52 protein-coding genes and 1 pseudogene (1 of these 53 running past the window's edge) are annotated in these 57,671 nt (G+C 47.9%); 36 read left to right on the top strand and 17 right to left on the bottom strand.

Annotation, left to right across the window (positions count from 1 at the left end; genetic code table 11):
- Positions 1-154, top strand: the end of a protein-coding gene (trmL, locus tag DFR28_RS04320; RefSeq protein WP_113953045.1) for a tRNA (uridine(34)/cytosine(34)/5-carboxymethylaminomethyluridine(34)-2'-O)-methyltransferase TrmL. The gene continues 311 nt to the left of window position 1, outside the view; only the last 154 of its 465 coding nucleotides appear in the window; the start codon falls outside the window, past its left edge; its stop codon occupies positions 152-154.
- 47 nt (positions 155-201) lie between these two features.
- Here trmL and DFR28_RS04315 read toward each other — a convergent pair whose 3' ends face one another.
- Positions 202-1,209 carry a LacI family DNA-binding transcriptional regulator gene (locus DFR28_RS04315; RefSeq protein WP_211316858.1) on the bottom strand — a complete coding sequence of 336 codons (1,008 nt, stop codon included), beginning with the start codon at positions 1,207-1,209 and terminating at the stop codon, positions 202-204.
- A gap of 354 nt (positions 1,210-1,563) precedes the next feature.
- On the opposite strand from DFR28_RS04315, the gene DFR28_RS04310 reads away from it, so the two are divergent.
- The 4 genes from DFR28_RS04310 (at position 1,564) to DFR28_RS04295 (ending at position 8,015) form a co-directional block, all read left to right on the top strand.
- Complete coding sequence (locus DFR28_RS04310; protein ID WP_113953043.1) at positions 1,564-4,044, top strand: TonB-dependent receptor; 2,481 nt, start codon at positions 1,564-1,566, stop codon at positions 4,042-4,044.
- 94 nt (positions 4,045-4,138) lie between these two features.
- Entirely contained in the window at positions 4,139-5,614 is a 1,476-nt protein-coding gene (gtfA, locus tag DFR28_RS04305) for a sucrose phosphorylase (RefSeq protein WP_113953042.1), read from the top strand.
- A 7-nt stretch (positions 5,615-5,621) separates the two neighbouring features.
- On the top strand, positions 5,622-7,001 hold the full coding sequence (locus DFR28_RS04300; protein ID WP_113953041.1) for an MFS transporter: 1,380 nt from the start codon (positions 5,622-5,624) through the stop codon (positions 6,999-7,001).
- A gap of 60 nt (positions 7,002-7,061) precedes the next feature.
- Positions 7,062-8,015 (top strand): PfkB family carbohydrate kinase, encoded by a 954-nt coding sequence (locus tag DFR28_RS04295; protein WP_113953040.1) that lies wholly within the window; start codon positions 7,062-7,064, stop codon positions 8,013-8,015.
- Here the strand turns inward: DFR28_RS04295 and DFR28_RS04290 are convergent.
- Both DFR28_RS04290 and hemJ read right to left on the bottom strand, forming a co-directional pair.
- The gene (locus DFR28_RS04290; RefSeq protein ID WP_211316856.1) at positions 8,012-8,431 is read right to left on the bottom strand and encodes a DUF2721 domain-containing protein; all 420 of its coding nucleotides are present in this window, start codon (positions 8,429-8,431) and stop codon (positions 8,012-8,014) included. The two genes, DFR28_RS04295 and DFR28_RS04290, sit on opposite strands and share 4 nt — an antisense overlap.
- A 16-nt stretch (positions 8,432-8,447) precedes the next feature.
- Positions 8,448-8,861: a protoporphyrinogen oxidase HemJ gene (gene hemJ / locus DFR28_RS04285; RefSeq protein ID WP_113953039.1), complete on the bottom strand. Its 414-nt coding sequence runs from the start codon at positions 8,859-8,861 to the stop codon at positions 8,448-8,450.
- Positions 8,862-8,988: 127 nt separating this feature from the next.
- On the opposite strand from hemJ, the gene DFR28_RS04280 reads away from it, so the two are divergent.
- Entirely contained in the window at positions 8,989-9,750 is a 762-nt protein-coding gene (locus DFR28_RS04280; RefSeq protein ID WP_113953038.1) for a DUF4097 family beta strand repeat-containing protein, read from the top strand.
- Positions 9,751-9,807: 57 nt separating this feature from the next.
- On the opposite strand, the gene hemW is transcribed toward DFR28_RS04280, so the two are convergent.
- On the bottom strand, positions 9,808-10,950 hold the full coding sequence (gene hemW, locus DFR28_RS04275) for a radical SAM family heme chaperone HemW (protein WP_113953037.1): 1,143 nt from the start codon (positions 10,948-10,950) through the stop codon (positions 9,808-9,810).
- Positions 10,951-11,059: 109 nt separating this feature from the next.
- Here hemW and thrH point away from each other — a divergent pair, with 109 nt between their 5' ends.
- A complete protein-coding gene (gene thrH, locus DFR28_RS04270) occupies positions 11,060-11,677 on the top strand; it encodes a bifunctional phosphoserine phosphatase/homoserine phosphotransferase ThrH (protein WP_113953414.1) in 618 nt (205 codons plus the stop codon).
- Here the strand turns inward: thrH and DFR28_RS04265 are convergent.
- Positions 11,674-12,747, bottom strand: coding sequence for an AraC family transcriptional regulator (locus DFR28_RS04265; protein ID WP_170131968.1), 1,074 nt, complete (start codon positions 12,745-12,747; stop codon positions 11,674-11,676). The two genes, thrH and DFR28_RS04265, sit on opposite strands and share 4 nt — an antisense overlap.
- 128 nt (positions 12,748-12,875) lie before the next feature.
- On the opposite strand from DFR28_RS04265, the gene DFR28_RS04260 reads away from it, so the two are divergent.
- Positions 12,876-14,351 carry an amidohydrolase family protein gene (locus tag DFR28_RS04260; RefSeq protein WP_113953035.1) on the top strand — a complete coding sequence of 492 codons (1,476 nt, stop codon included), beginning with the start codon at positions 12,876-12,878 and terminating at the stop codon, positions 14,349-14,351.
- Positions 14,352-14,355: 4 nt separating this feature from the next.
- On the opposite strand, the gene DFR28_RS04255 is transcribed toward DFR28_RS04260, so the two are convergent.
- A complete protein-coding gene (locus DFR28_RS04255; protein ID WP_113953034.1) occupies positions 14,356-14,751 on the bottom strand; it encodes an RNA-binding S4 domain-containing protein in 396 nt (131 codons plus the stop codon).
- Positions 14,752-15,198: 447 nt separating this feature from the next.
- On the opposite strand from DFR28_RS04255, the gene DFR28_RS04250 reads away from it, so the two are divergent.
- On the top strand, positions 15,199-15,837 hold the full coding sequence (locus tag DFR28_RS04250; protein ID WP_170131967.1) for a YfaZ family outer membrane protein: 639 nt from the start codon (positions 15,199-15,201) through the stop codon (positions 15,835-15,837).
- A gap of 112 nt (positions 15,838-15,949) precedes the next feature.
- Here DFR28_RS04250 and DFR28_RS04245 read toward each other — a convergent pair whose 3' ends face one another.
- A complete protein-coding gene (locus DFR28_RS04245; RefSeq protein ID WP_113953032.1) occupies positions 15,950-16,783 on the bottom strand; it encodes a purine-nucleoside phosphorylase in 834 nt (277 codons plus the stop codon).
- Between the two features lie 96 nt (positions 16,784-16,879).
- Here DFR28_RS04245 and DFR28_RS04240 point away from each other — a divergent pair, with 96 nt between their 5' ends.
- The 3 genes from DFR28_RS04240 to DFR28_RS04230 all read left to right on the top strand — a co-directional run bounded on the left by DFR28_RS04240 (position 16,880) and on the right by DFR28_RS04230 (position 18,881).
- Positions 16,880-17,578 (top strand): NUDIX hydrolase, encoded by a 699-nt coding sequence (locus tag DFR28_RS04240; protein WP_113953031.1) that lies wholly within the window; start codon positions 16,880-16,882, stop codon positions 17,576-17,578.
- 1 nt (position 17,579) lies between these two features.
- Entirely contained in the window at positions 17,580-18,158 is a 579-nt protein-coding gene (locus tag DFR28_RS04235) for a thioredoxin family protein (RefSeq protein WP_113953413.1), read from the top strand.
- A 249-nt stretch (positions 18,159-18,407) separates the two neighbouring features.
- Complete coding sequence (locus DFR28_RS04230) at positions 18,408-18,881, top strand: YkvA family protein (RefSeq protein ID WP_113953030.1); 474 nt, start codon at positions 18,408-18,410, stop codon at positions 18,879-18,881.
- On the opposite strand, the gene DFR28_RS04225 is transcribed toward DFR28_RS04230, so the two are convergent.
- Entirely contained in the window at positions 18,878-19,720 is an 843-nt protein-coding gene (locus tag DFR28_RS04225; RefSeq protein ID WP_113953029.1) for an SDR family NAD(P)-dependent oxidoreductase, read from the bottom strand. The genes DFR28_RS04230 and DFR28_RS04225 overlap by 4 nt on opposite strands.
- Complete coding sequence (locus DFR28_RS04220) at positions 19,717-20,355, bottom strand: TetR/AcrR family transcriptional regulator (protein WP_113953028.1); 639 nt, start codon at positions 20,353-20,355, stop codon at positions 19,717-19,719. Before DFR28_RS04220 ends, DFR28_RS04225 begins: the two co-directional genes overlap by 4 nt.
- A gap of 152 nt (positions 20,356-20,507) precedes the next feature.
- On the opposite strand from DFR28_RS04220, the gene DFR28_RS04215 reads away from it, so the two are divergent.
- The 4 genes from DFR28_RS04215 (at position 20,508) to DFR28_RS04200 (ending at position 24,901) form a co-directional block, all read left to right on the top strand.
- Positions 20,508-21,371, top strand: a complete 864-nt coding sequence (locus DFR28_RS04215) for a metal-dependent hydrolase (protein WP_113953027.1) — start codon at positions 20,508-20,510, stop codon at positions 21,369-21,371.
- A gap of 7 nt (positions 21,372-21,378) precedes the next feature.
- The gene (locus DFR28_RS04210) at positions 21,379-22,791 is read left to right on the top strand and encodes a flavin-containing monooxygenase (RefSeq protein ID WP_113953026.1); all 1,413 of its coding nucleotides are present in this window, start codon (positions 21,379-21,381) and stop codon (positions 22,789-22,791) included.
- Between the two features lie 89 nt (positions 22,792-22,880).
- Complete coding sequence (locus DFR28_RS04205; RefSeq protein WP_113953025.1) at positions 22,881-24,035, top strand: cation:proton antiporter domain-containing protein; 1,155 nt, start codon at positions 22,881-22,883, stop codon at positions 24,033-24,035.
- On the top strand, positions 24,035-24,901 hold the full coding sequence (locus tag DFR28_RS04200) for an SDR family oxidoreductase (protein WP_113953024.1): 867 nt from the start codon (positions 24,035-24,037) through the stop codon (positions 24,899-24,901). The genes DFR28_RS04205 and DFR28_RS04200 overlap by 1 nt, the downstream gene beginning before the upstream one ends.
- An 89-nt stretch (positions 24,902-24,990) precedes the next feature.
- Here DFR28_RS04200 and DFR28_RS19570 read toward each other — a convergent pair whose 3' ends face one another.
- Positions 24,991-25,392, bottom strand: a complete 402-nt coding sequence (locus DFR28_RS19570; protein ID WP_147250923.1) for a splicing factor U2AF large subunit — start codon at positions 25,390-25,392, stop codon at positions 24,991-24,993.
- 67 nt (positions 25,393-25,459) lie between these two features.
- On the opposite strand from DFR28_RS19570, the gene cobB reads away from it, so the two are divergent.
- From cobB to DFR28_RS04140, 11 genes are all read left to right on the top strand, one after another.
- A complete protein-coding gene (cobB, locus tag DFR28_RS04190) occupies positions 25,460-26,179 on the top strand; it encodes a Sir2 family NAD+-dependent deacetylase (protein WP_113953022.1) in 720 nt (239 codons plus the stop codon).
- A gap of 104 nt (positions 26,180-26,283) precedes the next feature.
- Positions 26,284-26,925 carry an ANTAR domain-containing response regulator gene (locus DFR28_RS04185; RefSeq protein WP_113953021.1) on the top strand — a complete coding sequence of 214 codons (642 nt, stop codon included), beginning with the start codon at positions 26,284-26,286 and terminating at the stop codon, positions 26,923-26,925.
- 433 nt (positions 26,926-27,358) lie between these two features.
- Positions 27,359-28,717, top strand: coding sequence for a CmpA/NrtA family ABC transporter substrate-binding protein (locus tag DFR28_RS04180; RefSeq protein ID WP_113953020.1), 1,359 nt, complete (start codon positions 27,359-27,361; stop codon positions 28,715-28,717).
- Between the two features lie 104 nt (positions 28,718-28,821).
- Positions 28,822-29,748, top strand: a complete 927-nt coding sequence (locus DFR28_RS04175) for an ABC transporter permease subunit (protein ID WP_113953412.1) — start codon at positions 28,822-28,824, stop codon at positions 29,746-29,748.
- A 21-nt stretch (positions 29,749-29,769) separates the two neighbouring features.
- Positions 29,770-30,636 carry an ABC transporter ATP-binding protein gene (locus DFR28_RS04170; protein WP_113953019.1) on the top strand — a complete coding sequence of 289 codons (867 nt, stop codon included), beginning with the start codon at positions 29,770-29,772 and terminating at the stop codon, positions 30,634-30,636.
- 93 nt (positions 30,637-30,729) lie between these two features.
- Positions 30,730-31,905, top strand: a complete 1,176-nt coding sequence (locus tag DFR28_RS04165; protein ID WP_113953018.1) for an alginate export family protein — start codon at positions 30,730-30,732, stop codon at positions 31,903-31,905.
- Between the two features lie 13 nt (positions 31,906-31,918).
- A complete protein-coding gene (nirB, locus tag DFR28_RS04160) occupies positions 31,919-34,447 on the top strand; it encodes a nitrite reductase large subunit NirB (RefSeq protein WP_113953017.1) in 2,529 nt (842 codons plus the stop codon).
- Positions 34,448-34,463: 16 nt separating this feature from the next.
- The gene (nirD, locus tag DFR28_RS04155) at positions 34,464-34,799 is read left to right on the top strand and encodes a nitrite reductase small subunit NirD (protein ID WP_113953016.1); all 336 of its coding nucleotides are present in this window, start codon (positions 34,464-34,466) and stop codon (positions 34,797-34,799) included.
- Positions 34,800-34,820: 21 nt separating this feature from the next.
- On the top strand, positions 34,821-37,430 hold the full coding sequence (locus DFR28_RS04150; protein ID WP_113953015.1) for a nitrate reductase: 2,610 nt from the start codon (positions 34,821-34,823) through the stop codon (positions 37,428-37,430).
- A gap of 127 nt (positions 37,431-37,557) precedes the next feature.
- A complete protein-coding gene (locus DFR28_RS04145; RefSeq protein ID WP_113953014.1) occupies positions 37,558-38,331 on the top strand; it encodes an alpha/beta hydrolase in 774 nt (257 codons plus the stop codon).
- Positions 38,332-38,448: 117 nt separating this feature from the next.
- Complete coding sequence (locus DFR28_RS04140) at positions 38,449-39,639, top strand: phospholipase D-like domain-containing protein (RefSeq protein ID WP_113953013.1); 1,191 nt, start codon at positions 38,449-38,451, stop codon at positions 39,637-39,639.
- A gap of 40 nt (positions 39,640-39,679) precedes the next feature.
- On the opposite strand, the gene DFR28_RS04135 is transcribed toward DFR28_RS04140, so the two are convergent.
- The gene (locus tag DFR28_RS04135; RefSeq protein ID WP_170131966.1) at positions 39,680-41,446 is read right to left on the bottom strand and encodes an LTA synthase family protein; all 1,767 of its coding nucleotides are present in this window, start codon (positions 41,444-41,446) and stop codon (positions 39,680-39,682) included.
- A 413-nt stretch (positions 41,447-41,859) separates the two neighbouring features.
- Between DFR28_RS04135 and DFR28_RS04130 the strand changes: the two genes are divergently transcribed.
- The gene (locus tag DFR28_RS04130) at positions 41,860-43,029 is read left to right on the top strand and encodes an MFS transporter (protein ID WP_113953011.1); all 1,170 of its coding nucleotides are present in this window, start codon (positions 41,860-41,862) and stop codon (positions 43,027-43,029) included.
- Positions 43,030-43,090: 61 nt separating this feature from the next.
- On the opposite strand, the gene DFR28_RS04125 is transcribed toward DFR28_RS04130, so the two are convergent.
- The 6 genes from DFR28_RS04125 to argH all read right to left on the bottom strand — a co-directional run bounded on the left by DFR28_RS04125 (position 43,091) and on the right by argH (position 50,002).
- Positions 43,091-45,595 carry an ExeM/NucH family extracellular endonuclease gene (locus DFR28_RS04125; RefSeq protein WP_113953010.1) on the bottom strand — a complete coding sequence of 835 codons (2,505 nt, stop codon included), beginning with the start codon at positions 45,593-45,595 and terminating at the stop codon, positions 43,091-43,093.
- A gap of 115 nt (positions 45,596-45,710) precedes the next feature.
- A complete protein-coding gene (gene xth, locus DFR28_RS04120) occupies positions 45,711-46,493 on the bottom strand; it encodes an exodeoxyribonuclease III (RefSeq protein WP_113953009.1) in 783 nt (260 codons plus the stop codon).
- A gap of 30 nt (positions 46,494-46,523) precedes the next feature.
- Positions 46,524-46,988: a glutaredoxin family protein gene (locus tag DFR28_RS04115; protein ID WP_113953008.1), complete on the bottom strand. Its 465-nt coding sequence runs from the start codon at positions 46,986-46,988 to the stop codon at positions 46,524-46,526.
- A gap of 86 nt (positions 46,989-47,074) precedes the next feature.
- Complete coding sequence (lysA, locus tag DFR28_RS04110; protein ID WP_113953007.1) at positions 47,075-48,328, bottom strand: diaminopimelate decarboxylase; 1,254 nt, start codon at positions 48,326-48,328, stop codon at positions 47,075-47,077.
- A gap of 64 nt (positions 48,329-48,392) precedes the next feature.
- On the bottom strand, positions 48,393-48,548 hold the full coding sequence (gene lptM / locus DFR28_RS19565; protein ID WP_147250921.1) for an LPS translocon maturation chaperone LptM: 156 nt from the start codon (positions 48,546-48,548) through the stop codon (positions 48,393-48,395).
- A gap of 29 nt (positions 48,549-48,577) precedes the next feature.
- Entirely contained in the window at positions 48,578-50,002 is a 1,425-nt protein-coding gene (gene argH / locus DFR28_RS04105) for an argininosuccinate lyase (RefSeq protein WP_113953006.1), read from the bottom strand.
- A gap of 217 nt (positions 50,003-50,219) precedes the next feature.
- Here argH and hemC point away from each other — a divergent pair.
- From hemC to DFR28_RS04070, 8 genes and pseudogenes are all read left to right on the top strand, one after another.
- Positions 50,220-51,143: pseudogene (gene hemC, locus DFR28_RS19915) on the top strand (hydroxymethylbilane synthase); the annotation flags it as partial.
- 12 nt (positions 51,144-51,155) lie between these two features.
- Positions 51,156-51,911 carry a uroporphyrinogen-III synthase gene (locus tag DFR28_RS19910; protein ID WP_245941737.1) on the top strand — a complete coding sequence of 252 codons (756 nt, stop codon included), beginning with the start codon at positions 51,156-51,158 and terminating at the stop codon, positions 51,909-51,911.
- Between the two features lie 168 nt (positions 51,912-52,079).
- Positions 52,080-53,291, top strand: coding sequence for a uroporphyrinogen-III C-methyltransferase (locus tag DFR28_RS04095; RefSeq protein ID WP_113953004.1), 1,212 nt, complete (start codon positions 52,080-52,082; stop codon positions 53,289-53,291).
- Positions 53,292-53,293: 2 nt separating this feature from the next.
- Positions 53,294-54,544 carry a heme biosynthesis HemY N-terminal domain-containing protein gene (locus DFR28_RS04090; protein WP_113953003.1) on the top strand — a complete coding sequence of 417 codons (1,251 nt, stop codon included), beginning with the start codon at positions 53,294-53,296 and terminating at the stop codon, positions 54,542-54,544.
- Positions 54,545-54,591: 47 nt separating this feature from the next.
- Positions 54,592-55,407: a bifunctional DNA-formamidopyrimidine glycosylase/DNA-(apurinic or apyrimidinic site) lyase gene (gene mutM, locus DFR28_RS04085; protein ID WP_113953002.1), complete on the top strand. Its 816-nt coding sequence runs from the start codon at positions 54,592-54,594 to the stop codon at positions 55,405-55,407.
- Positions 55,408-55,641: 234 nt separating this feature from the next.
- Positions 55,642-56,766 (top strand): hypothetical protein, encoded by a 1,125-nt coding sequence (locus DFR28_RS04080; protein ID WP_147250920.1) that lies wholly within the window; start codon positions 55,642-55,644, stop codon positions 56,764-56,766.
- A 36-nt stretch (positions 56,767-56,802) separates the two neighbouring features.
- Positions 56,803-57,252 carry a hypothetical protein gene (locus DFR28_RS04075; protein ID WP_147250919.1) on the top strand — a complete coding sequence of 150 codons (450 nt, stop codon included), beginning with the start codon at positions 56,803-56,805 and terminating at the stop codon, positions 57,250-57,252.
- A 133-nt stretch (positions 57,253-57,385) separates the two neighbouring features.
- On the top strand, positions 57,386-57,671 hold a 286-nt coding region (locus DFR28_RS04070; protein WP_211316853.1), incomplete at its 3' end, for a transposase.

Raw genomic sequence — 57,671 nt, 5'->3', positions numbered from 1 at the left:
CGGCCTACCGGCACCAGTAATGGATCAGATTGCGTTGTCGGAGCGTTTACGTATTCCTATGCAGGCGAGTAATCGCAGTCTTAATTTGTCAAATTCCGTGGCAATCGTCGTTTACGAGGCGTGGCGTCAACTGGGCTTTGTTAACGGGTCCTAGCCTCTTGTGTAGTTAACTGTGGTTGCGTATTGATGTTAGGCGGTCTTTTAGACTTGCTCGGATACTGCTGATGAGCCGCGAACGATTAGTTCAGTTTCAATCGCGCTGTTTTCTGAATGTCCAGTTTCTAGAATTTCAAATAACTTTTTAACCAGTAGGTGACCGGCTGATACGCGATCTTGAGTAATGGATGACAAAGTTGGCGTGCTGTAATTGGCTAACGTTATGTTGTCGTAGCCGACAATTGCGATGTCCTCAGGGACGCGCAGCCCATGGTCTGTAATGACCTTTATGGCGCTAATCGCTAATAAATCACTGGATGCAATTAACGCATCGAAAGCGGATGGCTTGTTGAGCAGCTCTGCTAAAGACTGTAATGCGGCATCGCTTGAGTGCTCAGAATCAGTGGTTAATTCTGAACGATACTCTAGCCCCGCCTGGGCGAGCGTGTCGCAGTAGCCTTGGTGTCTGAGTCTTGTTTCTGGATAGCGAATGTCACCTAAAAATGCAAAGTTCTTGCGACCCTGTGCGAGTAAGTGCTCAGTAGCAATCCGGCCGCCACGATAGTTGTCTGAGCCGACGGTGATATATTTTTGGCCCGGTATTTCCGCGCCCCAAACCACCATTGCGTTGTGGTAGTCCGTGGCTTTGTTGAGCTCGTCATGATAAAGACTTTGGCCGATTACAATGATGCCATCAACGCTACGCGTGCGCGCGAACTCAGAAATCCACGAAGGGTCGTTATTCGTGTGCTTGGCCAACAATAACTCGTGGGAGCCTTTTTCTTCTAAGGAGTCGGCGACTGATCCTAGCATTTCTAAAATAAAAGGGTCAGTGGCTAACCAGTCTTGACGACCGTTAGACGGCAGTAACACGCCGATCGTTAATGTGTCTTGTTTGCGTAGGTTGCGTGCCCGTGTATCGAGTTTGTAGTTGTGCTCCTGCGCAAGTTTTTGAATACGTTCTCTGGTGGCTTTGGTGACTCGCTCGCTACCTGAAAGGGCGCGCGATACGGTGGATTTGGACACGCCGGCAAGGCGTGCTAGGTCAGACATTTTCATTCGATATCGGAGTTTAGTCTATGCGCGATTAGGATTGTACCAGACATCACCGGTTCAATAGTTTGGCGCTGGGTCAGTTAATGATTAGTTTCTTTGTATTGTGTATTTAGGTTGATAATGCCACAAAAACTGCAATACAACCGGTTGTATTTTTGTAAAATCAGTAGTATCGTTGTTTTGTCGGAGATAATCATGCGCCAAAGCGGTGTGTGCAGATTCAACGATTGGTTTAAAAAACCATTAGATATTCGTCGCAAATAAAAAAAATAATACGGCGTTTCTAGGTAATCGAGTCGGGCGTGTCATCTAGCTGCGCTCGAAAGAGTTCTAAAGTACGAGGAGGATATAATGAATCTACCAAAGCGTTTTGCTTTAAGTGCCGTGTCGCTTGCTGTTATGAGTTCAATGAACGTTGTAATAGCCCAGCAAGCTGATCAATCATCTAGCCCAGCCATTGAAGAAATCGTAGTAACTGGCGTTGCGCGTCAAGGGGTCACCAAACTTGAGGCCAGTATCTCGGTCAGTGCTATTAGTGACGAGGATATTCAAAAATTAGCGCCACGCTCCACCGCGGAAATATTTCGTGGTCTGCCGGGTATTCGAGCGGAGTCGTCTGGTGGCGGTGGTAACGCAAACATTACTATCCGGGGTATTCCACTCGCTACCGGTGGTTCAAAGTACACGCAGATCCACGAAGATGGTTTGCCAGTTTTAGAATTTGGCGACATTAACTTTGGGAACACGGATAACTTCATCCGTGCTGACCGAACCATTAGACGCATAGAAAGTGTTCGTGGTGGTTCGGCATCGACCTTGGCCAGCAATTCACCAGGTGGCATCATTAATATGATCAGCAAAACCGGTGGCGATGATGCCGGTAGTGTTGGCATTAGTGCGGGACTAGATTACGACGAGTTCCGCACCGATTTCGAATACGGCGGCACGGTTAATGATACGGTGACGTACCATATTGGTGGTTTTTTCCGAAAGGGCGAAGGCGTACGCGAAACCGGTTTTGACGGCGATGAAGGTGGTCAGATCAAAGCCAACATTACCAAAGAACTCGATGATGGCTACGTACGACTCTATCTAAAGAAGATTAACGACAATGTAACGACCTATTTACCCGCGCCAGTTACCGTGCTTGGTGGTGGAAACTACGGCCCAGTGGCTGGTTTCGACGCCAGCTCGCAAGTACTTCATTCGGCTTCAACTGCTAGCAACCAACCATTCTACGATATCAATGGTCAACGCGTACCAGGTCGTTCAATTGAAGACGGTATTGAGTCGGACGTAACCGCGGTGGGCTTGGAATTTGAAAAGAGCTTTGATAATGGTTTGACGCTGACCAATAAGTTCCGAACCTCGAGCATTAAAGGTGGGTTTATCTCGCCGTTCACCGATGGTTTTGCTGGTGGTACTGCAACGATTGCAAATAAAGGCGATATACTGTGCAGTGACTCTTCGGTCGCTGATTGTTCGCAAGGTGTAAGCGCTTTGGTGAACGGAGTGGCGGCAAATCCGAATCAGCTCGCTTTCACCAATCTCACTTTTGACACTTCGTTCGAAGATCTTGGCCTAACTGTGAATGATTTAAGGTTGTCATGGGAGTCGGATGTGGTCAGTGTATCGGGTGGTTTGTATTATTCCGATCAGTCCATCGAGACCTCATGGAACGCATGGCACACACGTTTGCAAACGGTTGATGGTGGTAATTCTCAAGACATTACATATATAGCCAATGCTAATGGCGAGGTGTTGTCAGATAACGGATTGCTGTCAGCCAGCTTTTTAAATTGGAAATGGGATCTCGATTATCAAACAATCGCGCCGTACTTGAATGTTGGCTTTGATGTTGGGGACAACGTAACGGTTGATATGAGTGTGCGTCGCGATAGCGTCGATGCCGAAGGCACGTTGGCGAGTGCATGTTGTGGTGGCAACCAAGCGGTTGACGTCAATGGCAATGGTGTGATTGATTCACTTGAGAACCCAAGTACAACGTCGGCGGGCTTTATTGCCGGTGGTATTGGTGTGCTAGATACCGCAAACCCCGGCCAACGAGCGGATTACTCAACGGATCACACATCGTACTCGATTGGTGGTACTTACTTGCTTGGTGACAATTCATCGGTGTTTACCCGCTTGAGCGAAGGTGGTCGTGCTATTGGTGACCGCTTATTGCAAATTGGCGGTGCAGTGAAGGCTGACGGCAGCTTAGCAGCGACCACAGATGGTGTTGATTCAGTCACTCAGTTTGAAATTGGTTATAAGTACTTGGGCGAGAATGGCTCGTTCTTTGTCACCGCTTTCGATACTGAAACGGAAGAAACTGGCGCTGAAATTACCAGTGGCAATACCTTTGAACGCACCTATGAGGCGACTGGAATTGAAATCGATGGCGACTATGATTTTGCTAACGGTTTTTCAGTTGCTGGCAATATAACGTGGTCCGATGCAGAAATCGCCGCCGACCGCACTAATGCGGCAGTGGTAGGCAATACGCCACGCCGTCAAGCAGACTTCATTTATACGATTACCCCCGAGTACAACGCAGATCGCTTCAATGTTGGTGCGACGTTTCAGGGCAGCACGGACTTCTATCTTCAAGACAATAATGATCTAGAGCAAAAAGCGTATGTGCTGGTGAATCTGTTTGGCACGTATCATTTTTCAGACAAGCTCTCAGCATTCGTTACGGTTAATAACCTGACAGACGAATTTGTTTTGACTGAGTCTGAAGAGGGGTCGGGCGCCATCGGTAGCTTTGTTCGAGCGCGGCCTTTGAACGGCCGATCCAGTTCAGTGGGCTTTACTTACTCCTTCTAGAATTATCCGAGCGGATAAGCCTTGGCTGAGCGCGCATTCGCTTCGATGCGAATGTGCGCCAGTTTCTGAACTAGTTTCTTAATGGATAATAACCATGCAATTAATTACTTACGTTGACCGTCTGGCTGGAGATTTGGCCGGTCTGAAAAGCATGCTAGACAAGCAGTTTTCTGGGCTTTTTTCAGGCGTTCATCTGCTTCCTTTTTTCGACCCAATAGACGGCGCTGATGCAGGTTTTGATCCGGTGGATCATACTGCTGTTGATGGTCGGCTCGGCGGTTGGCCTGATGTTGCCGAGCTTGGCGCTGACTACTCAGTGATGGCCGATCTAATAGTTAACCATGTATCGGCCGAGTCTGCACAATTCAAAGATGTGTTGCAATTCGGTAAAGAGTCGAAGTATTGGGACTTGTTTCTCAAGAAGAGCGATGTCTTTCCTGTGGACGGCAACCCTAATGATGTGGCCAAAATATATCGTCCACGGCCTAGTTCCCCATTTACTAGTATCGCCGCGCAAGATGGTCATTCGTATGAGTTTTGGACCACCTTCAGCGAAAACCAAATCGACATCAATGTTGAGGTGCCGACTGGGCAAGCGTATTTAACATCAGTGTTAGATCAATTTGCTAGTTCAGGGGTCAAAGAAATTCGATTGGATGCCGCAGGGTATGCAATCAAACGAGCGGGAACGCGTTGTTTTATGCTGCCGGAGACGTTTGAATTTATTGCGTCACTGACCGAGGCCGCGAAACAACGTGGCATGCAAACACTGGTCGAAATCCATTCACACTACCGATTGCAAATCGAGATCGCCCGTCGCGTTGGTCGTGTCTATGATTTCGCGTTGCCGCCACTGGTACTCAATGCTATTTACCAGAACGACGCGGCACCGTTAAAACGTTGGTTGGAAATGTCTCCGCGCAATTGCGTAACGGTGTTAGATACACATGATGGTATCGGCATTTTGGATGTCGCTCGCGACGGTGATAAGCCAGGCTTGTTAAGCGACGACCGAGTCAACGAGCTGGTTGAAGGTATTCATCAAAAAAGCGGTGGTGAGAGTCGCGAAGCCAGTGGTACTGGCGCCAGCAATCTGGATATCTATCAGGTTAACTGCACCTTCTATGATGCCTTAGGTCGTTGCGATGCTGATTATCTGATTGCACGAGCGATTCAGTTTTTCGCGCCTGGTGAGCCACAGCTCTATTATGTTGGTTTGTTGGCTGGTATGAATGATATGGCGCTATTGCGCAACACTGGAGTCGGGCGCGATATCAATCGACAGATATATTCGAGTGCAGATATTGAGGCGCAATTAGCTCGACCGGTGGTAGCCAGTTTAATGGCGTTAATTAAGCTTCGAAACACGGCTAGCGCTTTTGATGGTGAGTTTTCTTTACTTAGCACTGATGATCATACGCTTGGAATGAAGTGGAGTAATGGTGGTGCAAGCGCTATGTTAACGGTGTATTTCAAAGATTCAACGGCGCGTATTCTGGTGACAGAAGGAAGTGATACACGAGAGTATGATATTAATGAAGGTGGTTTCCACGAGACAACTAAGCGGTAATCTAGCAATGAACAGAACCTCAGATAACAGCCCTCTCTCATTTAAGGAAAAAGTGGGCTATGGACTGGGTGATATGGCGTCCAATTTTTACATGGGCTTCTTCGGGTTGTTTCTGCTGTACTACTACACCGATGTCTATGGGATTTCCGCCAGCGCTGCTGCGACCATGCTGTTGGTGACCAAGGTGGTTGACGCGATTAGCGACCCAGTGATGGGGCTAGTGGCTGACCGCACAAAATCGAGATGGGGGCGGTATCGACCTTATTTGTTGTGGGTTGCTATTCCGTATGCATTGCTCGGTTATCTGTTGTTTCTAGGGCCGGACTTTTCAGCCGCGGGTAAGCTAATATTTGCCTATGTGTCATACACCCTTGTGATGCTGGCCTACACCGCCATTAATGTTCCCTATTCAGGCTTGTTGGCCGTAATTTCGCCAGTGGCCGAGGAACGCACCAAGGTTACTCAATATCGCTTCGTATTTGCGTCGTTGGGAACGCTAGTGGTGAGTTCACTGGCACCGTTTTTGGTTGCTTGGCTCGGTGGTGGCGATGAACTACGAGGGTTTCGCTTTACCATTATTCTGTTCGCTATTCTGTCGGTGGTGATCTTTTGGGTAACGTTTGCGACTACGCAAGAGCGCGTTGCTCCAACGCTACAAAAGACCTCGGTAAAAGAAGACTTTAGTGCATTGCTAAAGAACCGCTCGTGGGCGATTTTGGTATTCGTCGGGATTTTGGTTGTGGTTGGCTTAATCGCGCGCTTCGCGTCGATAGTCTATTACGTTAAATATTACTTAGTGGATAGTGGCGCATTGTACTTCTGGTTTATGAGCAAAACCGCATTTCTGTCGTCATGTGGATTGATCGGTCAGTTGTTTGGCGCTTTGTGTACGCCCTATCTGACCTCCAGGTTTGAAAAACATCATTTGATGTTGTTGATGAATGTGCTGCACGCGCTATTACTTGTCGCCTGTTTCTTTGTCTCGCCTGATGATTTCGTTTTGCTAGTACTATTGCATTCACTTGGCATTTTCACCTTTGGAGTGGTGATTACTTTACTGTTCTCCATGTATACCGATTGCGTTGAATACGGTGAATGGTCGACCGGCAAAAACACGGCGGGGCTCACCGTGTCATCGTCGATGTTCTCACTCAAATTTGGCTCCGCTGTCGGTGGTGCGTTGCCAGGCTTTATTCTCGCCGGCTTTGGTTTTGTCGCCAATGAAGTGCAGACAGACACTGCGGTGTTTGGAATTCGCTTGATGTTTAATTTCTTGCCTGCGGTCTTCTTTTTAGTTAGCGGATTACTGATGCTCGGCTATGGCCTCAATCGGCAGACTCTAACTGAGATTGAAGCCGATTTGCAGCAACGACGAGCGTCGGCCTAATGGCTCGGGTGCTCGCTTTTAGCTAAATGACGAGAAAAAACTGAATATGAGGTTAATGTGATGAAGTTTGCGGTATTAGGTGAAGCATTGATCGACTTTATGATGGGGCGCGATGGTAGCTATCGGCCACACCTTGGAGGATCTCCATACAACGTGGCGATTAGTCTTGCGCGGCAAGGGATGCCGGTTAGCTATTTGTCTAAGCTGTCAGACGATTGTTTCGGCGAGCAACTCGCTAATTCTTTGATTGACGAAGGCGTGGAGCTTGCGAGCTATCCGAGATCGGTATTACCAACTTCGTTGGCCATGGTGACAATAGACTCTGTTGGTCAGCCAAGCTATCGATTGTATCGTGAGGGTATCGCAGACAAAGATACGTCGCTAGATGAGATTTTGGCAAGTCTGCCGGACGACTTGTCTGTATTCCACACCGGTTCGCTGGCGATTACGCCAAGTCAATTGCCCAAAATACGCCGTCTGTTTGACCTACTAAAACAGCGCGGTGTGCTCATTAGCGTTGATATTAATATTCGCTTAGGCGCGAGCTTAGATAAAGCAGCTTATCTAGACGGTGTACGTTCACTGCTACCCTTGGTCGATATTGTTAAAGCCAGCGATGAAGATCTGCAAGCGTTTGCGTTGCAAGGTAGTCCGGCCGACGTTGCGACACTGTTTTATGCTGAGATGAGTGGAGGGCTATTTATTCTGACCGAGGGTAACGGTGGCGCACTGCTGCTGAGTCATGCTGGCAGCATTCGACGCAAGGCTTACCCGGTGGCCAGAGTCATCGATACCGTTGGGGCTGGTGATACGTTTCATTCGGCATTTCTGGCGAAGTTAGTGCGCGATGGTGATATCGATCTAAACGCTGGTAGTCCGGCTGATTGTCTAAAGCGGTGTGAAGATGCTCTTGATTTCGCCTGTGCGGCGGCGGCTATCAATGTTTCAAGAGCAGGATGTTCACCGCCCACGGTCGACGAGGTAAATCACTTTATTTTGTCAGCTGCGCGTTAGGACTTGCGTTTGCTCGGGCCAGATTTGCGTACATGCGTGCGGTCAAGTTCTATTTTAAGCGATTGACCAGATTTCATTACTTCAGTTAGCGACAACAACAGTGAAATGACCATCGAAATCAGGCTAGTGAAAAAAAGTACTTCGCCAGAATGTTGTTGTTCAAGCATCAGCGACAGCATGGCCAGAACACAAAACAAAAAGGCGACAACACCAAACGCTTGCATGTACTTAATTAGCGTAATGCGCATATGCAGAGACTGAATTTGGCTGATTCTATTTGGCGAGAATTCGTCATCAACATTATTGTTTAGTGCGCGAATCACATTCGCTAATGCCAAGTAACGGTTCGTGTACGCCAAAAACAGCAAAGAAATGCCAGGAAACAAGAAGGCGGGGTCAGTAATGCTCAGAATCATAAAGAATACTTGTAGGCTAAAAGGGTTTGACCACGACAAGGATAACAATAGCAATCATCACAACCGCAGGTAATTCGTTCATCCAGCGATAGAAAACATGGCCGTGTGGGTTCTCGTCACGGGCAAGCTTGCGGATGGTGGCGGCACACCAAAAATGAAAAATGACTAGCAATACGACTAAAGCAAGCTTTGCATGCAGCCAGCCACCGCAAAACCCGTAGCCTAACCACAGCCAAAATCCAAACACCAATGATGCCACCATCGCGGGCGTCATGATGCCGTTCATGAGTTTTCGCTGCATGACCTTAAACCGTTCGCGACTTTCTTCGCCCTCTGACATAGAGTGGTATACGAACAGGCGCGGCATATACAAGATGGCGGCCATCCAAGAAATAATTGAGACTATATGAAACGCTTTAATCCAGAGCATAAGACACCTTAAATTTTCAGGCCAAGACTAACATGCTAGTCTTTAAAAAAATAATTCTGATGTAAACCAATTGGCCTGCTTGGGCGTCTTATTGTTTTACTAATACAATTTTGCAGCGGAGTGAGTGATGAAAAAGTTATTAATTGTGGGTTTGACGGTTGTTTTTAGCAGTTCGGCGATGGCATGGGGCAATTGTGACGAAACTAGAAAAATCGACCGCGAGATTGCCGTTGGTGCTGCCACCAAGCTTAATGTTAGAGCGGGAGCTGGCGAGTTAGAGATCAAAGGTGAAAAGCGAGATGACATCGTGATTCGCGCGCGCCTATGCTCTGAAGATGCTGACGCATTAGCGGCTATGGACGTTATGTCCGAGTTGCTTGGCGATACGGTGAGCATCGAGACTAAATACCCTGAAAAAGGCTTGTTTGGCGGCAATAAGTCGGCGCGCATTGATCTAGTGTTGGTTGTGCCTGAAGCAATGGCTTTGAAAGTAGCTGACAGTAGTGGCGATGCCTCGGTGGAGAACGTAGCGGCCTTGCATATAACTGATTCATCCGGTGACCTTGAAATAGATAAGGTAGCTGGCGACTTATGGTTAACCGATTCTTCCGGTGACATTGATATTGAAGATGTGTTGGGCAACGTCGAGTTGACTGACAGTTCAGGCGACATAGAGGCGGAATTTATTTCCGGTAACTTTGTGATTGATGCTGACAGCTCTGGGGATATTGAAATAAGTGATGCGCGTCAAGACGTGTTGATTAAGCGTGATAGCAGCGGGTCAATCGAGGTCAATAATGTTGGGGGCGACTTTACCGTGAAAGCCGATACCTCGGGCGGAATCAAACACGCCAAAGTACTAGGGAAAGTCAGTCTGCCGCGTAAATAAGTCTCTGCAGAGGTTGGTTCATGATTACGAGCTGGCAGGAGTTCCGCTGCGTTACGGTTAGCTTAGATAATCCTCGAGCATAGAGTTCAACATATTGTGCCCAAAAGCAGTGGGCACAATATGACCATCTGGCCGCGTGATTAAGCCCTGTGATTGGTGTTTGTCGAGCAGGGTTTGAATCTCCGTTAGCGACACGTGTGTGCGAGCTTCGAAATCAATGCCGCGGAATCCCTCGGTGAGTCGTAAGGCGTTCATCATGAACTCAATTGGTCGTTGTGCTGGTTCAATTAGCTCACGTGCACCGACCTTGCTTGCCTTTGATAAGTAGCTAGTTGGATGCTTGATTTTCCACGATCGAGTGAGTGCGTCACCGTCGGTCACTTTGCTGTGCGCGCCTGCGCCGATTCCTAAATAGTCACCATATTGCCAGTAATTCAGGTTGTGCTGACAGCGCCGCCCAGTTTTGGCGTAGGCCGATACTTCATATTGTTGATAACTATGTTGAGCAAGCAAGCTTTGCAAATGTTGCTGCATCTGCCATAAGGCGTCGTCATCTGGTGTGACCGGCGGCGCGTGATGAAATAGTGTGTTGGGCTCTATCGTGAGTTGGTAACACGAGAGGTGAGTTGGATTTAGCTCGATGGCTTGAGTTAGGTCGGCGAGAGCTTGTTCGTTGCTTTGGTCTGGCAAGCCAAACATCAAGTCTAAGTTGAAATTATCAAAGCCCGCTGCACGCGCGAAGCGACCGGCATTAAGCGCCTCTTGTGAATTGTGCACACGACCCAGCACCGTTAAATGGGCAGGGTTAAAGCTTTGGATGCCAATTGATAAGCGGTTGATTCCCGCTTCACGAAATCCGGCAAACTTGCTGGCCTCGCTACTGCCGGGGTTGGCTTCTAACGTGACCTCGGCATTTGCTTCAAACTCACAACGTTGGCGCAAGCCATCAAATAAGCGTTGGTAACTGGTTGGGCTAAATAACGAAGGTGTGCCGCCGCCAATAAATACGCTGTGGATCGGGCGGTTAGTGGCCGCTTGCCCAAAATGCGCTAAATCGGCATCCAAATCAGCCAGCAGGGCATCGACATATTGATCTTCGTCAACGTTGCCCCGAGCTTGGTGGGAATTAAAGTCACAATAGGGGCATTTTCGTTCACACCAGGGTACATGAATGTACAGGCTGAGGGGGATCGGCGTCATACCCGAATTGTGTCATGCTTGCCGCGGCAAGCAAAGCCATTTAAAGCGCTTGAATCCAACAGTCTGAACGCTTATGGTTCGCGTTCCACTACTTGTTTTTTCTCATGCTATGAATATCGTTTGCCTTGACTTGGAAGGGGTTCTGATCCCTGAAATATGGATAAATTTCGCTGAAAAAGTTGGCGTCGAAGCGCTTAAAACCACCACGCGAGATATTCCTGATTACGACGAGTTGATGCGTTTTCGTCTCGACCTTTGCACGAAGAACGATTTTCGTATTCAAGATATTCAAGAGGTTATTGCCACCTTGAGTCCGTTAGACGGGGCGAAGCAATTTAGTGACGCGCTGCGTGCTGACTACCAGCTAATTATTTTGTCGGATACTTTTCAAGAGTTTGCGCGACCGATGATGCAACAACTCGATTGGCCTACCATTTTCTGTCATGAGCTGGTGATTGATGAAGAAGGTCGTATTACCGATTACAAACTTCGTAAAGCCGACCACAAGCGCGAAACGGTAAAGCGTTTGCATGAACTAAATTTCAATGTGGTCGCGGCGGGAGATTCCTACAACGACACCACTATGTTGGGCGAGGCGGAGCAGGGCATTCTATTTTGTCCACCGCAAAATGTGATTGACGAGTTCCCACAGTTTCCAGTCGCTGAGAGCTATCAACAACTGCGGCAAGAAATTGACCTGGCTATGAGCAGTATGCCAACGCGCTAAACTTGCTTATTCGACATCACTTGACGCCGATATTCTGAGGGCGAGATGCCTTCGATGGCTTGAAACTCTTTGTTGAAACTTGATTTGGTGCGGAATCCCGAATCGTACATTACCGCTATGAGTTTAGCTGGGGACGGCTCCGCCAATAGTTGTTTTGCGTGAGCTACGCGAAACCGGTTCATGCGTTTTGAGAAGCTCTCTTGGTAGACGTGGTTGATCGCACTGGAGAGCTGTCGGATTGGTATGTTGAGTTGTTTGGCGATCGATTTAAGCGATGTAGAGGCGTCGGTATACGCTTGCTGATTAGTTACAAAGTCTTCAAATTGCGCAACTGTGTGTTTAAATTGTTGGCTTTGTTGGTCGTTGATTGCGGTTTGTCGGAACGATTTATTAGGTCCAAGCAACCAACTGAACTGTGTTGGTTGTCGTAGTAGTTGCAGAATCGCCAAGGCGATTAGCATGAGCTTACCAATCCAATCGAAAATTAGAATGGGGGATTGTTTGAGTGCGCCGCCTTGAGCCAAATTTACATTGATCAGGACTTCACTAATTAGCGATACCCAGAGAATGCCGGTAGCCGCTTTGAGCCATTGAAAGGCGATATTGGCATGTGCGTCTAAATGTTCGAATTGACGACGTCCGAGTCTCGTTCTGACGCTAAGGAGAGTCGCGTAGGTCAGCAAGCTCATAACAATCACTAAATCAATGTCGATCCAAAATTTTTGTATCCCGAGTTCGATACTGACCAGTAGCGCCGGGAGGCAATGGATTAGCTGTGTGACGCTGAAGCGTGGTGTCGGTTCGGCGATTAGACGAAAGTAGCTATAGAATAGCGGACCGATGCAGAGCGCCAAAACCGGCACTAACATTACTATCAGTGTTGGTGCATTGCTGCGACCTTGAGTGATCACTATGGTGATAAAAATTGCATGCACAGCTAGCAGCGCAAAGGTACTGCCGAGAATCCATGCGGGTACACGATTACTCGCGCGTGACATCAACAGGTGCACGGCCAACAGGCCACAAATAAACGCGAAGGTGTATCCTATATTGTCAAACAAGTCAGGCATGGGACTATGGTAGCAAGTCATATTGCGTCCAACCACAATGTTTTAAGACCTAAAACGCGATCTCGGTCGATCTGAAACCACTTTGGTCAGCAGTATGTCGGTAAATTAACTTTCTCGAAAAAAATCGCATGAAAATATTTTTAACCATCATTCTTAGTGTCACGCTTTTGTTTGGTTCGGCGAACTTGTTAGCGGCGGCTGGCGAGTCAACGGTAATTCGCAACGCAACGTTGATTTCAACTATCAGCATGGAAGTACAACCAGGAGTGGATGTGTTGATAGTAGGCGGAAAAATTGCTCAAATCGGGAAAGATTTAATGGTAAGCGCGAGCCGTGAAATCGACGCGAGCGGGCGTTTCTTAATCCCTGGTTTAATCGATGCGCACACGCACTTAAGCGGCGTTCCGGGTATGAGCTATGAGCAAGCTCAAAATAACTCAGATGTGGCGGCGCAGGCGTATCGACAGATTCCGTTGAGCTACCTTTATCACGGATTTACTACGGTCATAGACTTGCACTCGAATGCCGAGTCGATCGCTGCCTGGAATGCGCAAGCGCTCAGGCCAACAGCCTACTTTTGTGGTGCGGCTCCCTTACTGGACGGGTACCCAACTAATTTCATGCCCGCATCAATTCGAGCTCAGGTAACACCGTATTATCTGCTTGGTGATCGGCCGCTGCCAAAGAGCTCTGAGCCGGCGAATCATTCGCCCCAAGCTGTGGTGCAGCGCATGGTTGGTGATGGTGCTATCTGTGTGAAAACGCATTTTGAAACGGGGTTTGGAAGTGTTAAGAACTTACCAACGCCAACAGTTGAACTGATACAAGAGTTGGTGGCGAATGCTCACCAGCAGGGGTTGAAGGTGCTGTTACATGCCAATTCGCAGTCAGCTCAGCAGTTTGGCATCGCCGCCGGAGTAGATGCTTTTGTGCATGGCTTGTGGACTTGGGATGATGCGCATGCAAGCGCGATAAACGACCCCGTTGCGGCTCTGATCGATGATGCGGTAGCGGCTGGCATCGTGCTGCAACCGACCATACAAGTGCTAATGGGGGAGCGAGACTTGCACGACCCTGATTATCTAAACCATAACTCGATTCAGCACGCCGTTCCGGCAAGCTTAGTCAAATGGTACGATAGTCCTGATGGGCAGACGTTTCGGATGCAGATGCGTGAGGTTCCTTATGTACAGCGTTTGCTCGCCGAATCTGGTTGGCAACAAATCAATGCGGCACCTCTTAAGCGTGTAACAGCCGCGACCAAGCAATGGGTTAAGCAAGGTGGCAAGTTGTTTTTTGGTAGTGACACACCGAGTGATATGACTTATGCCAACCCCCCAGGACTCAATGGTCGCATGGAAATGCAGCAGTGGCACGCTATGGGCATTGGGCTTGAGCAATTGTTAGCATCGGCCACCATTGAGAATGCTAAGTTTTTTGGGTTGGCAAAGGAACTAGGCTCGATTGATGTTGGTAAACGTGCGGATATGTTGTTGTTGTCAAAAAATCCGTTATTAACAATTTCAGCCTATGATTCAATCGATTGGGTAATGATTGGTGGTCGAATTAATGCTCGTGAAAAATTGTCGGCGCTTAGCGAATAACGGGCTATTCGCCACCGCGTTTAATGGCCCGATGTGACCGAACCCCACGTTTATCTGGTTTGCGCCGGTCGATGTCTATTTTTGGTTGGCTATCGAGTTGTTGTTTAAGTTTTTCGCGCGCGAGCTGGCTTGCTTGTGTCTCACGGTAGAGGGTTTGCGCCACGGTGGCGGAGCCTCGTTGTTCACTCAAGCCAAGCACCTCTACTTCGAGTAAATACAAGCCTCTCTTTAGCGTAATTATGTCACCGACCTTGACTAGGCTCGCTGGTTTAACAGTCTGTTTCCCGCTCAGAATTTGGCTTGATTTGATCGCTTTTGCGGACAGTTGCCTAGTTTTAAAAAACCGAGCAGCCCATAACCATTTATCAATTCGAACCGACTCAAGCTCTTTAGTTGGCATAATATTTCCGCTGAAAATGCGTTAAAAAACCATTTTTAAACATTAAATTTGATGAATTCCGGCAAAATTGCCACAAATTAGTCATAGTTTAGGTCTATACTTTAATTAGTCGTAAGAACAATAACTTAGCGTAGCAAGTAAAACTAAAAATCACGTTCTGTTTAGATTCTAGTCAATGATTCGACTGATTCATAAGAAATCAGCGATGCCATTGAATTAAGCGATTGAGCTGATGAGTAAGGAGCACAGTTTAAGCATTTCATAAATAAATGAAAGCCTGCGTTACCTGAACGATATCAGCGACACTTAAAGAACGACAAATAGAACGACAAATAATAAGAAGAGCAGTTAAAGAGTTAATAACAATAAAATGTCATGAAAATAAACGCTAACAATCAAAACACGCAATCCCACCGCAGGTCGGCCATGTGCTCGATTGTGCAGGGAATGAAAAGCGTTTTTGTGCTGAGCGGTTTGCTGCTATCGACACTTGGTGGTGCAGCGTTAGCACAAGAGCAAGACCCGTTTGCACCAAAGCCCAGTTTAATGTGGTTATCTGACGATGTCAGTGTCTCTGTATTCGGTGCCGGAGAGTATGACTCTTTTTTGGGTAAAAGTGAGTTCTGGACAGAGAATTGGGGAGTAAGCGCCAAATTACTGCAGAACGACGAAGACGATGTTTTCGGTTTGCCGGAAGACAGCCAATACTTCAATCTCGATGTTAAGCGTCGCTTATTTGGTGCACAAGACAAATCTAATCTCGAGCTTGGCCTAGGTTGGCAGGAACTCGATATTGCTTCGCAACTAGAAGCCAGTGGTCCGAAGGTGTCGGTGAGTGGTCGATACAATATATTCGACTCTTTTCAGGTGTACGGCTTAACCTCTTATTTTCCTGACCTCGTTGATGGCCTAAGCGAAAGTGATGCGACTGGCTATGAATTCGAAGCGGGTTTACTGTATCAGCCGCTACCATCATTGTCGTTGAAGGCTGGTTATCGAGTGTTTTCTCTCGACTTGGAAGACCCTGTCATTGAAGAGTTAGGTTCGAGCTCGGGTTTTCTGCTCGGTACTGATTTAAGCTGGTAATACTAAGCTGGTAGATTGAGCCGGTACTATTAAGCCGCTCAGGGTTGGTCATTAACCCCGAGCGAGCGCAATTGCGACATCCGTTTACATTGCGCGTTCAATACTCATATCTCTACGCTAATAGCTTTTGCAGTAATACAGTCATTTTGCTGGCAGCCACCGCTGCGTTTTCCAGTACATCTTCCAAAGTATCAGGTGCTTGATTTTCATCGCCCAGTGCCAAATTAGTTATGGCTGCTAATCCAAGTACATTGAGGCCACAGTGAACCGCCGCGATTACTTCAAGCACCGTTGACATGCCTACCGCATCGGCTCCCATTACCCGTAACATGCGACGTTCCGCTGAGGTTTCTAGCGATGGGCCTAGTACCCCGGCGTAAACGCCTTGGTGCACCGTAATCTTTTGTGCGCTAGCAATCGCCGTAATCTTTTGACGTAGGCTCAGGTCATAAGGCCTAGACATGTCGGGGAATCGTATGCCCAGCGTTTCGTCTTGACCAACCAATGGATTGTGACCAGTCAAATTCATGTGATCTTTGATTAGCATGACATCTCCGGGGGAGAAGTCGGCATTTAGGCCGCCAGAGGCATTAGTGATGATTAGCGTTTTAGCACCGAGTGCTCGTAACACGTATGTCATGGTGCTAACTTGCTGAGCAGAATAGCCTTCATATAAGTGTTGTCTACCAGCACATAACGCAACAGTTTGTTGGCCATTGCTGATGATTCTCAGCTCGCCATCATGACTGGGGGCAGTGGAGGTCGGCATGCCCGGTATGTCGTCATATTTGATGCTGACGACATCATGGTAGCCAGGTAGGCTTAAGCTAGATAGGCCGGTGCCGAGCACGATAGCGGTATCCAATGGAGCCTCGAGGAGAGGTTTTATGTGGCTTGCCGCTTGCTCGACCAGTAGGTGCAAAGCGGCTGAATTGGGGTTCGACATGGGGCGAATTTAGTAAGTTATGAGTGGTGTATTCTAGAACACTTCTGCCCCTTCAGGCATAATTCAATCTATGCCTAATGTCACACCTAACCAACCATGTTAATCGGGCAAAATGAACTCGACCGCATTCGCGAGTATCGACCTAAAATCCAGCCCGAAGTCAGTTTGATGCGAGCCTCGGTCGCAATTATTTTGCGTGATACCGAATCCGGCACCGAGTTTCTTATGATGCAGCGTGCTCAGCACGAGAATGATCCTTGGTCCGGTCAGATGTCGTTTCCTGGCGGAAAGATCGAGCCTGATGATGCGAGTCCCAGAGCGGCCGCCATACGAGAAGCGTATGAGGAAGTCGGGGCCGATTTATCGGATGCTGACTTGGTTGGTCAGTTAGATGATTTGTATGGATTAAAGGTGGATGGCGTTTACAGCGTACATGTATCCTGTTTTATTTTTAAGCCTAGCAAGACGCTAAGTTTGGTTGGTAATTATGAAGTTGCTGACATGGTATGGTTGCCGCTGAGCTACTTGCATGATGCGGCAAATGCGCATAGTTTTACTCATCCTCTGGATCAAGCGTTTAGTATGCCTGGAGTGATGATTGACGAAGGCAAAAAGCAAATTCTGTGGGGCTTGAGTCTGCGCATGGTTATGGGGCTATATGAATTGTTGGATTGGCCTATGCCGGTGCTGAGTGAAGCACAAAAGGAAATACTCAAAAATATAGAAAAGCGCGAAATGAGTCGCGATAATGTTGATAAAATCACGCGTAAGATAATCAATCGGGGGGATGATTAATATGGCTACTGTGGCTTCAACCATGCCAGAACTTGGTCTGTTAGCAACTGATTTTAGTTTGCCAGACGTAACTAAGAAAAATGCTCTAGTCTCATTGTCGGCGGCGCAGGACCAACCGCTGCTGTTGATGTTTATTTGTAATCATTGTCCTTACGTTTTACATCTTGTTGAAAAGATGACGTCAATTGCTAATGAGGCGCAAGCAAATGGCTTTGCGGTTATGGCAATTTCGTCTAATGACACTGATGCTTACCCACAAGATGGGCCAGGGCCAATGCGGGATTTTGCCAAACAATATGGGTTTCAGTTTCCCTATCTATTTGATGAAACTCAAGCGGTGGCGAAAGCATATGGAGCGGCTTGTACGCCAGATTTTTTTGTTTACAGTCGTGCTCATCGTTTGCAATATCGCGGGCAAATGGACAATTCACGGCCGTCGAACTCGCACGACGTTAGCGGCGCTGATCTAACTGCTGCGCTCGCCGCCGTTTTGGCAGATAAAGCCACGGTCGATGAGCAAGTAGCCAGCATTGGCTGCAGCATAAAGTGGAAACCGGGTAACGAGCCAGACTATTTTTAAGCGGAATGGGCGTCAGACCTTAAAGCGCTGACGCAACAAGTTTGTGAAGTAAGTAACGTGGCGCCGGATACGCTGATGCGGGCTGAGATTCGTCTGTTTATCAGGGTCTGTTATGCTAATTCAAATATTCATTGCCACTAATGGTGGATTAGCTCCTTCCTAGTTGATAACGACTAAGTTGATAACAGCTTAGTTGATAACAGATTAGTCGATAGCAACCTTAGCCCCTAACTAACCCATACATGCACGATGCCAAGTAAAAAGCCCTCACGTTTATTGAATAGTCGAGCTTATCGTAAAGCTAAGTCGGTAGTGACGGCGACCTTGCAAAGCCCAGCTCAATTGCTAGCGTTAGTCTCTGACGCTGGTGCGTTGCGAGCACTGACAAACAACGATCGTTTTGCCAGTATTTTAGAACCGACGAAAACCGCATTTAGGTTGGTCAAGAGCTATGCCCGCGGTGAGTATCGCTCGATTTCCCGTGAGAGCTTGGCGCTGATCGTTACGTCGATAATCTACTTTGTGATGCCAATTGATTTGATCCCAGACTTTATTGTCAGTCTAGGTTTTATCGATGACGTTAGTTTATTGGCGTGGACGCTTAGCTCAGTGTCTCAGGATCTCGATAGATTTAGTGAATGGGAGTCAAACCAACCAGCTAGCGAAGACCCTGACTTGAAACCGTCAACCACACACTTGTTGGAACCATTGCCGAGAGACTAGTCCTGCGTCATTTTATCAAGGGCGCGCTTCAAAATGGATTGATAATGGTTAGGTAAAAGTCGCTGAATTCGGTCTAGCATTTTGGCATCGTTGCCGATGAGAAGCCGCTTTTTATTTTTCACCACCGCTTGGAGTATCTGACGAGCGGCCTCCATGGCGCTAGTGCGGGCGAGCTTGTCGAAGCGATCAGACGAACCCTCTAGTAAAAGAGTTGCCTGTGGATCTAAGGCCTCTCCGGGTCGTGCATTGCGTGCGATGTTAGTCTTGATGCCGCCGGGATGTACCGATGTGCAACTTACTTTGCTGTCACTTTGATCGAGCTCTTGGCGTAATGCTTCGGTCATGCCGCGGACCGCAAATTTACTGGCATTGTAGGCAGCTTGCTCGGGTACACCAATTAACCCAAATAGGCTCGAGAGGTTAACGATATGCCCCCATTCAGCCTGCTCGAGTATCGGAAGAAATGCTTTGGTACCGTACAAAACCCCAGAAAAATTAATGCCCATCAACCATTCAAACTCATCTATGGTGGTATTGGCAAGCGTACCTGATGCCAATGCTACACCGGCGTTATTGATGACTAGATTGATTTGACCGCAGTCTTGATGCACCTGACTCGCATAATCAAACACCGCTTGTCGATCAGAGACATCGAGCAGCTTGCTATGCACCTTGCCACCTTGGTTGGTGATCAGCTCAGAGGTTTCAAGTAAGCCTTGTTGATTGATATCGGAGATCGCAACGTGCGCACCATGCCCCGCCAATTGCAGCGCTAACTCGCGACCGATACCACTGCCTGCTCCGGTGACGACGGCGACACTGTCCATAAATTTTTTCATTGATTCGACTCCACGGCATTAATGCTGGTAGTAAGTTGTTGGTCCGACAAATTCAGAAGAATTTCAGCCAACCATTGTTTGAAATGTGCTCGGTCTCCTTCAGTATTATCAAAGCCAAGTGCTTCTTTGATAGTGTGGCCAGAGACCACTTCGCCGACTAGTGCCAAGGTGATTAACATGACCAAGCGCTTAGTGTTGGCGGGTTGCACGTCGGCATCAATGGTTTGTCGGAAGCGGTGAGATAACTCGACGATACGTTGCATATTTGGTTTTAAAGAACTACTCGCGCCACCTAAATACAGCCAAACAGCGGCACGTCCTTCATCGCCCGGATACACCGTTTCGAGGATCTGTGTAATTGCCGCGACACGATCTTGCGGTGGTGCACTCAATGCCTTATCTATGGCGTTGGTAATGCGTTCGGTTGCGCGCTGCCCAACCCGATGGGCTACCGCATCAATTAAACCTTCGCGTGAACCAAAGTGGTGAATAATATTCGGATGTGCCATGCCAGCTTTTTTTGCTACCGCGCTGATTCGTAAACCGGCAGGGCCAACTTCAACCATAATGGCTTCGGCTGCATCGAGTATCGCAGTTTTAGCGGCTTGTGGGGATTCGTGAGTTTTTCTGGCCATTTAATCGATAAATATAATTGCTTAATCACTTGCTATTGACAGAACTGTCAACAGCTTCTAAAGTATTGTAACTTAGTTTACAGTATTGTAAACACAAATTTAATCGTAACAATTCATCGCGTTGGCAACGTTGGCTAACGCAGGCAATAATTATGAATGCTCACACCAATCCAGCCATCGCGATTCCGCAATCAAACTCCAAGCTCGCGATCGAACCTCGTCGAGTAAAATTCGAGTTCGATGATCTAAAAGAGCGCTTTTTCTATAATGAAAATTCCCTGATAAGCGCACTTTGGGTGGCTATGTCGGCTAGTTTTCCAATTGGAGAGACGGAGTTTATTCATTCCGTAAAACTATTTAGTGATCAAGTCACAGATCCTAAGCTTCAGCAAGAAGTGAAAGAGTTCTCGGCGCAAGAAGCACACCACTCATTGCAACATCGCAAAATAAATAAGTTGTTTGACGATCTGGGGTATAGCACCGCAAAAATTGAAAAAACGCTCAAAGAACAGATGACTGAGCGTCAGCAGCAATGGTCGCCCGAACGGCGGTTAGCGCGCACGGTAGTGGCTGAACATGTCACTGCAATTATGGCGCACTTCGCGTTGACTAACGTTGATTCGATGGGGCATTTTCCAGAGTCGCTACGGAAGCTATTTCAATGGCATGCGATCGAAGAAATTGAACATAAATCGGTTGCCTTCGATGTATATCAACACTGTGTTGGAGACCGTAAGCGCTTGAATCGCGAATTCCGCTACTTTAGCTATTTTGAGTTTCCGTTGAAAATGTCATTAGCAACCCGCTTTTTATTGCGTGACATGGGCTACAAAGCTACATGGCAAGAACGCAAGGAGCTATGGCATTATTTGTTTGGCCCAGACGGTTTAATTAAATCAGTGAAACCGCTGTATATGATGTTCTTGAAGCCAAATTTTCATCCATGGGATCATGACGACTCGGCCTTAGTTGAGCAGTGGAAGAGTGAGCTACAACCTTACTTCTTAGACCATTAAGCCTGTTATGCAGCATTTTGATGCGATTATTATCGGGGCAGGCATCTCGGGAATCAGTGCTGCCTACCATTTGCAGACGCACAACCCGTCTAAAAGCTATGCGATTCTCGAACGTCGTGAATCGCTGGGCGGCACCTGGGACTTGTTTAATTACCCAGGAATTCGATCTGACTCCGACATGTACACCTTTGGTTTTTCCTTTCGTTCGTGGGAGGACAAATCTGCGATTGCTGAAAAAGACAAAATTCTAAGTTACCTACACGATACGGCTAACGAGTTTGGCATAGATAAGCATATTCAGTTTAATCAGCACATTCAGCGTGCTGAGTGGTCGACCGCAGATGCCAGATGGCTCCTAACCAATGAGCAAGGCGAGCAGTTTAGTTGCCAGTTTCTTTATATGTGCGCTGGGTACTATAGTTACGATCAAGCTCACGCGCCGGAGTTCGTGGGCCAGAGTGATTTTAAAGGTGAGGTGATTCATCCGCAGTTTTGGCCCACCGATCTCGACTACCGTGACAAAAATGTAGTGGTTATCGGTAGTGGTGCGACGGCTATTACCTTGGTGCCCTCAATGGCTGACTCTGCGAAACATGTCACTATGGTGCAGCGGTCTCCAACCTACCTCGGGTCTAAACCTGCTGAAGACCCGGTTGCCAATAAGCTGGCGGCATGGTTTGGGCGTTGGGCGGCGCGTTGGTGGTTCATATTGAACAGTATGTTTATCTACTGGATTTCTAAGACCTTTCCGGACTTTACCAAGCGGAAGATGTCGGAAGAGATCCAAAAGATACTTGGTGACAAATTTGATCCTAAACACTTTACGCCTACGTATAACCCGTGGGATCAGCGTGTCTGTTTGTGTCCCGACGCGGATTTTTTCGAGTCATTGAAGTCGGGTAAAGCCAGTATTGAGACTGATCGAATTGAGTGCTTTACGCAAACTGGGCTTAAATTGAAGTCAGGCAAGGAACTTGATGCCGACATGATTGTTACGGCGACCGGCCTGAAAGTACAATTCTTTGGGGGCATGGAGTTTTTTGTCGATAACAAGCCGCTGGATACCAGTGAATCGTATGTCTATAAAGGCATGATGTTGAGCGGGGTACCGAATACTTTCTTGGCGGTTGGTTACACCAATGCATCTTGGACGCTGAAGGTTGATTTAACGCATCGCTATGCTTCAAGGCTAATCAATTACATGGATAAAAATGGCCATCGCATTTGTCAGCCACAGCCTCAAACCGTATTGAATGACACGCCATTGATGGATCTGAGTTCTGGCTATATTCAGCGGTCGCTAGCACAGTTGCCAAAACAGGCCGACTCTAAGCCATGGCGTTTGAATCAAAATTTCATACTAGACAATATGGCGCTGCGTTTTACCAGCGTTAACGACTCGTCGATGAGGTTTTCGTAAGCACTACAGCGGGCGGAGTTGAGCCACGATTCGCGAATTGCCAACAAATCGTTATTTCTAATCTAGCATGCATGAGTTAGCATTCAGGCATGCTTCATTCTCTGTTTTTAATATTTGTTGGCGCTGCGGTGCTTGGAACCCTTGCGCTAATGGCGCGCCAATCCCTCATTATCGGGTATATTGCTCTAGGGATCGTGTTGGGGCCTTGGGGGCTCAAATGGGTTACCGACACTGAGCTCATTCAAGATATATCCAATATCGGTATCATCTTTCTGTTGTTTCTATTGGGGCTGAATTTAAGTCCTAGGAAATTGCTGGTCTTATTGCGGCAAACGATGATTGTGACGTTGTTGACCTCAGCGGTGTTTGCCTCTGTCGGTTGGGGCTTTGCCACTCTGGCCGGTTTCAATATGATCAATTCGGTCATCATTGGTGTGGCCTGTATGTTCTCTAGCACGATCATTGGCCTGAAGCTGTTGCCAACTACAGTGTTGCATCATCGTCATACTGGCGAGGTGATTATTAGTGTTTTGTTGCTTCAAGATATGATCGCCATCGTCGTTTTGATAGCTTTTCAGGCTGCATCTTCCGAATTAAATACCTTGGTCGAATTAGCCAAGTTAGCGGTTTTTCTACCCATGTTGGTTGGGGGCGTGTGGGTATTTAAGCACTTGGTGTTGCTCAAACTATTAGCGAAATACGACCGCATTCAAGAATATGTGTTCTTGCTAGCGTTGGCGTGGTGCTTGGGTATTGCGCAACTGGCGCATGCGATTGGCTTCTCACATGAAACCGGTGCTTTTATTGCAGGAATAACGGTGGCTACGAGCCCCATTGCGCTATTCATCTCAGAGAGCCTTAAGCCGCTGCGAGATTTTTTCTTAATTTTGTTCTTTTTTGCTCTTGGTGCGGGGTTAAATGTGTCGGAACTTGATCAGATTTGGCTGCCAGCGGTACTGCTTGGGGGAGCCATGTTAGTGCTCAAACCCGTGGTATTTCGGTTCGCGTTGCACCGAGTCTCGGAAACATCGAAATTGGGCTGGGAGACGGGCTTTCGATTAGGTCAAATGAGCGAGTTTTCACTTCTGATTGTGTTTGTTGCTTTGCAAAGCGCACTTATCGAACCGACGGCTGTGTACTTTGTGCAGTTGGCCACCTTAGTTACCTTTATTGGGTCCAGTTATTCCATCGTATTACGTTATCAAACTCCAATTGCGGTGTCAGAGCGCCTGCGAAGAGACTAATGGCTAGTATTATTTTCGGGTGTGGCGACGTCGGTAGGCGTATTGCTAAGAAGCTAATTGAATGCGGTATTGATCGTTCTAGCATTATTGGCTATGTGCGGACCGCTGAGACTGCAGAGGTGTGTTCGCGGCTCGGCGTGTTGGGATTGCGTGTTGATCTGGATTCTCTCAAGCGCGACTTGTCGCTTTGTCAAAATGGCGAGCTTTTTTATACAGTGGCGCCACCGAAGGTAGGCATTGTGGACTCACGCACCGAAAACCTGCTTAGACATTTTGTCGATGCTGGTGTAAAACCAGCGAAAGTGGTGCTCATTAGTACTACAGGAGTGTATGGCGACTGCGCTGGTGAATGGGTTACTGAGCAGGCTCCAACCCAACCGAGCACAGACCGAGGTAAGCGGCGTTTGGATTCAGAGCGGCGATGGTTGGCGTGGGGAAAACAGGTTCGCGTGCCGGTGGTGATACTCCGGGTGCCGGGTATTTATGCTTACAGTCGACTGCCTAGAGAGCGACTTAAGGCGCGTACTCCGGTAGTGCATGCACATGAATGTGGGTTTACTAACCGAGTTCATGCTGATGACTTAGCGTCGATCTGCGTTGCCGCCATGCATCGCGGAGCAAGTGGTGAAGTGTACAATGCAAGCGATGGAACGCCGGGTACAATTTCTGAATTCTTGCAAGCTGCTGCGCATGTACTGGGTATGGATCCTCTGCCTGAGATTTCTATGCAAGAAGCGCAACAATTGCTGTCTGACGGCATGCTGTCGTACCTTAGCGAGTCACGTAAAATAAGTAATGCCAAGCTGTTAAACGATTTATCGGTAGAGCTCAATTACCCAGATTTCATGCAAGGCATTAAGTACTAAAAACTACGTCACTTTCCCCCGAATAATCGCGCTGAGAAAAGTGACGTACATGGTTTAGATGTATTTAGTTTACATGCTATGCGCTGTGGTTAGCCGCAGTGGAAATGGTCTTTGTGTCGATAGCAATCTCGATTGCGGTAATAGTACTCAGAAAACCCTGGGCTGGGGCAGCGAGCGGAAGAACGCGAGCGGTATTGATTGTCGCGGCCGCCGTAGTAATATTGGCGACTATAGTCGTTACGATACGAGTCGTGTCGATAACTGCGACGATCATATTTTCTGGATTGATGCCGATCATAGTGACGATTCTGGTAACGTTTTTCGCGATAGTGCTGGCGATGTTGGCGTTTTCGATGATCATCATGAACGCCAATGCTAATGCCGGGTAAGTCTAGGTGTAGACTGCCTTTTGCCATGGCTGTGGTGGGCGTTAAGCCAACCAAGAGAATAAGCCCCAAACTGGCGACCGAAAGGTGGGATAACATTTTCATAGGAACCTCCTAGTGATTACGATGATTCCACTTTACGGGAGGTCAGCTGAACCTAAACTGAACCAATATGAAGCCTAACTATCGAGACTATTCATCTATTGTGGTGCTGACCGGCGCCGGTATTTCGGCTGAGTCCGGCATTAAAACTTTTCGTGCCAGCGACGGGCTTTGGGAGGAGCATCGCATCGAAGATGTAGCGACTCCAGAAGGGTTTGCGCGCGACCCGATGCTTGTCCATCGATTTTACAATCAACGGCGTGAACCGCTGTTACGGGGCGCGATTGATCCGAATCCAGCTCATGTTGCATTGGTTCAATTAGAGCAAAAGTTTAATGGTGATTTTTTACTGGTCACTCAGAACATAGATAATCTACATGAACTCGCTGGCTCTTCAGGCGTTCGGCATATGCATGGCGAGATTCTCAAAATGCGCTGCACTGTCAGCGGCGAAATATTTGCTTGTCATACCGCGATCTCAGTGGATTCGGTGTGCGCTTGTTGCCAACGAGCCGGGAGTCTCAGGCCTCATATTGTGTGGTTTGGTGAAATGCCACTGTATATGGACGAAATCTATTCAGCTCTGGCATCGTGTGACTTATTTCTATCTATCGGAACATCTGGAAATGTCTACCCAGCCGCTGGATTTGTACAAGCCGCTAATCAGGCTGGCGCAACCACTATTGAAATTAATCTAGAGGCTTCATCGGTGGCTAGTGAGTTCGATCATGCAGTTTATGCGAAAGCCGGTGAGGCCTTGCCCAACTGGGTTGCATCGTTTCTATCTTAATCGAGTAAATGCTGATCTAGTTATCTAAAATTGGCACGCTTCGTGCTTCGCGAGGTCATATCTGACGATGCTGGATTGTCAGTGGGTTTTTTCGAGGTAATGAAATGAACGCAAAACACCATTCTATTCACAGTCAAGTGACTGCGAACGCCGTGCGTATGTATACGCATCGTATTCTATTAATTGAGAACGTAAAGCAGTTTTCCAGCTCAGATTTTCTGGCAGAAAAGTTACGTGATCAAAATTTTGAAGCACTGGAGGTCTCCGAGTCGGCCAAGCAATTGCTGGATAAAGTTAAAGTTATGACGCCAGATGTGCTTATTCTGTCGGTCGAATCATTGGACCCAGAAACCTTGCAACAACTGGTTGAGATCAACGACATTGCGCCACTTCCAGTTATTGTATTTGCCCGTAGACACGCGCCAGAGCTGGTTCAGAAGGTGATTGAGGCCGGCGTAAGCTCGTATGTTGTTGATGATGTTCGGGCACACCGGCTGCCTGTGATTATCGATCTCGCGGTGTTTCGCTTCAATCAAATGCAAAGCTTGTGCACAGAGCTTAACGAAACTAAGGCAAGGCTATCGGATCGAAAATTAATTGAGCGTGCCAAAGGCATTTTGATGGAACAAAAGCAGCTAACTGAGAACGAGGCGTACACTCAAATGCGACGTTCGGCGATGGATCACGGGCAGACAATGGTGGAATTGTCGAAGCGAATTATCGAGGTAACTGAAATATTGGCATGATACTTAATCGTGCATTTCAGTCATCGATTGCACCTTTGTGGGGCAGGGTATCGCCCCGCAAAGTCTGATTAGCCCGACCAAAAGCCGACTAAAGGGAGTTAGCTGAGCTTTGAGAGTTGGCACACTTCGTGCTTAAACTAAATCACAATCTTAACTCACCTCTCTGCTAAAAAACTTTCTGGAGCAAGGATACTCGCAATAGGCCGCAGTCGACGCATAGCCTACTCTTCCTGATTTTCCAGCACCGATAACTTATCGGTGGCATCCGACAACAACGACGTTCGACTGATGCCAAGCAATGCTCAAATCATACTCTGCTGAGATTTCATTCGGCTGAGTTTGCCAATTTTTATTCACCGCACTCAGTGCCTCTCTTCAATATGCTCGTTTTGGGGTTATTGGGTCGATCATCTATTTTTCTAGAGGTTGCTCTATGTTTCGTCAAGTCACACATAAATTCCTGTTAACCATTGGGCTTGCCTTTTTCGGTCAGGCTAGTTTTGCCGAGCTCGGAGAGCCTGAGAAGGACGAGTTAACATTCGGCTTTATTAAGTTGACCGACATGGCGCCCATCGCAATTGCCTATGAAAACGGCTATTTTGAGGATGAGGGTCTTTACGTAACGATCGAGGCACAAGCTAATTGGAAAGTGTTGTTGGATGGTGTAATTGACGGCAAACTCGATGGTGCTCATATGTTGGCGGGGCAACCATTGGCGGCGACCATTGGGTACGGAACCAAAGCGCATATCGTCACACCGTTTTCGATGGATTTAAATGGCAACGGTATTACCGTATCCAATGAAATCTGGGCTCAGATGAAGCAATACATTCCCGTGAAAGATGGAAAGCCGGTTCACCCGATTAAGGCCGACTATCTTAAGCCAGTGGTTGAAAAATTCAAGGAGGAGGGCGAACCATTCAAGATGGGTATGGTGTTTCCTGTTTCCACGCACAACTACGAGCTACGATATTGGTTAGCCTCAGGTGGAATCCATCCAGGCTATTACGCTCCGCATAAAGGTGACACGGCAGGTAACATCGACGCCGATGCTTTACTGTCGGTGACTCCGCCGCCACAAATGCCATCTACGCTTGAAGCTGGAACCATTCATGGCTATTGCGTTGGCGAACCGTGGAATCAACAGGCCGTGTTTAAGGGAATCGGTGTGCCAGTGATAACCGACTATGAAATATGGAAGAACAATCCAGAGAAAGTCTTTGGGATGACTCAGGAGTTCACTGAAAAGTATCCAATTACAACCATTCGAGTGGTCAAGGCGCTAATTAGAGCGGCTAAATGGCTTGATGAAGATGACAACGCGAATCGGCCTGCCGCGGTCAAAATTCTCTCTCAGTCCAATTACGTCGGAGCGGACGAAGATGTTATTGCAAACTCAATGACCGGTACTTTTGAGTATGAGAAAGGCGATAAGCGCAATGTGCCAGACTTCAATGTGTTTTTTCGTTACAACGCTACCTACCCATATTACTCAGACGCCATTTGGTACCTCACTCAAATGCGTCGTTGGGGTCAAATACCCGAACCGAAGTCGGACGATTGGTATATCAAAACCGCCTCGGATGTATATAAGCCAGATTTATACGCGCTTGCGGCAAAGGAACTTATCGATGAAGGGACTTTATCTGCCGATGAATTTCCTGATTTTGCAACAGAGTCAGGTTTTAAGCCTGAGCAGACTGAGTTTATCGACGGCATAAGCTTCGATGGTCGTCAGCCCAATGCCTATTTAGAAAAGTTTGCAATTGGTCTTAAAGACGAGACGTTGTAGTAACTTCAATTTCCATCGAGTGCCTATTTATTATGACTATTCCATCAAACCAAGTTGCTAACTCTCGGTTGAGCAGTTTGATCCCTGCGCTAAAGCGGTATGTGATGTCAATTGACATCAAGTCATTGCTTTACCCGCTGCTTGGCTTGTTCTTTTTCTGTCTTTTATGGGCATACACTGCCAGTCAAATTGACACTTCTCTGGGCACCTTTCCTGGGCCGGCGCAAGTTTATGCTCAAGCAGCAGTGTTAGTCGAGGAGCATCAGGTAGAGAAGCAAAAAGCGGAAGCATTTTATCAACGCCAAGAAGTACGTAATGCCAAGAAGCTAGAAAAAAAACCAGATGCGAAGATCAAAATTCGTAAATACACAGGTAAGGAGACTTTCTTCGATCAAGTTTTAACCAGCCTTAAAACGGTAATGTTCGGTTTTTTAATTGCGTCTCTCATCGCCATTCCAATCGGAATTGTGTGTGGCTTAAGTGATGGTGTTTACAAGGCGATCAATCCGCTTATTCAGATTTTCAAACCAGTATCACCACTCGCATGGCTACCGCTAATTACGATGGTGGTTAGTGCGGTCTATGTTAGCGAAGACCCTTGGTTTGAGAAAGCCTTTCTAAATTCAGCGTTTACGGTTGCTTTATGTTGTTTGTGGCCAACTTTGATTAATACAGCTGTAGGCGTTGCCAATGTCGACAAGGACTTGCTTAACGTAAGTCGTGTGATCAAATTACCAGCGCTCATGCACGTAAGGAAGATCATTTTACCAGCCTCAATTCCGATGATTTTCACCGGTTTACGATTGTCGCTTGCTACCGGTTGGATGGTGTTGATTGCGGCTGAGATGCTCTCTCAGAACCCCGGTTTAGGTAAGTTTGTTTGGGACGAATTCCAAAACGGATCATCCGATTCTTTGTCACGAATTATGGTGGCGGTGGTAGTAATCGGTTTGCTTGGCTTCGCACTAGATCGTCTGATCTTGTTGGTACAACGTTATGTTAGCTGGGACAAGCTGGCGGTACTTCGATAATAGAGGCCGGGAGCCAAAATGATGAATAAATTTCTAGAAATATCGCGAGTTGGAATCGAATTTCCAACATCTAATGGTACTTATTGTGCTTTGTCCGATGTCGATTTTCATATTAATGAAGGTGAATTCGTGTCGATAATTGGCCACTCCGGTTGCGGTAAATCAACCGTCCTGAATATTGTTGCGGGTCTGTATCAAGCGACTTCCGGTGGCGTTATTTTGGATGGCAAAGAAGTGAATGAGCCGGGGCCAGACCGCGCAGTGGTTTTCCAAAGTCATGCTCTCATGCCATGGCTAAGTGTGTATGACAATGTGGCGCTTGGCGTCGAGCAGGTATTTAAAGGAAATAAAACGCGCGCTGAAATGATGGAGTGGGTAGAGCATAACTTGCGCCTCGTTAAGATGGATCATGCAACTCAAAAGATGCCGCATGAAATCTCTGGTGGTATGAAGCAACGTGTTGGTATTGCGCGCTGCTTGGCGATGCAGCCTAAGGTGATGTTAATGGATGAACCATTTGGTGCGCTTGATGCACTGACCCGAGCAAACCTACAGGACTCGGTGATGGAGATTCAGAAAGAGCTAAATACGACCGTTATTCTAATCACGCATGATGTTGATGAGGCGGTATTGATGTCCGACAAAATTGTCATGATGTCGAATGGTCCGGCTGCCCGCGTAGGCGAAATATTGGAGATCGACCTAGCGCGACCACGAGAGCGTTTAGCCTTGGCGAAGAGCGATAAATTCAACTATTACCGGCAACAAGTTCTGTCATTTCTTTATGAAAAGAAAGGTGTGGTGGATTTTGATGCCGCTAAGAAGAAGATCGAAACCACACCGGCAGAATCCGCTCAAGCGTCGAGTAACGATGAGAAGGTGAGTTAGTTGCCGCGAACTTAGCATCATTGCGTGCTGCCGATTACCCTTTTAACTAAAACCAAGCGCTGGTTGATCAACCCCTATGCATATGAGTGAATTATGAAAAGAGTCTATTTGGTTATTGCAATATGTATCGTTTGTGGCAATTCAAACGCCCAAGATAACGCAAAAGATGCAGGTAAAGTTTATGGCGATTTTCGTTTGCGATACGAGTCGGTTCACCAAAGCAACGCCTTACAAGACGCCGATGCGCTGACGCTACGTAGTCGGCTTGGCTATAAGTCAGCGGATTGGTCCGGTTTGTCAGCTACGCTAGAGGTCGAAGATAGTCGGAGCCTAATTGACGATTTTAGCGTGCCGCCAGCCGGAGTAAAGCCTGGGCGGTATTCGGTGATTGCTGATCCTGAGGTTACTGAAATCGATCAGGCGTTCGTGCAATACACAAGCAGTATGGTGACAGCAAAGGTGGGTCGTCAGGTGTTTACGCTCGACGGGCATCGCTTCGTTGGGCACGTTGGCTGGCGTCAAGACCGACAGACATTCGATGGTGTTGTAGTCGCAGTCAAACCGATTGATGGTTTAGTGGTTAACGCGGCATACCTGAATAAACGAAACCGTATTTTTGCTGAAGAAGCGGATATAGACAGCAAGGACGTAATTCTCAATACATCGTATCAAACACCGTTCGGTAAGTTGGTCGGGTATACCTACTTACTTGAGGTCGATAATGGCCTGCCCAATGCGCTCGATACGTATGGCGTGAGTTTAAGTGGCGCGGTCGCTATGGCTGAATCTAAGCTTTTGTATGCGGCCGAATACGCTAAGCAAGAGACTAACAATGTATTCGATACCGATTATCTACTGCTGGAAGGCGGTGCTGTGTGGTCAGGTATTACCGCAAAGCTCGGTTACGAAGTGCTGAGTTCCGACGATGGCGCTAATGGCTTTGCAACACCGTTGGCGACATTACACAAATTCAATGGCTGGAGTGATCAGTTCTTGGTGACACCTAATCAAGGACTCGAAGACGTGGTGCTTTCAGTTGCTGGCCAGTTCGCCGGTGGAAAATGGTTGGCTGCCTATCATGATTATTCGTCTGATTTACCGCTCAATGGCGTGAGTGATCTTGGTGATGAAGTTAATGTGCAATACACGCGCGGCATCAACAAGCACTTCTCTGCGGGCATAAAGTTTTCGGCCTATTCGGCTGGTGATGCAGCCTTTGGCAAAGTTGACACCGATAAGCTCTGGGTTTGGGCTGGCGCAAAATTCTAAGGTAATAGTACTTATGAAAAAACTTAAAATTGTTGTTGTGGGTAACGGAATGGTGGGGCACCACTATGTCGAAACTTTGGCTGCTAGCAGTGTAGATGCTGATATTTGCGTTATCGGCGGTGAATCAAGACCGGCTTATGATCGTGTTCATTTGTCTGAAGTCTTTGATGGTAAAAAGCCTTCAGATTTGGCACTTACCACTCGAGAACGTTATGTTGAGCTGGGGGTAGATGCTCATTTTGGCGATTTCGTCGCCAGAATAGACCGAGTTGGAAAAAAAGTGGTGACCGAGGGCGGGCAGGAGTTTTTGTACGATAAATTGGTGCTTGCTACAGGCTCTTACCCGTTTATTCCACCGGTTCCCGGTCGGGAACAGGCGCACTGTCTTGCTTATCGCACTATTGATGACCTCGCTGAGATCAAAGCATCGGCCAAAGGAAAGCAGGTGGGTGTCGTCGTGGGTGGTGGTCTTCTGGGCTTAGAGTGTGCTAATGCGTTGAAGAACTTAGGCTTGGAAGCTCATGTTGTCGAATTTGCGCCTGGCCTCATGGGCGTACAGCTCGATGAAGGCGGTAGTGGCATGTTACGGCGCAAAATTGAAGCGCTCGGAGTTAAGGTTCACACCAATAAAGCCACACAGAAAATCGTCGCAGGTGATCAGCATCGTTTGAAAATGGAGTTTGCCGATGAAACACAGCTGGAAACCGACTTAATTGTATTTTCGGCGGGAATTCGCCCATATGATCAACTGGCGCGTGATGCGGATTTAAATGTTGGTGAACGTGGTGGTATTGAGATTGACTACCATTGTAAAACATCGGATGAGAATATTTTCGCAATTGGTGAATGTGCGGTGTTAGGTAACTTTATTTATGGGCTAGTTGCTCCCGGTTATCGAATGGCTGAGGCCGCAGTGTCTCAACTAACCAAAGAAAAAGTGTCCTTCACCGGCGCAGATATGAGCACCAAGCTCAAATTACTCGGCGTTGATGTAGGTTCAATTGGTGATTCTAAGGGGGTGGTGGAGGAGTCTCGAGCCTTCGTATTTAGCGATGAACGTGATGACGTATATAAACGCTTAAATGTAACCGCAGACGGTAAGCGAGTGTTAGGTGCTACGTTGGTCGGCGATTGCAGTGATTACGATACTATTTTGCAATACTATTTGAACGATATTGAATTACCCGCGGAAGCAGAAAACCTAATCTTGCCTGCGACCAATGGTGCGGCACCGACCTTAGGGGTTGATGCTTTACCGATGACCGCTTCGATATGTTCATGTCATAACGTGACTAAGGCGGATGTGATGGCAGCCATCGACGATGGTCAAGTTACGTTAGGCGATATCAAGACCTGTACAAAGGCCTCGACGGGCTGCGGAGGGTGCGCAGCGTTGCTTAAAAACGTGGTTGATTTTGAACTATCGGCGCGTGGGTTAGAGGTCAACACGGACTTGTGCGAGCACTTTAAATTTACTCGCCAGCAATTATTTACCATAGTCCAAAGTACGCAGATAAAGACCTTTAATGAACTCATAGCCCAACACGGGAATGGTCTTGGTTGTGATATCTGCAAACCTGCTATTGGGTCAATTTTGGCGTCTGTGTGGAATGAGCATGTGCTGGAATCTGATTTGGTACCACTGCAAGACACGAATGATACGTTTATGGCAAACATGCAAAAGGATGGCACTTATTCAGTGGTTCCGCGCGTGCCTGGTGGTGAGATTTTACCCGACCAGCTGATCTCGCTTGGACAGGTGGCGAAAGACTATGGCTTGTATACCAAAATTACCGGCGGGCAACGCGTCGATTTATTTGGTGCTCAATTGAATGATCTTCCGGATATCTGGGGGCGACTTATTAATGCAGGCTTTGAAACGGGTCATGCCTATGCCAAGTCACTACGCACGGTTAAGTCGTGCGTCGGTAGTACTTGGTGCCGCTATGGTGTGCAAGACAGCGTTGGCCAAGCGATAGATCTGGAAAATCGTTATAAAGGACTGCGTTCCCCGCATAAATTAAAAATGGCGGTGTCAGGTTGTACTCGGGAGTGCGCTGAAGCTCAAAGTAAGGATGTGGGGGTAATCGCGACTGAAAATGGTTGGAATCTCTACCTGTGTGGCAATGGTGGCATGAAGCCAAGACACGCCGATTTGTTTGCAACTGACTTGGATACCCCAACGTTATTGCAGTATATCGATCGATTCTTGATGTTCTATGTGCGTACAGCCGATCGCTTGCAGCGCACTTCGGTGTGGTTTGAAAGCTTGGAAGGGGGCTTGCCGTATTTACAGAGTGTGATTATCGATGACTCGCTGGGTATTGGTGCTGAATTGGAAGCGCAAATGCAGCACATTATTGACACTTACCAATGTGAATGGAAGACCGCTCTTGGGGATGCCGATAAACTCAAGCGGTTTCGCCAGTTTGTTAATTCGTCGGAACGGGACGCTAACATTGTAATGAGCACTGAACGCGGTCAAATTCGACCTGCAACGGAAGCTGAAAAGCGGCGTAATCAATTAAAGGTTCTGCCTTAGTGCAGGTTTAGAAATTATGAGTCAACAAATTATTTGTACCGTCAGTGATCTAGTGGTGAATTCGGGTGTTTGTGCTTTAGTCGAGGTTCATGGAGAGCAAAAACAGGTCGCGTTATTCTATCTGCCTGAAACAGAACAAAAACTATACGCGCTCGATAACTGGGATCCGCTCGGCAACGCTAACGTGTTATCGCGAGGCATTGTTGGCAGTGTTGGAGATGAATTAGTTGTAGCATCTCCGCTCTACAAACAACATTTCTCTTTGAGTACTGGTGACTGTATCGAGGCCGATGCTAGTGTGTCCGTTTATCCAGCTCGGATCAGTGGCGCACATGTTGTTTTGGGCGCTTAGCCATGGTGAGTATCGATTGCTATGCCTGAAATTTTAAGCACTTGCCCGTATTGTGGTGTCGGATGTGGTGTGTCGGTATCGGTTCTCGATGACGACGTTAAGACTGTCCTCGCTACGCCAACACATCCCGCTAATTATGGTCGACTTTGTAGCAAGGGTAGCAATTTAAAGGAAACCTTGCTCAGTGTCCGCGACGGCAACCGATTGACTCATCCAGTTGTATATGGAGAGGCGGTTAGTTGGTCTGAGGCAACGCAAACAATTGCCCGGAAGATAGAGCAAAGCATCGCGCAATACGGGCGCGATAGTGTCGCCTTTTATTTGTCGGGGCAGCTGCTGACTGAAGATTATTACGTTGCAAATAAACTCATGAAAGGGTTTATTGGGACCGCTAACGTTGATACCAATTCGCGCCTTTGTATGTCCTCTGCGGTGGCTGCTTATAAGCGGGCCTTCGGATCAGATTCGGTGCCTTGCTGCTACGAAGACTTGGATGTGGCTGATCTTATTGTGCTGGTCGGATCAAATGCGGCGTGGACCCATCCGGTGTTGTATCAACGCATGGTTGCCGCTAAAGCTAATAACCCCAATATGCGGGTTGTTTCAATTGACCCGAGGCAGACCGCTACTAATGACTTGGTTGATTTACACTTACCTTTGTTGCCAAGTACTGACGGCTTTTTGTTTCAAGGGTTGTTGCGTTACCTAATTCAAACTGATGGTATCGATCAGGGTTACATTGATCGTCACACTGATGGGTTTGAAGCCGCTGCGAACAGCGCTGAAGCAATGAGCCTTGAACGTGTTTCGCGTGAGACCGGATTAGACCAATCTTTAGTACAAACATTCTTCGATTGGTTTTTGGCGACACCGAAGACGGTAAGCTTTTACTCGCAAGGAATTAATCAATCGGCTACCGGAACAGATAAGTGTAATGCCATCATCAATTGCCATTTGGCGACTGGTCGCTTGGGTTATGCCGGTGCTGGGCCATTTTCGATCACCGGTCAACCAAATGCCATGGGTGGGCGGGAAGTCGGTGGTCTAGCTAACCAACTGGCTGCGCATATGGATTTTTCATCGGGGGACATCGATCGTGTGCAACGATTTTGGAATTCACCACGTATCGCTAATGAGGCCGGCTTAAAAGCGGTCGACTTATTTGAAGCGGTAGCAGAAGGTAAGATTAAGGTGCTGTGGATTATGGCTACCAATCCAGCCGTAAGCCTACCGAACAGTAACAAAATCAGAGCGGCTCTTGAGATTTGCCCAACGGTAATTGTGTCCGATGTGACGCATACTGATACCAGCGACTTTGCCGATATTGTTCTGCCGGCATTGGGTTGGGGAGAAAAAGACGGTAGTGTTACTAATTCTGAACGACGAATTAGTCGCCAACGTGCTTTTCGTCAAGCTCCAGGGTCGGCTAAAGCCGATTGGTGGGCAATAACACAGGTTGCACATCAACTTGGCTTTCAAGAATACTTCCCGTATCAGAGCCCGCACGCTATCTTTGTCGAACATGCGGCGTTATCGGGATTTGAGAATCAAGGTAGCCGAGCCTTCGATATTAGCGGACTAAGTGATTTGTCCGAGCTCGAGTATCAGGAACTAACTCCCATACAATGGCCTGTCACCGCTACGCATCCGCAAGGGACGGATAGGTTATTCGAGGACGGGCAGTTTTATACCGCCTCCGGCCGAGCGCAGTTTGTGAGTGGCAAACCGAAAAAAATACAGGCAAAAAAAGCTGAGTTTATTCTAAATACGGGGCGCTTGCGTGATCAATGGCACACCATGACGCGTACCGGAGCGGTGCCCGCATTAACCGTGCATGACCCGCTACCATTTGTGCAAATAAACCCTGAAGACGCGCTAACACTAGGGATCAAGCACCATCAGTTTGTGCAAGTGAGCAACGTGCTTGGTCGAGTTGTGATGCGGGCGGAGGTCTCTCAATCGATTGCTTCCGGGCAGCTGTTTAGCCCAATTCATTGGAATCAACAGTTTGCCACGCACGCTGTGGTCTGCAACCTCATTGAATCGGTTGTCGACCCAGTGTCTGGCCAGCCGGAATCTAAAGCAGCTATTGTAGCGATCGAACCTTATGATTGCGGGCAATGGGTATATGTGGTGAGTCGTGCGCCCATTGACAAGCATGCTTGGGTTTATTGGGCTGAAAGTGTGGTTGATGCAGGCCTAGCAACCCTAGTAGGTACGAATGCCAAAGTCGATTGGCGTCAATGGGTGCTAAATACTAGTGATAGTGATTTAACGATTACACAGTACCAAAACCCCATTGATGAATCAGAAGTGATTGCCGCTTACCAACAGGATCAGCTTGAAATCTTGTTGTTCGTTGCAGTAGATGCTAGCCGTTTGCCCAGCTTGACATGGTTAAACCAACTTTATGCCAACCCACAGCTTGTGCCTTGGTCTGACCTATTGCGCGGAGAAGCTGGTGGTGCTGATGAGTTGATTTGTAGTTGCTTCGGCACAACGCGTAAAGCCATTGAGCTCTCAATTGATGGCGGAACGTCGAGCATTGAGGAATTGTCTTCGACGTTGGGCTGTGGTTCAAAATGCGGTAGTTGTAAACCTGAGCTAAATTATCTTATTGCAAATCGTTAGGTTGGTTGATGAGTTGGGTTTGACAAGCGTAATGACCGTTAGCTTGAGATACAAATAGCGTCGATGATGATGGCTTTGTTACACTGGTGGGCACCTGACTAGATCGCCTTGGCGGAGGCTCTTAACTATGCGTAACATTCTCATAAATGCTCTATTACTTTTTGGCTGCTTGATATCAGCTAGTCCAGTGAGTGCTGGCGGCGATAAACAAACTTTTATTATTGTGCATGGTGCAACCGGCGGTGGATGGGACTGGCGTACCGTAAGTGAGACTCTTATCCAGCGGGGACATTCGGTTTATCGCCCAACGCTGACCGGTCTCGGTGAGCGTTTTCACCTAGCGGGGCCAGATGTGAACCTCGACACGCATATCAGCGACATTGTTAATCTGATTTTATTTGAAGATTTACAGCAGGTTGTCTTGGTTGGCCATAGTTATGGCGGCATGGTGTTGACCGGCGTGATGAATGAAATACCTGAACGTATTAAGCATGCAACGTTTCTCGATGCAGCGGTGCCGGGGCATGGAATGTCTGCCATGGAGACGTGGGGCGGCAAATTTAGTGACTATCCGATTGAAGATCATTTGGTGAAATTCCCTTGGGTAGATCCATCATTACCGTATCCACGCGATGTGTATCATCCGGCCAATACCATTTCTCAAGCAGTTAGTTTTGATAACCCTAAGGCCAAGACAATAAATGTCAGTTATGTGGCTTTTGTTCCTGAGGAAATGACCATGGCGGCACGATCTGAGGATCCGTCTTGGCGTCGTGCAGCGAGCCGCGGCTGGACCATACGCACCTTTGCTGGAGATCATGTGATTTATCGAGTCAAACCAACTGAGATGGCGCAATTATTGATCGACACGATCAGCGATGTTAATGATCCAATCGATTGAGTTTGGTGTCCATTCCGGTATCCGTATTGCGTGTTTATACACACTTTCTTGTCCGCAGCTGCTGTAGGCTAATCAGCTTTTTAGGTCGTTGAACAGCAACTTTAATCAGGTTTATCTATGAGCTCCGGTAGTGAATTTACTGCGCAAGATACCGCATATTATTATCGTAGTCGCTTGGAGGCGGCGCTAGGCGTTAACTTCACCGACGGTAATGCGGTACGGCCATTACAAAACGGCGAGGCGATCTTTCCGGCAATGCTAGAGGCTATCGAGCGAGCCGTGTCGGTGATTGAACTCGTCACTTTTGTGTATTGGCGCGGCGATATCGCACAGCGATTTGCTAACGCATTGGCAGAGCGCGCAGCAAAGGGAGTGACGGTGCGGCTGCTGCTTGATGCTTATGGTGCCAAGCAAATGGATGCCGGTTTAGTTGCCAAGATGCAGTCTGCTGGCGTTGAGCTTCGATGGTTTCGGCCGATAGCGACTTGGCGGATATGGCGTGCTGACAAGCGAACTCATCGAAAAATATTGATCTGCGACAATACCTTTGGGTTTACTGGTGGTGTTGGCATCGCGGATGAATGGGGCGGTGATGCGCGAAACCCTCAAGAGTGGCGTGACAATCATTTCGAGTTGCAAGGGCCTGCTATCACCGCACTTCGGGCCAGTTTTCTGGATAATTGGAACGAAAGCGGCGCTTGGTTGCACGATGTGCCTAACGCATTGGCCGATAGCCCGCATACCCTGATGCCAGAAAACATACCGCTGCAAATAGTTAATGCCTCTAGTACGGTTGGCTGGACTGATATATCGAGCTTGGTCAGAACCTTAGTCATGCTTGCAAAATCACGGATTACCCTGACTACTGCGTATTTTTCGCCCGACGCAGACCTAATTGATATGTTGTGTCAGGCGCAGCAGCGAGGTGTAAAAGTGACAATTTTAACGGGTGGTAAATATTGTGATAGCCGTTTGTCACAACTCGCTGGGCAGCGTTACTACCAATCCTTATTGGACGCTGGCGTTAGCATATATCGCTATCAAAAGACCATGATGCACACTAAGCTATTGTTGATAGATGACCAGGTTGCTTGCTTTGGTTCGGCTAATATCAACCATCGTTCCTTATCGAAAGATGAAGAGTGTTGCGTGACCGCCTTGTCGGTTGAGTTGGTGACTCAGTTGCAGCGTAGTATTGACGCCGATATCGCTAATTCTGAGCGGGTTTCCAACGCTGACTGGCATGCGCGAGATTGGCATGAGAAAATCAGAGAACTCATGGCTGGGTTATTAGTCGAGCAGCTATAACCGTTAATAGTGACAGAATTATTGCGTATTGTTTGGTCGGTTAATCGACCTTAGCGGGCCATAGTTTATTTTTTAACTCGAGCGCTTGTGTGCGTTTTATGAATAGGCGCATGCTCTCATAGTTCGGGTTTGGTTCTTCTGTTGTTAGCTGTTGAGGCAATCCTCGGGCAGTGTACCAAGCGTCTTGATTGCTCATCGCAATGGGTCTCATTCTGGGCGTAGAGTCGAACAAGCTATGGCCTAGAAAGGGCGATTGGTAGCGATTGATCCCCAATAAATGCAGAATGCTCGGCGCGAAATCCAAGGAACTGGAGCGACGTATCTTAAATTTCGCAACCTGTTCATGAAATGGCGAATAGATTAGCAGTGGAATACGATCCATGAATACTGGAGAGTAGCGGTCCTCTGGCGACCAGAGGCTGCGATAGTCGTTGTCAGGGTAATGCGCGTGATCTGAGGTGAGAATTAAGATCGTATTGTCGGCGTAGGGCGAAGTTTTGAAGTAGTCCCAAAATAAACCAAACGCTTTATCAAAACCATGGATTGTATTCAACACATAGTTGTTCGGCGCGGCTTCATACTGCGCGACTGGCGACATCGGGTGATTGTTGGTGTGCGTTTCAAAATTGTAGACGCCGAGATACAACGGTTTCTTATTCTGTTCAATTGATGCATGCCGTTGCTTCAAACGCTCAACCATTGTTGCAAATAGCTTGGCATCACTGAGGTGCGTTGGTAGGGCGGTTAACGTCGGTTCATGCGTTAACATGGGCTCTAGTTCTTCATACGCCAACACAGAATCAAAGCCAACTCTGGATAGCATTTCATCTAGGTCGGTTGCGTCTTTTTTCTGTGAGATTAAGAATTCGGTTTGGTATCCGGAGTCTTTTAATATATGCGGCAGGCAGCGATATCGAACTTCCGCTTCGGTCCGGTAGGCTGGGAAAAATGAGCAGTTTTGGCCGGCTAAAGCGCGATAGGTGGCGAAAGTGTGATTGTAATAGTGGTCAAATTTAATTGCTTGTTCGGCAAACTCTGCAATATTGTCCGAGATGTTAGGAAACTTATTTGAATAAGGTTGAATGGTGCGAGCCGATAACCCTTCGGCAAAGATTACAATCACATTTGGCGCAGCTGGGAACGGCTTACTGCTAAGACCATCGAGTCGCTCGCTGGTTTTGGTCAAATGGAGCAGCGGGTATTCTGCGCTAAATTTACCCCAACTTAGACTATGTTTAGCAACGAATTTTCGCAGCCGCTCATCGAGAATTAGCGTTGTATCTCCGAGTTGATCGATGCGGCGTTGCATCCGATATTGGTGTGTCAAAACTCGCCAGAATTCCGACAATAAGGAGTGTTTGAAGTGACTGAAGTCTCGTGAATTATAATAAGTGGCACGCGTTGTCACAACATCGCTCGGGAGCCATTTGTGGTCGTTGCGAATTGCAATTGCGCTGAGCAGAAGAACTGCCAGTAGCACTAGCCGGGTTCGAATGCTGGATGTTTGGCTGCCTCGCATTACAAATCTAGTCATCAGGAGTGCGTAGGCCAGAAACGCCGCGAGACCGATCATCATTGTATTGTTGGCTATCATCGCAATGTGGTCAGTATTCTCAAGTGCCACAACCGAAAATAATTGATTAGAGAACCGCAGGCTCTGAAATTGCACAACAAAAGTGAATAGTCCAAGTATGGCTACCAGGCATGCAAACGCCTGAGTTAGACGGCTAGCCCAGCACAATAGTACCGTGACGGTTAGAATAGCCAGCGCATCTACGAGGTATCGACTCAGTAGGGCCGCTCGCATCAGGAGCGTCGCCTCGGTGGGCCATATTGGAATTAAACAGAACTGTGCAATCATCCAAACGAGCGCTAAAAAGACGCAGAAAACTATGCGATTGAGGGCGCTACTTTTGGATAGTCTACTTAGGGCAGTCCAGTTGCCAAACTTCAAGGCGTGTTACTCGTATTCTGGTGTAGGGATTCACATTTAAACATAGTCCAATGCCTAGTGACAACGGCATAATCTGGTTATTTGTCAATTATAATCATGCGAGATATCCGATGCCAGGCAGGTCGAATTCCCGTATCTCTGTGGAGTAATACGATACGCGTTATGGCTGAATTTGCTGATTACGCAAAATCAGCCGAACTTGCTTTGCATTACCGGCGTATGTTCCTTACTCTTTGGCTTTCCTTCCGCTTGCGCTTAAACACAATATGAACGTATCTCGTGACTGGCGTTCCCCAGCAAACCTTCTATTAATTATGGCATTTATCATGCCGTTGGCTTTCTCTACGTGGGCCGCGTTAATAAATAACTTTAGCAAAGAAGTCGCTGAGTTCTCGGGGCGCGAGATCGGTATATTGCAGAGCCTGCGTGAAGTTCCTGGCTTTTTGGCGTTTACCGCTGTGTTTTTGATGGCCTATATCAAAGAGCAACGTTTTGCCATTTTGTCTTTGTTACTGCTGGCTTTAGGTGTGGTGTCGACGGGCTATTTCCCCACGGTTGTCGGTTTGTACATTACCACTGTGGTGATGTCGATAGGGTTTCACTACTTCGAGACAATTAACCAGTCACTTACCTTGCAGTGGATTGATAAGTCAACGGCGGCGCACTTTCTTGGTACCGCATTGGCGGTAAAAGCTGGTGCTTCAATCTTGGTTTTTGGTAGTACGTGGCTCATGTTGGAAAATTGGGCGGTGAGTTATAAAACGATCTACCTTGTATTCGGCGGCCTGGCCTTACTACTGGTGCTATTTGTGTGGATGGCGTTTCCACAGTTTGAAGCTAAGGTAGAACAGAAAACCAAATTAGTGATTCGCAAATCTTACTGGTTGTATTACTCATTGGTGTTTTTGAGCGGCGCGCGTCGCCAGATATTTATGGTGTTTGCAGGATTCTTACTGGTCGAGAAATTCAACTATTCGGCGGCATCGATTTCGTTGCTGTTTCTGGCTAATTACGTATTTAACTTACTGTTTGCGGCGCGTATTGGTAAATTAATTGGCGTGATCGGAGAAAGACGCGCGCTTACGTTTGAGTATGTTGGCTTGATCGTTGTGTTCGTCTCTTACGCCTTGGTCGAGAATGCCAAAATTGCCGGAGCGCTTTATATTCTCGATCATTTCTTTTTCGCGTTCGCGATTGCGGTCAAAACTTATCTGCAAAAAATCGCAGAGCCTGATGATATTGCTTCAACGGCAGCGGTTAGTTTTACAATTAACCATATTGCTGCGGTGGTGCTACCTGCCGTACTGGGCTTGGTTTGGTTGCACAGCAGTGCTTTGGTGTTTCTAATTGGAGCGGGTATCGCGGTTGGTTCTCTGCTGCTATCACAATTGATTCCTAACCAACCAGAGATCGGCAATGAGACGCGTCTGATTTGATAGAGCTTTCTAGGCAGCCCAGTTACAATTGATGCACTGGGCTACCCTGTAGCTTAATCGTCTAGAGACAGAATACCACTACCTTAGTGTTTGCTAGCGGAACCACAAAACAATCCTCTTGTGCTGCAAAATCTAGGCCAACAATGACTGGGTCGTGATCCGACGCGCGGAACGAATCGTCTTGGTAGTAGCCATCTGGATTAAACTCAGTGTTGTAATCTAACATCGGTGGTTCGTCGGTATTGATATGCCACTGCGTGACCCCGGTAACCTTAGCTTGCAACGATGTTGATGCGAGCGCATGGTCTAAGGAGCCGGCCATGCCGTCGAAGCTATACGAATATGAGTTTTGGCCATTGTGTGCTTTTATCAAGTCGGTATACCCCTTAGCGGCCAATGCTAACATTGGGTCTTCTTTAGCATAGGCGTTAAGGTCGCCTAAGATCAAAATGTCGCCGCTGTTGACTCCAGTTGGGTCGCTAGCTAACCAGTCGGCTAAGTCGTTTGCGGCTTCAGTACGTCGCAAGTTCCATGAACCTTGGCCATCGCCAGAATCATCGTTGCCATTACCTTGAACTGATGATGGTGCGCGCTTAGATTTGAAGTGGTTAATGACGGCGGTAAAAACTTGGTTTGATGCACCTTCGCGAAAACTAGCAGCGATCGGTTGACGGCTACGGCCTCCATCGGTAATAGATTCGGAGAATGCGCCAGTCTCTAAGGTAGTGACTGTGCCTATGCTCGTCACTCTTGATGGCTGGTAGATAAAGCCTACAGTGATCGCGTCACCGCCTAAGCCAGGGGTTACGCCTTCATTAATGGGCAGCACCGCGTACTTTGTGACGCCAGCTTTGGCATTAACTGCATCGACTAAGGTTTGAATAGCGCTGCCAGCACCAAAACCATTGTTTTCGATTTCAATCAGGCCGACCACATCGGCATTCATGGCGATGAGAGCGCTAACGATTTTGTCTTGTTGGCGAGTTAGTTCGTTGGCTGAATCTGCCCCACGGCAGTCCTGATTTGCCAATGGGCCACAAATCGAACCATTACCATCTAAGGTAGTGAAATAGTTGAGTACGTTAAAGCTGGCTACCGTGACTGATCCGCCTGGGTTTGTTGGTGTGCTTTGTCGTGGGTTTGCTGCGGTAAAGCTAGGTGCTTCGGTTGGATGCAGTCGGTAGTCTCGACTCGGTGGTGAGTTAGCGTTAATTCGACCGTAATCTAACACGCCGACTAAGTTGCTGACGGTGTCACCGGCACGAATAACGGATGCTGGGTTTTTGCCAATATAGGGCACTGGATCAGGGTTGTCGCCGAAACCACTTACATCTTGACCATCGTCCAAAATAAGGGTTCGACGAGCATTTTCGGCTTCCAGCGCCAATGCTTCTGGGCTGCCTGCACTGAAGATGTTGGTGGGTTGATAGAGTCGACCGGCGTTGCCGTTATCGTCTGGTGACGAGAGAGTCATTTGCCCAAAGCGCGGGAGAAAAAAGTTTTGTGAAATGGTCATTGGGCTAACAATTTCAACGAGCATTCCTTCATATTGCTCGAGCTCGCCGTCAGTAGTTTCTGGTAATGTCACCTGCACGGGCGCCGGTAAGGTATTACCCGATGAAACCACGACTAAGTTTGCTACATTGCTAAGTTCAGTAAATTCGAAAAACTCTACCACGGTAGCATCGAGTGTTATTTGGTCGCCGACAGATACGGCGGCATCTTGGTTGTACACAAAGATACCGTCTGAGGTGCTGACATCGTTATCGCCGACAGGATCTTGTAGAAAGAAGCCTTTTAGCTGGTCACTACTGGTGAACGCGGCAGTCACTATTCCCGAGGTGCTGACTTGCTGATTCACCAATGGGCTACTTGCACTGTTGGATTGAATTTCGGGGATAGTGGCTGCAACTGGTGTACCTGTTCCGCCCCCGTCACAATTATTCGCTGTGCCTGGCGTATCCTTTGCCTCAGCTGATGCGACATCAAAAGCTCCGATGCGAAAGCCTTCGTCGCACAGGTAAACATGACTTGGTACAAAGCTGCCATCAGGGCCGACAATGCGATTGCTGTATAGCATTTCTCCGGAATCGTTTTCCTTTAGTGCGACGGAATCAACAATGCTGGTCCAAGGTGTGACGTCGAGTGTACCGTCGTCGTCGATGTCTAAGTCGTCACCATTGCTGCCAGTAAATCCGTTGACTAGTAAGTGTGTGACGTTGTCGCTATTTTCAAAACTTAGGCTGCTGGTAACTAGGTCTGGTGTCACAGTGCCTGAGAGTAGTGTGGCTGATTTTGCGAATACAAATACGCCATCGGCAGGAATTGCGCTGCTGTCGAGACTAACTACCGATTCAATAACGCCACTGCCACCAGTGCCATCACCTAATACTAGGTAGCTTAGGCCGCTAAGCGATTCTTCAGCGGCGCCGACAATTTCAGCGTATTCATCCACATCTGTACTAGGTTGATCAGTACGAATTTCATTGATGGAGGCTGCGAAGGAAGACGAGATCGCAGCGCAAACGAGGCTGGCCGATAGACCAAAGAGTAGATGTTTTTTCATGGTAGAGGGCATGGTTGTTCGAAACAAAGGTAACAGCGTAAATATGTAAAGTGTCAGAGGTATGACAACAGCTGGCTATATGTTTCGGGCGACATTGCCCGTAAATTTTACGGCTCTACAGTGAGTATTCAGCCACCACCGGCGTGTGGTCTGAGGGTCGTTCAAGTTTTCGGGGGGCTTCGTCAATATGGCTGCCAGTGGCGGCGTTGAGCATTGCCGAGGAGCTTAGAATTAAGTCAATTCTCAAACCCTCATTGGCACGATAGCCAGCGCCGCGGTAGTCCCACCAGCTAAAATGGTCGCCATCAGTATTGAAGTGACGATAGGTGTCAAATAAGCCTTCGCTCATTAGTTTTTGCAGCATTAACCGTTCGATATCAGAACAATGAATTTTACCTGCCCAGCGTTTAGGGTCATGCACGTCGATGTCGGCTGGCGTGATGTTAAAGTCACCAACGAGCACGACGTTTGGGTTGTCCTGCAAGGTTTCACGCATAGCGGCTCGCAGTTTACTAAACCACTCGCGTTTATAAATAAATTTGTCGGAGTCTAGCGCTTGTCCATTTGGTACGTAGACATTTACTATTCGCATTGATTGGCCGCTTGCGAGTGGGTAATCGCCAGCGATATAACGTCGCATCGGATCGTCCATGTCGGGCATATCAGTGACCACATTATCGAGTGGCTGTTTGCTCAGGATTGCGACGCCGTTATAGGTTTTTTGTCCGGTAAATACGCTGTGATAACCTAGTTCTAATAGCGCTTCAGAAGGGAAGTCTTGGTCCGGCATCTTGAGCTCTTGTAAACACATTAAGTCTGGCTGATTGTCATTTAACCAATCACTCAGGTGGTCCAAGCGGACACGCAAGGAGTTCACATTCCAAGATGCAATTTTCACGGGTATTCCTTAGTTTGCTAACGAGTAGACTTATTCTTTGACGGTATAGCCCGCCGCCGTGATGGCTTCGGAGAGTTCGTCATCTGACGGTGCTTGCAAAATGGTCTCGCCAATCATGATAGTCGGTGCGATTAAGCTTGAAGTCTTTTCCAGAATAAGACTCTGCGCTGCGCGATCTTCATTCAGCGGCAGCTCCACATGGGGCACGCCCATTTTGATCATAAGTAAAACGGATTGCGCGCATAGAGCACAATTTGCAACGGTATAGACTTTAATTGGGTCGCCATTCGCTGGCGCGTCAGCTTCGCTGCCACCGGTGCGCCCAACTTGCTTCTCATCCAGCAGTTTTGCATTTTCGGGAGGCGGTGAATCTTGGTAAGAAATATTGCCTTGCGCATCAACCCATTTGTAGAGTTTTTGTGCGTCTGCGGTGGTGCTGACAGCGGCCGAAAGTAGGGCTGCGAATAGCACTTGAGTATGGTTGGGTAGTTTCATGCAATATCAATAACTTATTTTCGTAAAAAATACCAGCAGCACGTTCTATTTTGATGTCTGGATAATCGAAATAGTGGCCGATGAGTTTAGGGTAGAAGTGATTCTGCTAGGGTTAGTTCATCATGAGTCTCGCGGCGTCGAATGACGTGAACTTGGTCACCATCTACCATTAGCTCAGGAGGCTTGGGTCGTGAGTTGTACTGGTTGCTCATCACGTGGCCATAAGCCCCCGCGGAGCAAACGGCTAATAGATCACCGGACTTAACCGACAACTCGCGATCGTAACCCAGTACATCTGCCGATTCGCACACGGGGCCGACGACATCATATTGCTCGATTGGGCTGGTTGACTGCTCGGCGACTGGAATGATCTCGTGATATGCCTGGTACAAGGCGGGTCTGAGTAAATCGTTCATGCCGGCATCAACAATCGCAAAGCGTTTGCTCTGATTGTGTTTAAGGTATTCGACTTGGGTAAGCATAATGCCCGAATTGCCGACAATGTAGCGGCCAGGCTCGATAGCTATCGGCAGATCCACTCCATGCTCGCGGACACTTGCTAGCATGCCGTCAACATATTCTTGCGCCGACGGTGGTGTTTCGCCGTGGTAATTGATGCCTAAGCCGCCACCGAGGTCGAGTTGCTGAATTTGGATGCCTACATCTCTAAGACGTTTGACCATATCTAGCACAATGGAGAGGGCGTCGGTAAACGGGCTAGTTTTGGTGATCTGTGAGCCGATGTGACAGGCAATGCCGTGTACCTCGATGTTCGGCATCTTAGCCGCCAATTGGTAGGCTTCAAAGGCCGCTTCCATGGTAACCCCAAACTTCGCCTTGTCCATGCCCGTCGAAATGTACGGATGAGTCTCAGGGTCGACATTAGGATTGACGCGAATCGCAATGGCCGCCACCACGTCTAATGACGCCGCTACCGCTTGTACGCGATGGAGTTCGGCAACTGACTCAATGTTTATGCTACGTACTTTATTGCGCATGGCGAATTCAAGTTCGCCGGTAGATTTAGCAACCCCAGAAAAAACTACTTTGCGGGGATCGCCGCCGGCCAACAAGACCCGGCGCAGTTCGCCTTCAGACACAATATCAAACCCAGAGCCCATCTGCGCTAACAGATTAAGCACCGCAATGTTGCTGTTGGCTTTTACTGCGTAGCAAATGGTATGTGGGTAATCACCAAAGGCGGTGTCAAGAGAGTGCCATTGGTGCTCGATGGCCGCGCGGGAATAAACGTATGCGGGCGTGCCAAATTGCTTAGCAATTTGAGACACCGGAACGTGCTCGGCGTGAAGCTCGCCGGCATGGTATTGAAAAAAGGTCATGGTGTTAAAACAACCGTCTAGATTCGATGCTCGCTTGCGTGCAAGTTGCGTGATTCTAAAGCGATTATTTGGTCTCCTCGAGTGCTTCTTCTTGAGTGGTGACCTGCTCGGTCTCAGGTTTGTCAACAATGAGTGGACCTTTTTGGCCGCAGGCGCTAACGCCTACACAAAGAGCAAGAACTAGGCTTAGGCTTAAGAGCTGAGAGAATATCTGTTTCATAATGTTCTAATTAGGTTCGAGGTTATGTGCTACTTAGGAGGTGTCAATCTATCTTGTGCGGCCTGTAACGCTTCGCGAACGCGTGCGGGGGCTGTGCCGCCAAAATGTGAGCGTGCATTCACCGAGCCCTCTAGCGTTAACACATCATACACATCATCTTGAATCATCGAGCCGAAAGATTGTAACTCGGCTAAGGTTAAATCAGACAGTGGTTTGTTTTGTTCAATAGCGTAGTGCACGGTGCCGCCGACGATCTCATGAGCATCGCGAAACGGTACTTGTAAACGCACCAAGTATTCGGCTAGATCGGTTGCAGTGGCGTAGCCTTTGAGTGCCGCTTGTTCCATGCGGTCTCGACGAAACGTGATGCTCGGTATCATGGCCGCAAACACTTGTAGTGAGCGCGCGACGGTGTCGATGGTATCAAAGATCGGTTCTTTATCTTCTTGGTTGTCGCGGTTGTAAGCCAGTGGTTGCGATTTCATTAGCACTAGTAGCGCGTGCAAATTGCCAAACACACGAGCGCTTTTACCGCGTACGATTTCCGCTATATCTGGGTTTTTCTTCTGCGGCATAATGCTCGACCCAGTACAAAACGCGTCGCCAATGTCGATAAATTTATAGCTTTCCGACGCCCACAAAATGATCTCTTCACACATGCGTGAGAGGTGCATCATGACCAAGCTGGCGGCGGATGCAAATTCAATCATAAAGTCTCGATCAGACACGGCGTCTAAGGAGTTGCGGCTGGGGCGATCAAAGCCAAGTAGTTCACAGGTGAAGTCACGGTCTAGATCGAAACTCGTGCCGGCTAACGCTGCAGAGCCTAGCGGCATAACATTGATCCGTTTGCGGCAGTCGGTGATGCGCTCTGCATCGCGTTCAAGCATCTCGTTCCAAGCTAACAGGTGATGAGCCAAGCTAATAGGCTGGGCTACTTGAAGGTGTGTGAAGCCTGGCAAAATCGTGTCTACTTCGTTTTCCGCAAGGGTCAACAAATTGTGTTGTAGGGCGCGGATTAGGTCGATGACGTCGTCGCTGGCCTCGCGCATATAGAGCCGAATGTCCGTAGCCACTTGGTCGTTACGCGAGCGTCCGGTATGTAGTTTCTTGCCTGCATCGCCAATGTCTTCAGTCAGGCGGGCTTCGATATTCATGTGAACATCTTCTAATTCGGTCGACCACTCAAATTCACCAGCGTCTATTTGATCGCGAATGCGGTGCAAGCCAGCGTGAATTTGCTCAGCCTCTTGATTGGTAATAATGCCGATTTTGGCGAGCATTTTGCTATGTGCTAATGAGCCTTGGATATCTTGGCGATAAAGTCTGGCATCAAAGCTAACGGATTCGGTAAACGCTTCAACCAATGCGTTAGTTGCTTCGGTGAAGCGACCGCCCCAAGGCTTTTTGCTGGTAGCTTTTGGGTTTACATCAGTGGTTTTCTGGTTGACCATGGGTAGGACCATCCTTATTTCGTTTGTAGCTAACCGCGTGCCATTGCACGACGTGGTAATTGGCCAGCGATTATAGCTTGAGCGGCTCGGTTTTAGCGAGCAATTGACAGGGTTTGTGCGGCGTTTAGCACGACGATATAAAAACCAGTCTGAATCGAGAATGCCTTATGGTACAGTTACTTACCCCATAAGATTAGCAAGACGCTTCAGATACTCTATGAAAACGATTCGCATTGCGACTCGCAATAGCCCGCTGGCACTGTGGCAAGCCAACTATGTTAAAGATCAATTGTTGGCTGTTCATTCGGCATTGGTAGTCGAAATTGTGCCAATGACAACCAAAGGTGACCAGCTGCTTGACCGCAGTTTGGTGACGGCTGGTGGTAAAGGACTATTCCTGAAAGAACTGGAAGTCTCATTGTTAGAGAGGCAGACTGACATTGCGGTGCATTCGATGAAAGACGTGCCGGTGGATCTGCCTCGCGGTCTCGAAATTTCGGTTGTCTGTGAGCGCGAAGATCCACGCGATGCGATGGTTTCGAATAACTATCAAAACCTCTATGCACTGCCCCAAGGCGCGCGCGTTGGGACCTCAAGCTTACGTCGCGTTGCGCAACTCAAACATGCATTTCCAACCTTAGAGTTCATTGAATTACGCGGTAACGTCAATACTCGATTACAAAAATTGGACAACGGCGACTACGACGCAATTATTCTGGCTGCGGCGGGTTTGCTGCGTCTTGGCTTCGCTGATCGTATCAAGCAGTACATTAATCCTGAGTTATGCTTACCCGCGGTTGGGCAGGGTATTGTTGGCATTGAATGTCGATCTGATGACGCCACAACCAAGGCGCTTTTAGCACCATTACACAGCATGCAAAGTGCGGTCTTTTTGGCCGCAGAACGGGCTATGAATGCGGCTCTAGAAGGCGGTTGCCAAGTGCCGGTTGCGGGTTATGCGCAGCTAGAGGCGGGTAAAATTCGAATGCGCGGCCTAGTTGGTAAAACCGACGGTTCGCAAGTTTTAAGTAGTCTCGCGACTGGTACGGATATTTCTATCCAAGGCGCGGAACACTTGGGGCAAACCGTTGCTGAAGACCTGCTTAAACAAGGTGCTGGCGAGATTCTTGCATCGGTATACCGAGAGCCATTGGTGCTCAATACCATTAGTCGCCCCACGGTGATTTTGACGCGTCAGGAGCAGTTTTTGGGTAACACCGCGGCCATTTTGCATCGCTTGGATTATACCCCCACACACGTGCCGACCTTAGCGGTCGCTGCGCGGCAAGATGCTGAGTTAGTTGAGGTTTTGCAGCAACTTGATACATTTACCGACATCATTTTTGTGTCGCGTAATGCGGTCGAATACGGTTTTCCATTGATCCAGAATAATGGTGGCTTGCCGGCTCATGCACGGGTCATGGCGGTTGGTGCAGAAACAGCAAAACAACTTTTCAGGCATGGCGTGAATGCTCACTTTCCTGAGCAAGGTCACGGTGCTGAGGCCTTGCTTATGGTTGATACGATGCAAGACCTCAAGAATCGTAAGCTCCTAATTATGCGCGGTGAAAATGGTTTAGATTGGCCAGCAGATGAGATGCGTCAACGCGGTGGCGAGGTGTTTGAGGCAAAGATCTATCGGATTGGGTTGCCATCGCAGAGTGCTTCACTGCTTAGCGCAGCCATTAAGAATAGCCAGAAAATAGAAGGCGTTTTTGTGCACAGCCAACAGTCGGTAAATAACTTGCTTGCTTTGGCTGGGAGTCAGGTCGATGAACTATTGGCCACTAAAATGGTCGCCGGCAGTGACAATATCGCTGGACATGCAAGAAAGCTAGGGTGGCAAGGAGAGATATTGATCGCTGAGTCACCATCGAATAAGCATATGATGATAGCGTTTTCACGCTAGCAAATCGTCGTGGCGGCTTACGGTATACCTTGGGTAAGTGCTTTTTACACAATGTTGCGTTTTACACAATATGGTAAATAGTTCAGTCAGCTCGGCTGTGATAGAATTTTCACAACTAATGTACAACGTATTTGCTCGCTGACTGGCGGGCTTCACAGGCAGCCATCTATGACCGATTCGTCTAAACAGCAATCTAACAAATCGAAAGCAGCGACAAAAGCAGCGACAGTTGATGCTAGCAAGAAATCGGATTCAGCCGAGGCCTCGAAAGCAACGAATACTTCAGAGAGCCCGCAAGCGGCGACGCCTCAGTCGGCTCCTCAAGCTACACCGGTCGTGGTCAAAGGTGCTGGTGCCGCTAAGGGCTTGAGCGTAGTGGCGATCTTGCTTTCACTCGGAGCGTTGGCAGGTTCTGGTTACACTTGGTATGACAACAACGTCGTTCGAGTTCAAAAAAACAGTGATTTAGCGGTCAGCGTAACGGAGATTGGGGGCGACGTAACTCGGCTTGGTGACGCAATTGTCCGCTTACAAACGGCACAATCTAATGCGGTTACTGAACCTCAACTTATGAGTCAGATTCTCCAGCTCAACAGTTCAGTAGACTTGCAGCTACGCGATTTAAAGCAAACCCAAACGGTGCTCAGTGAATCGGTGGCTAAGGTTAATGAGACCATGCAAAAAGGTGTTAACAGCTACGTCATTGACGAAGTAGCCCAACTGTTAACGCTGGCGAATAATAATGTGGTTTTCTCGGGAGACGTGACATCGGCGATCAAGGCACTGTCTCTGGCCGATGCCCAATTGAAGTCCTTAGCTGATCCGCGTTTCGCGATTGTGCGGCAAAAAATTAATGAAGAAATCGGTTTGTTGCGTAATGCAGAGCAAATTGATATTGAGCGCATGACCGGCGAGCTAAGTGCGTTAGCCGCACGAGTGCCTAATTTGAAGCTAGAAAATGATCGCCCAACACTTGAGCCGGTGGTGCTTGAGCCTGAAATAGATGCCGCGCAACAAAAAACGGTGCGCGGTGTGTTGCGACAAGTTTGGGCTGATGTGGTTAATCGATTTGATATTCAGCGAATAGACCAACCGCCCAAACCGTTGCTGGCCCCAGAACATCGCTATTTTTTGAATCAAAATTTGCAATTGCAGCTTGCTAAGGCTGAATTGGCAGCGCTGCAAGGTAGGTCAACTGTGTATCAACAAAGTCTCGAGTCAGCGTTGACTTGGATGACCGAATATTTTGATTTGAATGACAGCGACGTTAAGCAGGTCATGGAGCAGCTTACTGCGCTACGGGCACAACCGATAAAGGTTGACTTACCACCAGTGACACAGTCGTTTGAATTATTGCAGTCAATCAAAGGTGGCCAGTAGTCATGCGATACATTCTATTGGTCATATTAGCGTGCGTTGTTGGTTACGTGGTGTTTTTGCTGGGCGATATTCAGCCTGGTAATTACGTGAAAATATACGCCGGAGCGTACCTGTGGGAAATGTCGTTCATACAGTTCCTACTGTTAGTTTTCTGCTTATTCTTGGCATGGCAACTGTTGTTTTGGTTAGTCAAAACCGCTTGGCGGGCACCTAAGTCATTCACTGGTTGGCGAACTAAACGGGCGCACAAGAAAGCCGATGCTGCCTTAGGTGCAGGGTATTTGTCGCTAATTAAGGGTGATTGGAAACGCGCAGAAAAAAGCCTAATTGCGAAGACTGGTGCGAGTCGAGTGCCCTATATAAACTACCTTGCTGCGGCACAAGCTGCACAAGAGCAGGGACGGATGGCTAAGCGTGATGAATATCTTAATGCTGCGTTCAAGGCTGCGCCTAAAGAACGTTTAGCAATAGGCTTAACCAAAGCACGCTTACATCAATCCGCGGGTCAATACGCGCAGGCGGCCGCTACCTTACAAGACATCGTTGACGTTGGGCATGGCAATGCACAGTTTACGGCGATGCTAATGCAAACCCATCAACAGTTGGGTAATTGGGACAAAGCGGTGGCTTTGTTGCCAGTAGCACGTAAGCAACATGCGCTGCCTGATGAAGTGTTAGGTGCTATTTTGAATGATGCGCATACCGCAGCCTTAATCAGTGCTGCGGACAAAGATATAGCATGGAAAGCTTTGCCGAAAGCACAGCGAAAGCGCATTGCCAATGTGGTTTTATACGCCAATAGCTTAATCAAACGAGGCGATGCGGCGGATGCTGAAAAGTTAATTCGAGTCACCTTGAAGTCCGACTGGAGCGATGAATTAGTGCATCTTTACGGTGAAATTCCAGCTGACAAGCCGGCAAAATTGCGGCGCGTGGTAGAGGGCTGGTTAATGGGCCGACCTGAGAATGCTGAATTAAATCTGGCTGCTGGGCAGTTAGCACTGCGCGAGAAAGAGTTGGAGTTAGCTAAAGAATATTTACAAAAAGCGGTGCAAATAGCACAGTTGCCGAAAGCTTACTCCTTGTTAGGTGAAGTCTACGAGGCCGGTAATGAAAGTGGCAAGGCACTGCAGTTGTATCGTGCCGGCATGACCAGTATGGCACGCACCACTGATGCTGAAATGATCGCTGAGGCCACCGCACCGGCTGATGGCGAGTTGTTATTAGCGCAAGACATCAAGCCATCAGTTTAAGCGCGATGCCTAGTTTTAGTTAAAGTTAGTTAGTGGTTTGAGCGATCATGCCTGAGTTACCAGAGGTAGAAACCACGCTGCGAGGGATTGAGTCCTATGTGGCCAATCAGCGCCTTTGTAAAGTGATTGTGCGCAACGCCTCATTGCGTTGGCCGGTGCCTGTGGATGAGTTAGAGTCATTGGTTGGGCAATTGGTAACGCGGGTTGAGCGCAGAGCCAAATACATTCTGTTGCACACTGAGAAAGGCAGCGTGATGCTGCATTTAGGTATGTCCGGCAGCCTTAGAGTGGTCAAGCCTGACTTGCCGCCAGCCAAGCATGATCATATTGATTTAGTCTTCTCAAGCCACACCATTCGCTTTAACGATCCGCGCCGCTTTGGTTGCTGTTTAGTGCTGCAGCAGCCTATAGAAGATCACAAGTTGATTCAAAACCTCGGGCCAGAACCGCTCACGGATGCTTTTGATGGTGACTATCTATTTAACCGTTCGCGCGGCAAGCAAGTGGCGGTAAAAAACTTCATCATGGATGGTAATGTGGTGGTTGGCGTGGGTAATATTTATGCCAGCGAGTCGCTATTCGAAGCTGGTATTAGACCCACCATCGCTGCTCAGAGAGTTAGTCGAAAGCGCTATCAATTGCTCGCCCAAGAAATAAAAACAGTGCTGGCCAAGGCGATTAAAGCCGGTGGCACAACGCTCAATGATTTCACTCAAGCAGACGGCAAGCCGGGTTACTTTCGGCACGAACTACAAGTTTACGGTCGCGCTGGTGAGCCCTGTTCTAAATGCGACAGTGCCATTGTTTCAAAGGTTATTGGGCAGAGGAATACTTTTTATTGTCGGGTGTGTCAACGGGGTTAGAACTTCGGCCGCTGATCTTCTATATTTTGCATTAGACCGATGGTGCATGAGCGAAAATGTGCGCTAATAAATCAGTCAATCGCCATAAAAGAGCGACTGGCTGATGGTCTAATATCGGCCTTACGAGGGCGTGTTAACTCCAAAAAACGGCAATAAAAATGGACACCCATTTCAGCAATTGTTTGTTTTCTGTACCAGTCGCTTGATTGGTCGAGATTTTAGGGTTTTGCATTGGTGAAATTAAAAGAATCAACAACCTTACGGCTAAGAGAAGTAGTGAATGGGTGTCCAGCTAGTGGTGTTGTGCCGCATCAATATGAGACACTTGCGGGTAATCCGGCGTGCAAAATGCAAGACCTGACCCCAGAGGCCTTTTATGTTGATCCGACTGGGAATTCAACGCAGTGTTCTTCCGCCAGCCAACGCTTGCCTTGTCCTAATTTCGAAGATAATAGTAATGGTTCTAGCAATGGTCGGCCGGGTGGTGGCGCCGTGGCTCGTTCAGTTTCCGGTGGAGGTGTCATAACTGTTGCTGCTACTGGTAACGTTGTATCTACTGGCGTGACTGTGGAGACCGGTGAAGACGACATGACCGAAATCAGAAATACCTATAGGCCGGAACCAGATCCTCTAGCGTCAGAATCTGGTGCTGCTCGCGACCTAGCAATCATGAGAATGATGGGGCAAGCGACCGGTGCGGGCTCGGAGGTAAGTGGCCCTGATAATTTCGTTAGAGCAGGTGATCAGAGCCCACCAACAGTTTCTGATTCTGAGGCTATTAGCGGCGATGATGGTGATGGTGATGGTGATGGAGGTGTGTTGAGTGATGATCCGTTAGAGGGCGACTCTGGAAGGCTGGCTTTAGTCCTTGATTTTGGGGTCGACGGAGTCCCCGCTGTTTGGATAGATCCTGATACTCTAGTCGAGTCTACTGGCGAATGGGATTCTTTGAGTTGGATAGAAAACTCGGTAATAGGCGTCTCGCAGTGGAAGGCTCTTCAATGGTTGGGAGGAGTCAATAATAAAGTAGCAAAATGGCTAGCTAATGGTGCAGGTGCTGGTGTCTTGATTTCAGCGTTACAACAAAACGCACTATATAGCAAGAGGACTGTTACCTTAACAGCAACAGCATATGATTGGTCAGGGCGAGTCGCTTGGGACACGAAGGGGCGTATTTCGGGTGTGGATTATCGAGGGATCAGTAATCCTAGAACAGTAACGCTAAATGTTGGTACACAGTACAGAGCTGCTACCCCATCTGGTACTATAACTACAGGGCGAATTGAGTGGCTAAACAGCAATACTAACTTTAATAGATCGTTTCCACGCAGTAGCGGCGGCTATGTGCCAGGTAACTAGCATTAATATTTGGCAAAAGTGTTTAATTTTGAAATTATGAAAATAGTTTTTTTTGAGCTTTCACTTTTAGTAATCGTAATGGTTCTAACACTTTTTTATGCGATGCCTTTGGCTGTGGCAACATTGGACTTAAATCCGAGTCAAGGATACTTCTCGCCAGAAGCGATATCTTATCGCTATCATTTGGTCAAGTGGGTTGCGGCGGCTTATATCGGTGTGAGTTTGCTTGTTGTTTGCTTTTATATTTTTCGGGCTAAGTTTGATGTTAGTGAATTTTTAGCAGAGTTTATGTTGATGTTGTCGTGTCATTCAGCATTTTTCATTGTCGTTGCTTGGTCGCTTCTGGCGATATTTTCGCGCTCTAATGTCTCTGGGCAACCTTTTTACTTCTTCTCTTTTAATGGTGTTTTGAATCTTTGTTTGGCTATGATTTTACTGTTTTACCTAGCTCATAAAGATGCAAAAAAAAGGAGTATAAGGAAGTGAAGTACTCGAATGAAGGGGGGGGGGCAAATAAAAACTAATGGGGTCAGGTCTTGCATTTTGCAGGTTTGCTCGTTAGTTTGAGTTACCAGATCGAAGACAATTTTATTTAGATAAGGAATAAGGGAGCGCAAGGATGGCGAGACCACTTAGACTGGAGTTTGCAGGAGCTCTATACCATGTTACTTCGCGCGGCGACCGGCGTGAGGACATTTACGACGATGATGTGGACCGGCGGCAGTTTCTCGATCTTCTCGGAGAAGTGTGTGTTGGCTATAACTGGGTTTGCCATGCGTATTGCTTGATGAGTAATCACTATCATCTGCTGATAGAAACGCCCGATGCTAATCTTTCGCGAGGAATGCGCCAGCTGAATGGGGTGTATACCCAAAGTTACAACTATCGCCACCATCGAGTGGGTC

It is taken from the genome of Arenicella xantha (assembly GCF_003315245.1).
Lineage (GTDB): Bacteria > Pseudomonadota > Gammaproteobacteria > Arenicellales > Arenicellaceae > Arenicella > Arenicella xantha.
This window is presented reverse-complemented; position numbering and strand designations above follow the sequence as displayed.

What these genes read in the sequence shown, in the direction of transcription:
- DFR28_RS04145 (WP_113953014.1), top strand. Translation starts at nt 37,558, where the DNA reads ATGCGTAACATTCTCATAAATGCTCTATTACTTTTTGGCTGCTTGATA.
- DFR28_RS04180 (WP_113953020.1), top strand. Translation starts at nt 27,359, where the DNA reads ATGTTTCGTCAAGTCACACATAAATTCCTGTTAACCATTGGGCTTGCC.
- DFR28_RS04205 (WP_113953025.1), top strand. Translation starts at nt 22,881, where the DNA reads ATGCTTCATTCTCTGTTTTTAATATTTGTTGGCGCTGCGGTGCTTGGA.
- mutM (WP_113953002.1), top strand. Translation starts at nt 54,592, where the DNA reads ATGCCTGAGTTACCAGAGGTAGAAACCACGCTGCGAGGGATTGAGTCC.
- DFR28_RS04175 (WP_113953412.1), top strand. Translation starts at nt 28,822, where the DNA reads ATGTCAATTGACATCAAGTCATTGCTTTACCCGCTGCTTGGCTTGTTC.
- DFR28_RS04115 (WP_113953008.1), bottom strand. Translation starts at nt 46,988, where the DNA reads ATGAAACTACCCAACCATACTCAAGTGCTATTCGCAGCCCTACTTTCG.
- DFR28_RS19570 (WP_147250923.1), bottom strand. Translation starts at nt 25,392, where the DNA reads ATGAAAATGTTATCCCACCTTTCGGTCGCCAGTTTGGGGCTTATTCTC.
- DFR28_RS04300 (WP_113953041.1), top strand. Translation starts at nt 5,622, where the DNA reads ATGAACAGAACCTCAGATAACAGCCCTCTCTCATTTAAGGAAAAAGTG.
- hemW (WP_113953037.1), bottom strand. Translation starts at nt 10,950, where the DNA reads ATGACGCCGATCCCCCTCAGCCTGTACATTCATGTACCCTGGTGTGAA.
- DFR28_RS04230 (WP_113953030.1), top strand. Translation starts at nt 18,408, where the DNA reads ATGCCAAGTAAAAAGCCCTCACGTTTATTGAATAGTCGAGCTTATCGT.
- DFR28_RS04165 (WP_113953018.1), top strand. Translation starts at nt 30,730, where the DNA reads ATGAAAAGAGTCTATTTGGTTATTGCAATATGTATCGTTTGTGGCAAT.
- DFR28_RS04125 (WP_113953010.1), bottom strand. Translation starts at nt 45,595, where the DNA reads ATGAAAAAACATCTACTCTTTGGTCTATCGGCCAGCCTCGTTTGCGCT.
- DFR28_RS04075 (WP_147250919.1), top strand. Translation starts at nt 56,803, where the DNA reads ATGAAAATAGTTTTTTTTGAGCTTTCACTTTTAGTAATCGTAATGGTT.
- DFR28_RS04260 (WP_113953035.1), top strand. Translation starts at nt 12,876, where the DNA reads ATGAAAATATTTTTAACCATCATTCTTAGTGTCACGCTTTTGTTTGGT.
- DFR28_RS04225 (WP_113953029.1), bottom strand. Translation starts at nt 19,720, where the DNA reads ATGAAAAAATTTATGGACAGTGTCGCCGTCGTCACCGGAGCAGGCAGT.
- DFR28_RS04210 (WP_113953026.1), top strand. Translation starts at nt 21,379, where the DNA reads ATGCAGCATTTTGATGCGATTATTATCGGGGCAGGCATCTCGGGAATC.
- DFR28_RS04310 (WP_113953043.1), top strand. Translation starts at nt 1,564, where the DNA reads ATGAATCTACCAAAGCGTTTTGCTTTAAGTGCCGTGTCGCTTGCTGTT.
- gtfA (WP_113953042.1), top strand. Translation starts at nt 4,139, where the DNA reads ATGCAATTAATTACTTACGTTGACCGTCTGGCTGGAGATTTGGCCGGT.
- DFR28_RS04280 (WP_113953038.1), top strand. Translation starts at nt 8,989, where the DNA reads ATGAAAAAGTTATTAATTGTGGGTTTGACGGTTGTTTTTAGCAGTTCG.
- DFR28_RS04150 (WP_113953015.1), top strand. Translation starts at nt 34,821, where the DNA reads ATGCCTGAAATTTTAAGCACTTGCCCGTATTGTGGTGTCGGATGTGGT.
- thrH (WP_113953414.1), top strand. Translation starts at nt 11,060, where the DNA reads ATGAATATCGTTTGCCTTGACTTGGAAGGGGTTCTGATCCCTGAAATA.
- DFR28_RS04200 (WP_113953024.1), top strand. Translation starts at nt 24,035, where the DNA reads ATGGCTAGTATTATTTTCGGGTGTGGCGACGTCGGTAGGCGTATTGCT.
- DFR28_RS04220 (WP_113953028.1), bottom strand. Translation starts at nt 20,355, where the DNA reads ATGGCCAGAAAAACTCACGAATCCCCACAAGCCGCTAAAACTGCGATA.
- DFR28_RS04295 (WP_113953040.1), top strand. Translation starts at nt 7,062, where the DNA reads ATGAAGTTTGCGGTATTAGGTGAAGCATTGATCGACTTTATGATGGGG.
- lptM (WP_147250921.1), bottom strand. Translation starts at nt 48,548, where the DNA reads ATGAAACAGATATTCTCTCAGCTCTTAAGCCTAAGCCTAGTTCTTGCT.
- DFR28_RS04215 (WP_113953027.1), top strand. Translation starts at nt 20,508, where the DNA reads ATGAATGCTCACACCAATCCAGCCATCGCGATTCCGCAATCAAACTCC.
- DFR28_RS04290 (WP_211316856.1), bottom strand. Translation starts at nt 8,431, where the DNA reads ATGATTCTGAGCATTACTGACCCCGCCTTCTTGTTTCCTGGCATTTCT.
- DFR28_RS04135 (WP_170131966.1), bottom strand. Translation starts at nt 41,446, where the DNA reads ATGCGAGCGGCCCTACTGAGTCGATACCTCGTAGATGCGCTGGCTATT.
- DFR28_RS04140 (WP_113953013.1), top strand. Translation starts at nt 38,449, where the DNA reads ATGAGCTCCGGTAGTGAATTTACTGCGCAAGATACCGCATATTATTAT.
- lysA (WP_113953007.1), bottom strand. Translation starts at nt 48,328, where the DNA reads ATGACCTTTTTTCAATACCATGCCGGCGAGCTTCACGCCGAGCACGTT.
- argH (WP_113953006.1), bottom strand. Translation starts at nt 50,002, where the DNA reads ATGGTCAACCAGAAAACCACTGATGTAAACCCAAAAGCTACCAGCAAA.
- DFR28_RS04235 (WP_113953413.1), top strand. Translation starts at nt 17,580, where the DNA reads ATGGCTACTGTGGCTTCAACCATGCCAGAACTTGGTCTGTTAGCAACT.
- hemJ (WP_113953039.1), bottom strand. Translation starts at nt 8,861, where the DNA reads ATGCTCTGGATTAAAGCGTTTCATATAGTCTCAATTATTTCTTGGATG.
- DFR28_RS04250 (WP_170131967.1), top strand. Translation starts at nt 15,199, where the DNA reads ATGAAAAGCGTTTTTGTGCTGAGCGGTTTGCTGCTATCGACACTTGGT.
- DFR28_RS04315 (WP_211316858.1), bottom strand. Translation starts at nt 1,209, where the DNA reads ATGTCTGACCTAGCACGCCTTGCCGGCGTGTCCAAATCCACCGTATCG.
- nirB (WP_113953017.1), top strand. Translation starts at nt 31,919, where the DNA reads ATGAAAAAACTTAAAATTGTTGTTGTGGGTAACGGAATGGTGGGGCAC.
- DFR28_RS04130 (WP_113953011.1), top strand. Translation starts at nt 41,860, where the DNA reads ATGAACGTATCTCGTGACTGGCGTTCCCCAGCAAACCTTCTATTAATT.
- nirD (WP_113953016.1), top strand. Translation starts at nt 34,464, where the DNA reads ATGAGTCAACAAATTATTTGTACCGTCAGTGATCTAGTGGTGAATTCG.
- DFR28_RS04265 (WP_170131968.1), bottom strand. Translation starts at nt 12,747, where the DNA reads ATGCCTGACTTGTTTGACAATATAGGATACACCTTCGCGTTTATTTGT.
- DFR28_RS04170 (WP_113953019.1), top strand. Translation starts at nt 29,770, where the DNA reads ATGAATAAATTTCTAGAAATATCGCGAGTTGGAATCGAATTTCCAACA.
- DFR28_RS04240 (WP_113953031.1), top strand. Translation starts at nt 16,880, where the DNA reads ATGTTAATCGGGCAAAATGAACTCGACCGCATTCGCGAGTATCGACCT.
- DFR28_RS04090 (WP_113953003.1), top strand. Translation starts at nt 53,294, where the DNA reads ATGCGATACATTCTATTGGTCATATTAGCGTGCGTTGTTGGTTACGTG.
- DFR28_RS04185 (WP_113953021.1), top strand. Translation starts at nt 26,284, where the DNA reads ATGAACGCAAAACACCATTCTATTCACAGTCAAGTGACTGCGAACGCC.
- DFR28_RS04255 (WP_113953034.1), bottom strand. Translation starts at nt 14,751, where the DNA reads ATGCCAACTAAAGAGCTTGAGTCGGTTCGAATTGATAAATGGTTATGG.
- DFR28_RS04095 (WP_113953004.1), top strand. Translation starts at nt 52,080, where the DNA reads ATGACCGATTCGTCTAAACAGCAATCTAACAAATCGAAAGCAGCGACA.
- cobB (WP_113953022.1), top strand. Translation starts at nt 25,460, where the DNA reads ATGAAGCCTAACTATCGAGACTATTCATCTATTGTGGTGCTGACCGGC.
- DFR28_RS04245 (WP_113953032.1), bottom strand. Translation starts at nt 16,783, where the DNA reads ATGTCGAACCCCAATTCAGCCGCTTTGCACCTACTGGTCGAGCAAGCG.